This is a genomic window from Microtetraspora niveoalba (assembly GCF_001570405.1).
In the GTDB taxonomy this organism is placed as follows: domain Bacteria; phylum Actinomycetota; class Actinomycetes; order Streptosporangiales; family Streptosporangiaceae; genus Microtetraspora; species Microtetraspora niveoalba.
In genome coordinates this window covers 89,073-144,839 of record NZ_BBYM01000002.1, presented here as the reverse complement: position 1 = coordinate 144,839, position 55,767 = coordinate 89,073, and the positions used below count along the sequence as shown (strand labels likewise).

The following is a 55,767-nucleotide window of genomic DNA, read 5'->3' as shown; positions in this document are numbered from 1 at the left end:
TGATCTGCGTGAACGACGTCGCGTGAGCGGCCAACGTCCTCTCCTTCCGGTACAGGCTCCGCTCAGACGGCGGCCGGGGCGGACTCGGCCGGGGCGCCCTGCGCCGGCCCCGACGGCGCGCCGGAGGCGCGGAGGCCGAACGCGATGACGGCCGCACCCAGCGCCGCCGCCGCCACCGGGACGACGAGCGCGGTCCGCAGCGCGCCCAGCCCCGACCCGGCGGCGACGCTGACGGCGGTGACGGCCGACAGCCCGAGCGCCGTGCCGAACTGCATGGCCGTGTAGAGCAGGCCGCCCGCCAGGCCCTGCTCGTCCTCGTCGACGCCCTCGGTCGCGGCCATGGTCAGCGGACCGTAGGCCAGCGAGAAGGCCAGACCGAGCAGGAGAAGCGCCGGAAGCATGGCGGTGTAGGTCCAGTCCATCCCGACGGGCAGGAACAGCGCGTACGCGACCGCCGCGAGCACGACGCCGCCGAACAGCACCCGGGTGTTGCCGAAGCGGTTCACCAGGCGCGGCGTCAGCGTGGGCGCGAGCACCGTGTCGACGCCGATGACCAGCATGGCCAGGCCGGTCTGCATCGTGTTCCAACCGCGCAGCTCCTGGAAGTACAGGGTGGCCAAGAACTGGAAGCCCGCGAACGCGACCAGGAACAGCAGCGCCGCCACGTTGACGCGCACGAGCGGCGCCGCGCGCAGGACGCCCAGCCGCACGAGCGGCGACGACGACCGGGACTCGATCACGACGAGCAGCCCCAGCAGCGCCAGTCCCGCGACGAACACGCCGGCGGTCAGGCCGGGGCCGTCACCGGGGTGCTCCAGCCGGACCACTCCGTACGCCAGCAGCAGCATGGCCCCTGTGATGGCGAACGCCCCCGCCAGGTCGAAGTCGCCCGAGGTCCGCTCACCGCCCGTGTCGCGGACGAGGACCAGCGCGGCCGCCAGGATCAGCGCCGACAGGATGACCGGCGCGAAGAAGACCCACCGCCAGCCGAACGAGGCGAGCACGCCGCCCGCGACCAGGCCGAGCGAGAACCCGCCCGCCGCCGTCCCCGCGTACACGCCGAGCGCCTTCGTGCGCACCGGCCCCTCGGGGAAGTTGGACGTGACCAGCGCCAGCCCGGCGGGTGCCATGAACGCGGCCGCGACCCCCGTGACGAAGCGTGCGGCCAGCAGCATCCAGCCCTCGGTGGCGAAACCGCCGAGCCCGGAGAAGACCAGGAAGACGGCCAGCCACGACACGAACATCCGCCGATGCCCCAGCAGGTCGGCGGCGCGCCCGCCCAGCAGCATGAACCCGCCGTAGCCGAGCACGTAGGCGCTGACCACGCCGCTGAGCATTCCGGTGGACAGGTCCAGGTCGGCGCGGATCGACGGCAGCGCCACGTTCAGCATCGCCACGTCGATCCCCTCCAGGAAGATCGCGCCGCACAGGACCAGCAGCACGCCCCACGCGCGCCCTGTCATGCGGGCCGGGTGGCCGGCGGCGACGGATCCGCTGACGGAGTTGGACATCGGGATCTGACTCCCTCTCATCGGGGAACCGGTCCCGGGGCGGTTCCCCGAGTGCCTGCCGGTTCCCTCTTGTAACCGACAGCATCGTCAGGCACCATTGATCACCATGGAAGACGGCACTTTCGAGTCCCTCGGTTACTGCGGGGATACCGGCATCGACGACGACGTTCTCCAGTGGGACCAGCGCGCGGACTGCGAGGTGCGGCAGATCCTCGACCGCGTCGCCGACAAGTGGTCCCTCCTGGTGATCGCGCTGCTCGACAAGCGGAGCCTGCGCTTCACCGAGCTGCGCCGCGCGATCGACGGGGTCAGCCAGCGGATGCTGACCCGCACGCTGCGGCACCTGGAGCGCGACGGCCTGGTGAGCAGGACGGTGCATCCGACCGTCCCGCCGCGGGTGGACTACGAGCTGACGCCGATGGGCGTGACGCTGCACAGCACCATCCGCGCCCTGGTCGTCTGGACCGAGGAGCACCAGAACGCCATCGCCGCGGCGCGCGCCGCCTACGACAGGCGCGCGGCCGCCGAGCAGGAGGCCGCCGAACGGGACGAGGCCCAACGCCTGGCCGTCGCGCGCGCGGCCCTGCCGATCCGGAGCTGACCGCGACGGCCGCCCGCACCGCGCCCGCGCGGTGGAACCCGGGGGACGAAGTGGGGGCGGCGGCCGAAGCGGTCGCGATGACGGCCAGGCGGGTCCTGGCCGGGGCGAAGGGAGCGGGCCGATGACGACGATCGCCGAGGGGCCCGCAGGCCCATCCGGCGCTGGTCTGGGACGTGGCGATCGGGCGGTCCACCCTCGTCACCCACCACGTCAAGGCGAACCTGTTCTATCGCGGCCTCGCCTTCCGGCGGTTCCCCCTGATCGGCGACACTCTCCGTACGTCCCGGGCCGGCACTTCTCCGACGTCGCCGAGGGCGAGGCCTGGCGGGTGGGCGGGGGAGACGTGGTGTCCGCCGCCCCGGAGCTGGCCAGGCTCACCCTCAACATGGCGCAGGTGCATCACGACGCGGGTGCCGCCGGAGGCGCGCGGCTGGTGTACGGAGGGCACACCATCGGCCTCGCCCTGTCCCAGGCCGCCCGGGCCCTGCCCAATCTGGTCGCGGTCACGGCCTGGCACGGCTGCGCCCACGTGGGCCCGGTCCGCGAGGGCGACACGCTGGCCAGCGAGGTGGCGGTCGAGCGCCGCCGGGCGCTGCCCGGCGGCGGTGGGCTCGTCCATCTCCGCTCGCTGGTGAAGGCGGCGGACGGCGGCGAGCCGAGAGATGTGCTGGACTGGCGATTCGTCGCCGTCATGGCCTAGGGAGTGTCCGGCGTCTGCGAACCTTGGCCTGGATCCGCTCCCGGGGCTCCCGGGCGGAAGCCGTGGACCACCTGGTCACGTCGTGCGACAGGCCACCGGAAGCGCCTCCCGTACCCGGGGCGAGAGCGGCGCGCCGGTCAAAGGTCCAGCCCTCCTCTGCTGACGAGCTGGGACGCGATGACGTTGCGCTGGATCTCGTTGGTGCCCTCGCCGACGATCATGAGCGGGGCGTCGCGGAAGTAGCGTTCGACGTCGAACTCCGTCGAGTAGCCGTACCCGCCGTGGATCCGCACGGCGTTGAGCGCGATCTCCATCGCGGTCTCGGAGGCGAACAGCTTGGCCATCCCGGCCTCCATGTCGCAGCGCCGCCCGGTGTCGGCGCGTTCCGCCGCGTACAGCACGAGTTGCCGCGCGGCGGTGAGCTTGGTGGCCATGTCGGCGAGGTAGTTCCCGATCGACTGGTGCTTCCAGATCGGCTTGCCGAAGCTCTCACGCTCCTGGGCGTAGCGCAGCGCGTCCTCGAACGCGGCCCGGCCCACGCCCAGGGCGCGGGCGGCGACCTGGATGCGGCCGGTCTCCAGCCCCTTCATCATCTGCGCGAATCCCCGGCCCTCGACGCCGCCGAGGAGCGCGGAGGCGGGGGCGCGGTAGCCGTCGAAGGACAACTCGCAGCTCTCCACGCCCTTGTACCCGAGCTTGGGCAGGTCGCGGGAGACGGTGAGACCGGGCCCGTGCTCGACGAGCAGGATGCTCATGCCGGTGTGCGCCGGTTCGGCGGCCGGGTCGGTCTTGCAGAGCAGGGCGATGAGCCGGGAGCGGCGGGAGTTGGTGATCCAGGTCTTGGCTCCGTCGACGACGTACCGGTCGCCCTCGCGGCGGGCGACGGTGGTCATGGCCTGCAGGTCGGAGCCGCCGCCCGGCTCGGTGAGCGCCATCGTGGCGCGGATCTCGCCGGTGGCCATGCGGGGGAGATAGCGGCGCTTCTGCTCCTCGGTGCCGAAGGCCGCGATCAGCTTGGCGACCACGGTGTGCCCGCCCATCGCGCCCGCGAGGCTCATCCATCCCCGGGCGAGCTCCTCGGTGACCAGGACGTAGCAGGCCATGGAGACCCGCACGTCGCCGTACGGCTCGGGCACCGCGAGCCCGAAGACGCCGAGGCGCTTCATCTGCTCGATCAGCGCCTCGGGGTACTCGTCGGCGTGCTCCAGGTCGCGGGCCACGGGGCGGACCTCGCGGTCCACGAAGTCCCGGACCGTCGCCACGATCGCCCGCTCCTCCTCGCTCAGTGCTGCCACGTCGTCCTCCATCGGTGCCGCGAGGCCGCACGCCGCGGCCTTCCGTTCATTCCGGATGAGGACCGCCCCTCGGCGTCGGCGGCGCCTCCTCCGGTGGAGCGGTCCGGGGCGTGGTGTCCGGGGTGCCGGACACCACGCCCGCCATCATCGGTCTCGCGCGGGGTCGCCACTCGTCGATCCGCCCTCCGCGCATACGATCCCGGTGAATCGGCCGGCGAAAGGCAGAACCCGTGGACGATCTCACACAGGTACCGCCCGGGGTGGACCCCGGTATTCCCAGCGTCGCCCGCATGTACGACTACTACCTGGGCGGCACGGACAACTTCCCCGCCGAACGACGAGGTCGCCGCACAGATCGTCGCTCGGATTCGCGAGCGTCTGACTCCGGGCAGCCATCTCGTGCTCTCGCACATCTACCAGGGCGACGGCGACCAGGCGGCGGTCAGCGCCGGGCGGCGGGTCTACTCCACCACCACCTCCGGCGGCATCTCCGGTCGCGATCTTCCTCAGATCACCTCGTACTTCGCCGGGCTCGAGATCCTGGACCCCGGCATCGTCCCCGTACGGGCCTGGCGGCCCGAGGGGCGGAAGGACGGGCCCGTCGACCTCACCCGGCCCGGAATCCTCGGAGCCGTCGCCCGCATGGACTGACGGTCGGTGTGGTGCAGGCGCCGCCCGCGCCGCGCCACGGGAGGGTCCGCGGCCGCGGGCCGTCCAGACGGCGGATCTAGGCGGCGGGCCGGTCCGCGACCGGACGGCGTCGGCGGGCGGCGTCGGTGAGCACCGGCGGGCGCCAGGCGCCGTCCGGGCGGTAGACGTCGGTCCCCGGGGGCACGATCTCGTCGATCCGGTCGAGGACGGCGTCGTCGAGGGTGAGCGAGGCGCCCTTGAGCAGCGCGTCCAACTGGTCCATCGTCCGCGGCCCCGTGATCACCGAGGTGACGCCGGGATGCGCCACGGAGAAGGCCACGGCCAGCTCGGGCAGCGAGCAGCCGAGGCCGTCCGCGACCTCGACGAACTGCTCCACGATGTCCAGTTTGGTGGCGGTCAGGGGCAGCGAGGGGTCGAAGCGGGCCGGTGTCAGCGCCGCGCGGCCGGTGGTGAGGTCGACCGGCTGCCCCTTGCGATATCTGCCGGTCAGGAAGCCCGACGCCAGCGGGCCCCAGGTCAGCACCCCCATCCCCAGCCGCTGGCAGACCGGCAGCACGGACGTCTCGATGCCCCGGGCCAGCAGCGAGTACGGCGGCTGCTCGGTCCTGAAGCGCAGCAGACCGCGGCGCTCGGCGACGTGATGCGCCTCGACGATCTCCTCGGCCGGGAAGGTGGAGCAGCCGAAGGCGCGGATCTTGCCCTGGTGCACGAGGTCGCTCAGCGCGGAGAGCGTCTCCTCGATGTCGGTCGTGTGGTCGGGACGATGGACCTGGTAGAGGTCGATCCAGTCGGTCCGCAGGCGTCTGAGGCTCTCCTCGACCTCCCTGATGATCCAGCGCCGGGAGTTGCCGCCGCGGTTCGGGCCCTCGCCCATCGGGAAGTGCACCTTGGTGGCGAGCACGACGTCGTCACGGCGGCCGTGCAGCGCCTTTCCCACGATCTCCTCCGACTCGCCCGCCGAGTACATGTCGGCGGTGTCGACGAAGTTGATCCCCTGGTCGAGGGCGGCGTGGATGATGCGGACGCAGTCGTCGTGGTCGGGGTTGCCGACGGCGCCGAACATCATGGTCCCGAGGCAGTGGACGCTCACCTCGATGCCGGTGCCGCCGAGGACGCGGTAGCGCATGGTCATGCTCCCTTGGTGGTGGGGGTGATCACCCGGCGCACTCTAGGTTCTAGAGTCGGCTCTAGGGCAAGCCCCTATTCTGGAGTGCATGTCTGGGGCCGCGGAGGATCTGAGCATCGGACAGGTGGCCGAACGCACCGGTTTGAGCGTGCACACGCTGCGCTTCTACGAGCGTGAGGGCATCCTGGCCAACGCCGTACGGCGCGGGGCCGGCGGGCGCCGCCTCTACAGCGAGGACGACGTGGAGTGGCTGCGGCTCTGCGTCATCCTGCGTGCCTCCGGGATGCCGCTCCCCGCGATCCGTGCGTACACCGACCTCGTCAGGCAGGGGGCCGGCACCGAAAGGGAGCGGCTCGACCTGCTGCGCCGGCACCGGGAGGACGTGATCGCCCAGATCGACCGGCTGACCCGCTGCCTGGATCTGATCACCTTCAAGGTCGGCGTGTACGAAGACCACCTCGACCGCGGTCCCGCCGAGCACGTGTGCGGCGCGTCGTCCCCGCCGGAGCGGACGCCGCGGAATCAACGGGCGGCATCGGCCCAGTGAAGGCGGACCGCCGGCGGATCGGGAGCGGGAAGTGACTCCCCGGCCGGTGTGATCAGTACCAGCGCAGCGTCTCCCACACGCCGGGGGCGACGACGAAGACGATGGTCGGGATGAGTGACACGACCGCGCTGAACGGCCAGTAGCGCCGTGCCGGAAGCTTCGTGAGTCTCCGCACCGCGATGTTGACCGCCGCCCACAAGGCGAGGCACAGCCCGCCGATCCCGCCGAGGACGATCAGCCAGGGAAGGATGCCGTCGTTGTCGGTCGGTTCACGTTGTGTGAGCCCGACGGCGGCCAGCGGATAGTTGGCGAGGAAGATCCAGGTCAAGCTCAACGGGAGGGTCCCGAAGTATCCGAGCACCGTGTTGACGGCGAGTGGTGCCGCCCATGCCGTCCGAGAGGGACGCCCGTCGACGCCGTTCATGAGATGTCACACCCCCATGCCTCTGAGCAGGTTGGCGAGCCCTCCGTGGAACTCCTCATCGGCGTCGACGGCGCGGGCGTGCCGGGCGGTTTCGGCCATGTGGGGAAACTCGGCCGGCGGCAGGTCGGCGATGACGCCGGTGCCCTGGCCGGCCAGCGGTCCGAGGTGTTCGAGCTGGATCGCGCCGATGATGTAGGCGAGCAGGCCGCGCAGGGCGATGACCCGCTTCCGGCCGTCCAGGCCGGCTTCGGCGAGGATGCCGGCCACCGTCTCCGACCAGCGCAGCACGCTGACGGACCGATGCCGATGGGCGACGATCAGCGGGACGATCCACGGATGGGCGCCCACGATGTCGCGGACCCGGTCGACCATGGTCTCGATCCGCTCCTGCCAAGGCCGGTCCGCGGCGGGAGGCGTGGTGTCGACGGCGCCGAGGACGAGTTCGATGACGAGTTGTTCGAGTTCGCCCCGGTCGTCGACGTACCGGTAGAGCGCCATGGTGCTCATGCCGACCTGCTGGGCGACGGCGCGCATCGACAGCCCGGCGAGTCCGTCGCGGTCGATGACGGCGAGTGCGGCCGCGGCCAGTTGAGCGGGAGTGAGTGAACGCGGGCGAGGCATGACGGTTGACAGCGTACGGCATACACTTATGATCGTAGGCGTATGCCGTACACCTACGAATGAGGTTCCCGATGTGCGCGTTCCGAAGGGCGATGGAGCCCGGGTCGGCGGTCAGCGCCCGCCAGTTGACGGCGGTCTCCGGCGGGCCGGTCGCCATCCCGGACGATGAGCGGCTGATCCACCTGCAGTTCCGGCGGTTCGCGGGATGTCCGGTCTGCAACCTGCACCTGCGCTCCGTGGTGCGGCGGCACGACGAGATCGAGGCGGCGGGAGTCCGCGAGGTCGTGGTCTTCCACTCGTCCGCCGAAGAGCTGGCCGAGCACACCTCCGCCCTGCCGTTCGCCGTGATCGCCGATCCCGGCAAGCGGCTGTACGTCGAGTTCGGCGTGGAGTCGGCGCGCCGCTCGCTGCTCGACCCGCGCGTGTGGGGGCCGATCGTCGGCGCGGTCGCGCTGAGCGCGTGGGGGATCCTGCGCGGCCGGGAACGCGGCCCGGCGGCCAGGCCGCACGGCGGCCGGTTCGGGCTTCCCGCCGACTTCCTGATCGGCCGTGACGGGCGGGTGCTCGCCGCCAAGTACGGCGAGCACGCCTACGACCAGTGGAGCGTCGACGAACTGCTCGACCTGGCGTCCGGTTCGCCCTCGCGGCCCGGTCCTGCCAGGTCAGATGCCGCCAGATCCTCGGCGCCTGGATCGACAGGAAGTGCCGATATTTCGAATTCATAATTTATCCACGCAATAGATGCGGAATATGGATACTCGCGGCTTTACCCTCTCGGGTCATGCGTGTAATGCCCCGAGCGCTCGCGATCCTTGGGTGCGCCGGCGTGACCGCCGGCTCGATCGCCGCTCTGCCCCCGGCCCCCGCCCTCGCGGCGCAGGGCACCGTTGTCATCAGCCAGGTGTACGGCGGCGGCGGGAACTCCGGCGCCCCCCTCACCAACGACTACGTCGAACTCTTCAACCGCGGTGACGCCGCCGTCTCCCTGGAGGGCTGGTCGCTGCAGTACACCAGCGCCGCCGGGACCGGGAACTTCGCCGCCAACAAGACGTCCCTCACCGGAACCCTCGCCCCCGGCCAGTACCACCTGGTCCAACTCGCCGCGGGCACCACGCCCGGCGGCTCGCTGCCCCAGCCCGACGACGTCGGCACCAGCAACATGAGCGGCACGGCGGGCAAGGTGGCGCTGGTCCGCTCCGCCGACGGCCTGGCCTGCAACGGCTCCAGCGCCCCCTGCACCGACGACCAGATGGCGCTGCTCGCCGACCTCGTCGGCTACGGCTCGGCCAACTTCTACAAGGGCAGCCCCGCGCCCGCCCTCACCAACAGCACCGCCGCGATCCGCAAGAACGGCGGCTGCGCCGACACCGGCGACAACGGTGCCGACTTCGACGCCGCGGCCCCCGCCCCGCGCAACTCCGCCACGCCCCTGGCGCCGTGCGGGGGTGCCGAGCCGTCCCCGTCCGCTTCCCCCTCGGCTTCCCCGTCCGCGTCGCCCTCGGCTTCTCCGTCGGCGGAGCCGAGCCCCACGACGAGCCCCACGCCGGATGCCACCTGCGACACCCCGATCACGCACCGGATCGCGCAGGTGCAGGGGAGCGGCGACGTCAGCCCGGTCGCCGGTACGGACGTCCGGGTCGAGGGCATCGTCACCGGCGCCTACCAGGGGGCCGGCCAGTTCGACGGCTTCTACATCCAGGACTCCGAGCCGGACGGAGACCCGGCGACCTCCGAGGGCCTGTTCGTGTTCTCCACCTCACCGGTCACGGTGGGTGACCGGGTGCGGGTCTCCGGCAAGGCGATCGAGTTCAACGGCCTGACCGAGATCTCGCCGGCCACCGCCGTCAACGTCTGCGGGACCGGCGCCGTCAAGCCGACCGCGGTGAAGCTGCCGCTCAAGAAGGACATCACCCTCGAGCGCTACGAGGGCATGCTCGTCACCTTCAAGGGCGAACTGGCCGCGTCGGAGATCTACAACCTCGGCCGGTTCGGGGAGATCACCCTCGCGCAGGGCGGCCGGCTGTGGCAGCCGACCGACCGCAAGAACGTGGACACCGAGAAGGACGCGCGGCGGACGATCCTGCTCGACGACGGTTCCAACGTGCAGAACCCGCCGACCCTGCCGTACCACTCCCAGGGGTCGAACACGGTCCGGCTCGGCGACGAGGTCAAGAACCTGACCGGGGTGCTCACCTACGGCTTCGGGGCCTACCGGGTCCAGCCGACCCAGACCTTCGAGTTCCGGCCGGAGAACCCGCGCCCCGCCGGGCCGGAGAAGGTCGGCGGCGACGTCCGGGTGGCGAGCCTCAACACGCTCAACTGGTTCACCACGCTCAGGTCCCGGGGCGCGACCACGGCCGCCGAGCGCGACAGGCAGCTCGCCAAGCTGGTCGCCAACATCACGAGCCTGAACCCCGACGTGGCCGGGCTGATGGAGGTCGAGCGCAACTCCGACGTGGCGCTGAACGCCCTGGTGGACGCCCTCAACGCCAAGGTCGGCGCGGGCACCTACAAGGCGATCACCCACCCCAACCCGGGCACGGACGTGATCCAGACCGCGCTGATCTACAAGCCGGCCGCGGTCACCCCGGTCGGCGCGGCGCTGTCCTCCTCCGACCCGATCTTCAACCGGCCGCCGCTGGTCCAGACGTTCCGCAAGGCGAACGGGCGCGGCGAGAGCTTCACCGTGCTGGTCAACCACTTCAAGTCGAAGGGGTGCACCGACGTCGACGGTGACGCCACCGGTGCGGACGCCGACCAGGGCGACGGCCAGAGCTGCTACAACGCCAAGCGGGTCAAGCAGGCCCAGGCGCTGCTGGCCCTGATCGACGGCCACGGGCTGAAGAACACGCTCGTCGTCGGCGACATCAACGCGTACGGCGAGGAGGATCCGATCCACACGCTGGAGGCGGGCGGGCTGATCAGCCTGAGCAAGAAGTACGTCCCGGTGAAGGACCGCTACAGCTACGTCTTCGAGGGCCTCTCCGGCGAGCTCGACCACGCCCTGGCCGACAAGAAGCTGAGCAAACTCGTGACCGGCGCCACCATCTGGCACATCAACAGCGACGAGGGCCGGTTCATGGACTACAACACCGAGTTCAACCCGCCGTACCTGTACGCGCCGGACGCCTACCGCTCCTCCGACCACGACCCGCTGCTGATCGGGTTGGACCTCTGACGGAGCACTCCCCGGCATGAGGGCCGCGGGCCGTGGCACGGAAGCCCCGTGCCACGGCCCGTCCGCCTCACGGCCCATCCGCCTCATGGCCCGTCCGCCTCATGGCCCGTCCGCCTCACGGCCCGTCCGCCTCACGGCCCGTCCGCCTCACGGCCTGGCCGCCGGAGCGCACGCCCGCCGCGTCGCGCGGGCCGAGGGTGCGGGTCAGTCGCCCGTGACGAGCCAGCGCAGCATCGCCGGTGTGGCGGCGAAGTGCCCGGCGTGCCCGGCCTCGCCGTCCTCGATCAGGGTCGCCGCCGGGATGCGCGCGGCGAGCCAGCGGGCGTGGGAGACGGGGATGACGGTGTCCCGCGTGCCGTGCCATATCCGGACCGGCACGGTGATGCCGGCCGGATCGAACCCCCACGGCAGGCCGTACAGAGCGAGCTCGTCGTCGATCCAGCCGTCCGTGCCGGGCCGCACCGCCTCGGCGAACGCGGCGGCCAGCATCCGCTTGACCTCGGGCCGGGCGAGCACGGCCTGCTCGGCCGCGGGCATGAGCGTGGCGGGGCTCTCGGACTCCGCGTCCTCCTCGGCGAAATGCGCCACGAGCGCCTCGCGCCCGCGCAGGGCCGCCACCGACGTCTTGCGGTTGGCCTCCATCATCCCGGCCGTCCAGTCCAGGCCGCCGGCGTCGCACGGCGCGGGGCCGGCCAGGGTCGCCACCCGGGTGACCCGCTCGGGGAACCGGGCGGCGAACGCCAGCGCGTGCGGTCCCCCGCCGGACACGCCGAACAGCGGGAACCGGTCGATCCCCAGCTCGTCCGCGATCGTCGCGATGTCGTCGGCGGCGTCGTGGACGCGCCGCCCCGAGCGCGGACTGGACGCGCCGAACCCGGGCCGATCGTAGGTGACGAGCCGCACGCCCATCTCGGTGAACAGGGAGTCGTCGGGATATCGCGCCAACCGGCTCATCGGAGTGCCATGGGTATAAAGCACCGGAATCCCGTCCGGAACTCCCCATTCCTCCACAGCGAGCACACGACCGTCAGGCGTCTTCATTTCACGCATCCGCTCAAACTAGACAACCCGGCGGCACCCCGAGCAGCCATACGCCCCAGGCGTAACAGGGGCATCGGTGCGACGGCCGATCCTCGCGTTCCTCGACCGCCGTATATCGGCTATGTCGTAGAGATCGGTTTCCCAGTACCATTCCTGACGATCATCAGGGATAGACCGGTCCAATTCGGGTGAGGTCGTGTGTTCGGAATCATTCGCCCCTGCGGGGAGCACGGATGTCCGTCGCTGCGTGACGCGTGGCGGGCGCACCTGTGCGGGCTGTGCCTGACATTGCGCGACGGTCAGGGACACGGCGCCCGGCTGGCCACCAACTACGACACTCTGATCATCTCCGTGCTCACCGAGGCGCAGCTCCCGTCGGCCTCACCGCACCGGACCGCGCTCCCGTGCGCGCTGCGCGGGTTCCGCTCCGCCGACGTGGTCGACGCCCGGGCGCAGGGGGCGCGACTGGCGGCCGCGGTGTCGCTCGTGCTGGCCGCGGGCAGACTCCGCGACCAGGTGGCCGACGGCGACGGCGCCGCCGTGTCCGCTCCGGCCCGCAGGCGGCTCGCGGCCCGTTGGGAGGCGGGCGGGGCCCGGCTGGGGGCCGAGGTCGGGTTCGACACCGCCGTGCTGGCGTCGACCGTCGACCGGCAACTCGAAGCCGAGCGCCTGGCCTCCTGCCCGGCCGACGCCGGCGGGACCGCACGGCGGCCGGTCACGCTGCTCGACCTGACCCGCCCCGCGGAGGAGGCCGTCGCGGCGGCGTTCGCCCACACGGCGGTGCTCGCCGGACGGCCGGGCAACGTCGAGGCGCTGTCCGAGGCGGGCCGGTTCTTCGGCAGGATCGCCCACCTGCTGGACGCGGTCGAGGACCAGGACGAGGACGCCGCGCGCGGAGCGTTCAACCCGCTCACCGCCACGGGCACCGGCCTGGAGGAGACACGGCGGCTCTGCGACGACGCCGCGCACGGTCTCGCCCTGGCGCTGCGTGACATGGACCTCGCCGAGCGGCACCTGGCGCGGACGCTACTCGAAACCGAGGTACGGCGGGCGGTGGAGCGCACCTTCGACGGCCGCTCCGCCGCGGCCTCGTACGAACGGCCCGGCTGGATCCGCAAGTCGCTGGCCGGTGTGGGGACCTTCTTCACCTGCGGGACGTGGCGGCCCCGATGGAGCGTGAAGAGGGGCCGCCCGTGCGAGCAGCGCTGCTACCTGGGCGACGGGAACTGCTGTTCCGCCTGCGGCGACTGCTGCAGCGGCTGCGCCGACTGCTGCAGCTGCTGTGGCAGGTGCTCCGCGTGCTGCGACTGAGGCTCCCGCCTCTCCACGGCTGAGCGGCGACGCCCGGTCCGACCGGCTGCCCGGGCGACACCGATCTGCGCGGATCCCGACCGATTCACATATCGGTACAGGCCATCTATATTCAGGGCAACTTGATCGCATTCGGGGGCATCTACAGGGGGATCCCCACATGAATCGTTCTCGGGGCCGCGTCGTTTTCCGTGCCGCGTCCGCGCTTGTCCTCGCCCTCGCCGTGGGCGTGTGCGCCCGCCCGGCCGATGCCGTGGCGAGCGCGGACGCCGCCGGAAACGCCGGCATCCCGGCCGGGAAGATCAGGGTCGGCATCGCGTACGGCATCGGGGGCCGCGGCGACCAGGCGCTCAACGACAGCGCGGCGGCGGGCCTCGACCGAGCCGTGCGGAAGCTGGGGCTCGGCGCGAGCGGGGAACGGGAGGCGAGCGTCGGCGACAGCGAGGCGGACCTGGCGGCCCTCCTCCGCGAGCTCGCGCGCGGCGGTCACAACCCCGTCATCGCGGTCGGCTTCTCCTACGAGTCGGTGGTGGCGAAGGTCGCGGAGGAATATCCCCGTACGACCTTCGCGATCGTGGACGACGTGTCGCCGTCGCGGGCGAACGTCTCCAACCTGGTCTTCGCGGAGAACGAGGCCGCCTTCCTGGCCGGCGCGGCCGCCGCGCTGAAGTCGCAGACCCGCCACATCGGCTTCCTGGGCGGCGTCAAGGCGCCGCTGATCCAGAAGTATCAGGCGGGGTTCGAGGCGGGCGCCAGGGCGGTCGACCCGGACATCCGGGTGGACACGCGCTACATCTCCCAGCCTCCGGACTTCAGCGGCTTCAACAGCCCGGAGCGGGGCAGGGCGAAGGCGCGCGCCCTGTTCGAGGCGGGCGCCGACGTGGTGTTCCACGCCGCGGAGGGCTCGGGCCGCGGCGTCTTCACGGCCGCCAAGGCGGCGGGCGGCATGGCCATCGGGTGCGACTTCGACCAGGCCAGGAGCGCCGACGCCGGGGTGCGCGACGTCATCCTCACCTCGGTCGTGAAGAGGGCCGACGTCGCGGTCCACGACTTCCTCAAGCGGTTCCTCCGCAAGAAGACGAGGCCCGGCCTCACCGTGTACGGGTTGAAGGCCGGGGGCGTGGGCTACGTCACCACGGGCGGGCGGGTCGACGACATCAGGGCCACGCTCGACGCGTTCGCCAGGAAGATCGCGAAGGGCGAGATCAGGGTGCCGGCGAAGGTCTCCTGACCGTATCCGCCTCACGCGCCGGTGACGGGACGGAGCCGGCGCAACCGCCGCGGTGTTCGTGACGACGATCGGAGCATGGCCATGTCCAGCGAGTTCCAACGCAACAAGATCGCCAACGTGTCCGACGAGAACGGCGACGACCTGATCTCGGCCGAGGAGTACCACCGGCTCATCGAGGTGTGGAACGGGTTCCCGATCGACACCGGCGCGACCTTCTCGCTGCTCGACCTGGACGGCGACGGATACCTGACCAAGGAGGAGTTCACCCTGCTGTGGACGCAGTTCTGGGCGGGAGACGACCCGGACGACCCCGGCACCTGGAGGTCTCCCGTCAGGTCGGCGCGCAGCCGCGTGATCTCCTGGCGCATCAGTTCCGCCGCGTCAGTCGCGAGCCGGCTCGCGGGGTCTTCCTCGGCGCCCGGCGGTTTGTCATGGTTCGTCATGTTCGCCTCTCCCTTCGCCGGTGACCGCGGGGCGGCCGGGTCTCCGTGCCCTCGCACCCGGCATGCCAGCCCGGCTACCCGCGACGCGGCGCCCCTTTCGGCCGGTACGGCAAAGACTCAACAGCCTCCGCGGCATGGGCGTGACTCGGCACCGACGCCCGTGTCCGCTCGAAGGTCGCGTCGGGATCGCCGGTGCCGGAGACGGTCGCCGGGGGTCAGCGCTCGTCGACGACCTGGCCGTTCAGGGCGGTGCCGTCCTTGGTGAGGGCCATGGTCAGCGGCGCCTCCGGGAAGGTGGGGAGCGCGGCGAGCGCGGCGCCCATCTGCTCGCCGGTCTCCCAGTGCCAGCTGTCGGTGTAGGTGCCGTCCTCGAGCCGGACCAGCACGACGTGGGTGAGCCCGGGGTGCCCTTCGCGGACGGTCGCGATCAGCGAGGTCCGGCGGGCGAGGAACTCCTCCAGGTCGGCGTCGGCGACGGAGTAGCGGTGTGTGCGGACGGCGGACATGTCCGTGTCTCCTTCTGTGCGTGTTCTGTGCGCGGGGGCGGGGCCTACCAGCTGCCGGCGATCTGCCGGATCGGGGCGTTCAGGCGGTTGAAGAGGTTGGTGACTGCGGTCATCAGCAGGATGGAGGCGAGCTGCTGCTCGTCGAAGTGGTCGGCGGCGTTGTCCCAGATCTCGTCGGAGACGGCGTCGGCGCGGTCGGCCAGCCGGGTCGACGCCTCCGCCAGCTCCAGCGCGGCCCGCTCGGCGTCGGTGTAGTACGGGGTCTCGCGCCAGGCGGCGACCAGGCCGATGCGCTCGTCGCTCTCGCCGAGCTTGCGCAGGTTCTTCAGGCCGGTGTCGACGCAGAAGCTGCAGCCGTTGATCTGGCTGACCCGCAGGTGGATCATCTCCATGAGCTCCTGGGGGAGACCCTGCGACTGGGCGGCCTTCATCAGCTCCATGATCGGCTTCATGGCCGCGGGGATGAGCGTGGCGGGGTTCTTCATCCGGGCTTCCATCGTGTTCCCTTCGTCGTGGTTCGGGTGAGATCAGAGTGGCTGCCCGGATTGATACATTCGCTATGGGCGCACGATGCGATGGTGATGGGGGGACGATGCTGCGCTTCACGCTTCTCGGCCCCGTCCAGATGACCGTCGACGGCGCGCCCCTGGCGGGCGTCGCCCCACGTCACCGGGCTGTCCTGGCCTACCTCCTGCTCAACGCCGGCCGGGTGATCGGCATCGAGCGGCTGGTCGACGCGATGTGGGGCCATGACCGGCCCGACACCGCCCGCTCGCAGATCCATGCCTCGATCACCGCGATCCGCAAGGTGCTGCGCGCCGCGGGAGCCGTAGGGCTCCTCGAGACGCGTGCCGGCGGATACGTCGCGCGGCCGGAGCCCGGGCAGGTCGACGCGCAGGAGTTCACCGAGCTGGCAGCCGCCGGCGAGCTGCGCGAGGCCCTGGACCTGTGGAGCGGCGAGATGCTGGCGGACGTGCGCGCTCATTACGTCGCCGGCGTCCGGGAGCTCTGGAACGACCGGCGCCTGTCCGCCTACGAGCGCATGGTCGAGGGCGAGCTCGCCGCCGGGCGGCACGGCGACCTGCTCGACGAGCTCGCCGCCCAGGTGGCCGCCAACCCGCTCCGCGAGAAGCTCAACGGCCACCTCGTCCTGGCCCTGCACCGGGCGGGGCGGCAGGCCGACGCCCTGGCCGCGGCGCGTTCTTATCGAACGGCTCTCGCGGACGAACAGGGCCTCGACCCGGGACACGCCTTCACCGAGCTGGAGCGGGCGGTCCTGGCGGACGACCCGGCCCTGCGCCCGGCGGCCGACGCGGCACCGGCGTCCTCCGGCCCGCCACGCCGCTCCACCTTCCTGCCGTACGACATCCCCGATTTCTCCGGACGGACCGCCGAGCTGGAGCGGCTCGCGGGCGAGCACCACGGGGCGGCGGTCGTCACGATCGACGGCATGGCCGGGATCGGCAAGACCACGCTCGCCGTCCACGCGGCCCACCGGCTGGCCGCCCGCTATCCGGACGGACGGCTCTTCATCGACCTGCGGGCCCACACCGCGGGCCGGGAGCCGGTCGACGCCGCCGCCGCGCTGGAGGCCCTCCTCCGCCAGCTCGGGGTGCCCGCCGACCGCATCCCGGTCACACCGGTCGAGCGGAGCGCCCTCTGGCGCGCCGAGCTGGCCGATCGCCGCGTGCTCGTCGTGCTGGACAACGCCCTCGACGCCGGGCACGTGCGCCCCCTGCTGCCGGGGCGCTCCGACACCCTCGTCCTGGTCACCAGCAGGCGGCGGCTGGTCGACCTTGACGGCGCCCACGCGCTGTCGGTCGACGTGCTTGGCGAGGAGGACGCCGCCGAGCTGTTCGAGCGGATCGTGGGCGAACGCGCGCACCACGAGCCGGACGCCGTACGCGAGGTGCTGCGGCTGTGCGGGCGCCTCCCGCTCGCCATCCGGATCTCCGCCGCCCGCCTCCAGCACCGCCCGCGCTGGACCGTGTCCTATCTGGCGGGCCGGCTGCGGGACCATCGCCGGCTCCTGGACGAGGTGTCGGCGGCCTTCACCCTCTCCTACGAGCAACTCCACGAGGCGGAGCAGCGCATGTTCCGCCTGCTGGGGCTGGTGCCCGGGCGCGACATCGACGCGTGCGGCGCGGCCGCGCTGGCCGGGATCTCGGAGGACGAGGCGGAGGAGCTCCTGGAGAGCCTCCTCGACGCCCACATGCTCCTGCAGCTCGAACCGGGCCGGTACACCTTCCACGACCTGCTCCGCGAGCACGCGCGCTCGATCGCCGAGGACGACGGAGCCGTCATGCGGCTGCTCGCCTACTACCTGCACCGCTCCCGCGCGGCGATGGACCGGCTCTACCCGCACAGCGTCGGTCAGCGGGAGGGCATCCCCCAGCCGGCCGCCCCGATCGCGCCCATCCGCGACGCCGCGGAGGCGATCGCCTGGCTCGACGCCGAGCGCTCCAACATCATCGCGACCGCCGTCCACGGGCCCGAGATCTGCCTCGGCCTCCTCGCTCTGGCGATGCGCCCCTACCTGGACGGGCAGGCGCACCACGACGACGCGCTCACGCTGCACACCCTGGCGCTCCAGCGCAGCCGCAAGCTCGGCGATCGGGCCGTCCAGGCGCGAGCGCTCACCGACCTGGCGTGGACCTACTGGCGGCTCGGCGAGTACGAGCGAGCGGAGGAGCACGCGCACCGGGCCCTCGACGCGTGTGAGGAGGCCGGCGAGCGGGCGCGGGCACTGCTCACCCTGGGGAACGTGGCCCTGCGCCGCCGCCGGGACACCCAGGCGGAGCAGTACCTCAGGCAGGCGCTCGACCTCACCCGGATCGGCGCCGACACCTGGGGCGAGGCCCACGTGCTCGGCATCCTCGCCCTCGTCCTCGACCGGGCCGGCCGTCCGGAGGAGGCCCGGCGCCATCTCGACCTGGCGCTGGCGCTCCACCGGAAGGTGGGCAACCCGTCCGGAGAGGCGGTGATCCTCAACCACCTCGGCGTCGTCCTGCGGCACCAGGGCGAGCTCGCCCAGGCGCGTGTCCGCCACGAGCAGGCCGCGGCTCTCTACCGCGCGCTCGGCAACACCACCGACGAGGCGGCCGCGCTCAACGGGCTGGCCGAGGCGGCGGGCGACCCGGCTCGGGCGGTCGAGGAGCACACGGCCGCGCTCGCGCTCGCCGATCTGACGCGCAACCGGCCGGAGCGGGCGCGCGCGCACGACGGGCTGGCGCGCGCCCACCTCGCGCTCGGGCACTCAGAGCGGGCGTGTGAGCATGGGCGGCTGGCTCTCGGCCTTTACGGCGAGCTCGGCGTCCCGGAGGCCGAGGAGGTCCGCGCCTTCCTGGAACATGCCGGAGAGTCGGCATCGAGCCCGTGAGGCCATGGCCGTCCCGTCCCAAGACAGCTCCGGCCGCCTCGGCGGCAGTTCCGGCGCCCGTGTCGACCGCTCTGTCGTCGGCGAGGCCGTGATCGGACCACCGCCGGCCGTCACCCCAGGAACCGCCGCGCGCCACGCAGTTCGGTCCGGAGCCGCCGTTGAGTCATGGCGCAGTCCAGGCGCACATCGATCGGGCCGGGCAGGCCGCTGTCCGCTCGCCGGCCGGAAGGCAGGAGTCCGCCATCGAGACCGTCGCGCCGGGCGATGAGCAGCCCGAGCTCGTAGCGGCTCACGGCATCGGCTCCGGCGACGTGGTGGATGCCGCGATACTCGGACGCGGCGAGCTCCAGGAGCGCCGCGGCGAGATCGGCGACGTGGACGGGGCACCGCACATCGTCCGTGAACAGCGCTCCACTCGACCCGCCGGTGGCGAGTGAACGCACCAGGGCCTCCTGCGGGGAGTCCCCGTCGCCGATGATGAGCGATGTCCGGGCGACGACCGCAGCGGGCGAGATCGCGCCCACCGCCGTCTCGGCGGCCGCCTTGGCCGCGCCGTACGGCGTGATCGGGTCCGGGACGCAGGTCTCGTCATAGTGGACGGCGGCACCGGAGAAGACCGCGTCGCTCGACACATGCACCAGACGCCCGCCTGCCCGGGAGACGGCGAGAGCCACGTTGGCGGCGCCGACCGCCGTCGTCGTCCAATCGGCTTGGCGGTACGCGGCGTTGACGACCAGCTCCGGGCGCACCGCGTCGATCAACGCGTGAACGTCCTCTCGCCTGCGCAGATCGAGCGGCGACCAGGTGACGCCTGGAGTCTCGCCCGGGCGGGTCAGATAGGTCGCGGCGACCTCGTGTCCTCCCGCCCGGCATTGCCGGACGAGCTCCCTGCCGAGAAGGCCGCTGCCGCCGACGATGAGGGTCCTCACAACCGGTCACGCGACTCCGGCTCGCCGTCCCCGGCCGCCGTACGGCGTAGCGTGATCAGGATGTGGCCGGTCTCCTCTTCCGCTCCCCGTCCGATCTCTTCGAAGCCCATACGACTGTAGAAGCCGCGGCCTCGGCTGTTGCCCTCGTACACGTCCAGCGTCACCGTGCCGTGCAACGCCGCCGCGTGCTCCACCAGAGCACGGCCGATGCCCCGCCCCTGCGCCTCGGGAGCGACGAACAGGCCGCCGATCTCCGATCCGAGCAACCCGAGCAGGCCGACGACGCCTTGCGGCGCACCGGCGGCTTCTCCCTGACATTCGGCGACCCAGTTGTCCGCCTTGACCAGGTACTCCTCGCGCAGCCGCCGCGCCCGCTCGCCTTCCCCCTCGCCCTCGACGAACGGGTGCGCGATTTTCGCGGCGCGTGACCACAGATCGACGACCGCGGCCTCGTCGGTGGGCCGATAGCGACGGATGATCAACTTTTCGTCCATCCGGGTGATGCTAGGAAACGGAGCCGTCCTGGGCAATCGATTTCCGGGCCGGCTGCCTCGCTGTTCGGTGGGAGCGGTCCCGATCGAGCGTGCTCCGACCGGGACCGCCGCATCGAGGGACCTTCAACGTCCGATGAGGCCGAGGGCGGCGTCGACGATGGAGCCGGTGTCGATGCCGTGGAGCGCGTAGGCGTCGGGCAGGTCGCTCGACTGGCCGAACTCCGTCGGTCCGAGGCACCGGATCCGGTCGCCGCGCGCACCGGCGAGGAACGCCAGGGTGTGCGGGTGGCCGTCCAGGACGGTGACCAGGGGCGCGGGATACTCGGCGGGGAACAGGAGATCGACGATGCCGCTGCCGTCGCCCGAGGTGAGCCGGCCGCGGGCCTGCATGGAGCGGAAGACCAGGTCGGGGCTGGTGAGGCAGACGACGCCGGCCGTGATCCCCTGCTCGGCGAGCAACTCGGCGGCGCCCGCGACCTCGGGCATGATCGCCCCGACGCCGACGAGCGTGACCCGCTCGTCGGCCGGGTCGTGATCGGTGATCCGGTAGCCGCCCGCGATGGCCTGCCGGCGGCGGCGTTCGAGCAGCGGCCCGTCCGCGGGCACCCGCGCGAGATCCTGGTCCAGCGGCCGGGTCGAGAGGCGGAAGTAGGACGAGGTGCCGCCGGGCACCCCCACCTTCTTCATCGCCTCCAGCAGGCACCACTCCAGGTCCTGCCCGAACGCCGGCTCCCACGCGACGCAGCCGGGCTGCTCCAGCCCGATCGACGGCGTGGTGATCGACTGGTGCGCCCCGCCCTCGGGGGCCAGGGTCACCCCCGACGGAGTGCCCACGAGGATCGACTGGCCGCCGGCGTAGATGCCGTACGACCACGGTTCCAGCGCGCGCGAGACGAACGGGTCGTAGATCGTGCCGATCGGGATGAGCCGCTGACCCCAGCGGCTCCAGGTCGCGCCCAGCTCGCCCAGCAGCCCCACCAGGTTGACCTCGGCGATGCCGAGTTCGATGTGCTGCCCGTCGCTGACCTCGGACCACTTCAGCAGCCGTTCGGGATCGTCGGCGAACCAGTCCCGGCGCTCCCTGATCGACCAGACGCCGGTCTTGTTGATCCAGCCGCCGAGGTTGGTCGACGACGCGACGTCGGGGCTGCAGGTGACCACCCGGGCGGCGACCTCGGGCGCCTCGCGGGTGAGGTCGGCGAGCAGCCGGCCGAGGGTCGCCTGGGTCGAGGCGGGCGCCCGGTGCCTGCGGCCGAGCGAGGGCGGAACGCTCGCCGGTTCGCCGTACGCGACGGGGGAGCGTCTGAGCCGCTCGCCCCGGTGCGCGCACAGCTCGGCCGCCGCCGAGCCGGGCTCGAACGGACGCCACGGGTCGGCCGGGTCGGCGCCGCACGCCTGGGCCAGCGAGAGCATCTGCGCCTGGGTCAGCAGAGCCGAGTGGTTGTTCGGGTGGCCCTCGGTCGGCAGCCCGCGGCCCTTCACCGTGTACGCGAACACGACGGTGGGGCGGTCGGTGTCGACGCCGCGGTAGGTGTCCAGTAGCAGCCCGAGGTCGTGCCCGCCGAGGTCGCGGAGCGCCTCCGCCAGCCGCGGGGCGGGGATGCCCGCGACCAGATCGCGCAGCGCCCGCCCGGCCGAGTCGCCGAGGATCCGGCCGGGCACCTCGGAGACGTCCGCCCGCAGGAGCCGCTGGTACTCCTCGTTCGGCATGTCCTCAAGGCGTCGTCGCAGCTCGTCGCCGCCCGGACGGGAGAAGATCTCGGAGATCGTCCGGCCCCACTTGAGGACGACGACCTGCCAGCCGGCGGCCTCGAACATGCCCCGCAGGCGGTGGATCTGCACGTCGGGCACCACCCGGTCGAGCGACTGGCGGTTGAGGTCGACCACCCACAGCAGCTCGCCGAGCCCGGCGACCGACGGGTCCGCGACGGCTTCCCAGATCGCGCCCTCGTCGAGTTCGGCGTCGCCGATCAGGCTGATGAAGCGACCGGCCGGGGGCGTGGCGCCGAACCGCGAGCGCAGGTAGCGGTGGGAGAGCGCCGCCCACACCGGCGCGGTGGCGCCGATGCCCACCGAGCCGGTGGAGAAGTCGACGGTGCCGGGGTCCTTCAGCCGGCTCGGGTAGCTCTGCAGGCCGCCCTTCCGGCGCAGCGTCGGCAGGTACTTCGCGTCCAGGTCGCCGAGCAGGTAGTTGATCGCGTGCAGCACCGGGGACGCGTGCGGCTTCACCGACACGCGGTCGAGGGCGGTCAGCTCGTGGAACCACAGCGACACCATGATGTCGACCATCGACGCCGAGGAGGCCTGGTGCCCGCCGACCTTGATGCCGGTGTCGTTCGGCCGGCCCCGGTTGGCCGCGTCGACGATCGACGTGGCGAGCCAGAGGACGCGGCGCGAGATCTCGCGCAGGGTCGCGACGTCGTACGGCCGGCCGCCCCGGGCCGCGTGGCCGGGCCCGGACGAAACCGCCTCGGGGAAGGTTCTCGTGTTGTCGTACATGGGGGAGGAGACCTATCGGTGGTGGTGGCGCAGGGGGTGTGACACGCGAGGGGCGGCGAGGGCCCGGTCGAGGTCGGCCATCAGGTCCTCGTGGTCCTCCAGACCGATGGAGAGCCTGACCAGGCTGGAGGCGGGGCGGGCCTCGGAGGCGACGGGCCGGTGGGTCAGCGCCGCGGGGTGCTGGATCAGCGAGTCGACACCGCCCAGTGACACCGCGTGCGTGAACAGGCCGACCGACGAGGTGAGCCGCCTGGCCTGCTCGAAGCCGCCGCGGAGGTCGATCGAGATCATCGCCCCCGTTCCCTTCATCTGCCGGCCGAGCAGCCCGTGCGGATCCCCCGCGATGCCGGGGTAGTGGACGCGGGCGACGCTCGGATGGGTGCTCAGCCAGGCGGCGATGCGCTGGGCGTTCGCCTGTTGCGCGCGGACCCGGATCGGCAGCGTGGCGAGTCCACGGTGCAGGAGGTACGCGCCGAGCGGATGGAGGAGGGCGCCCGTGACGGCGCGCACCCGCCGCAGCGCGGCCGCCCGCTCCCGGTCGCAGGCGATGACGCCGGCGATGACGTCGCCGTGCCCCCCGAGGTACTTGGTCGCGCTGTGCAGGACCATCGCGGCGCCGAGGTCGGCGGGGTTCTGCAGGATCGGGGTGGCGAACGTGTTGTCGACGAGAACGGGCACGCCGCGGGCGGCCTCGACGACGGCGCGGATGTCGACCAGGTCGAGGGTCGGGTTGGCGGGCGTCTCCAGGATGATCAACGCGGTGTCCGGCCGGAGCGCCGCGGCGACGCCCTCGGCCGTGCAGAACCTCACCTCGGTGCCCAGCAGGCCCGAGGCCAGCAGGTGGTCGGTCCCGCCGTACAGGGGCCGGACCGCCAGGACGTGGTGGCGGCCGCTCTCCCTCGTCGTCGCGAGGATCGCCGCGGTCATCGCCGCCATGCCCGAGGAGAAGGCCACGGAGTCCTCGGTGTGCTCCATCCGCGCGAGCGCCGACTCGAAGCGCGCCACAGTCGGATTCCAGAGCCGCGCGTAGACGGCTCCGCCCTCCGGGTGCGGCGTGCCCCCACCGGCCATGGCCTCGTACGAGAGCCCGCCGGTCTCGATGTCCGGCAGCGGGTTGGTGGACGACAGATCGATGGGAAGCGCGTGGACACCGAGTTCCACCAGGTCCTCGCGTCCGGCGTGGACGGCGACGGAGTCGAGCTGCAGGAGGGGCGGAATCATGCCGCAACCATGGTCAAATCCGCAGCGTTTTGCAATGGTCATTGCGGAAACCCGCGCCATTCGCGAAGATCGACGCAGATTCCGCAGAAGGAGCGCCGATGTCCGACCTCCAGCCGAAGAAATCGCAACCCGGTCCGGCGGGTCTCGACGGCACCGACCTGGCCATCCTCGCCGCCCTCGTGGAGGACGGCCGGATGACCAACGCCGCGCTCGCGGCGCGGGTGGGCGTCGCCGAGTCCACGTGCGCGTACCGGGTGCGCGCGCTGAGACAGTCGGGTGTCATCGCTAGCGTCAACGCCCGGCTCGACCTCGGCGCGCTCGGGCGCCCCCTTCAGGCGATCATCAAAGTGCGGCTGGGGAGTCACAACCGCGAGCACGTCCGCGCCCTGTACGACAAGCTGGTCGCGGCGCCGGGGGTGCTGACGGTCTTCCACGTGGGCGGCGGTGACGACTTCCTCCTGCACGTGGCCGTGGCGAGCCCGGCGCGACTCCACGACCTCATCCTGGAACACGTGACCGTCTACCCCGTGGTGCGGCAGACGGAGACCCAGCTCGTGTTCGAGGTGCGCGAAGGCCGTGACGTGCTGCCCGGGTGAACACCCGCGCTCATCGGAGCCCGCCGCCGGTCCTGCATTCGCTCGGTGACCGCTCGGCCGTAACCGCGACCGCGGTGCGCCCGTTCCGGCCCGATCACCTCGACGCGAACGCCGGGATCCGGCACAGGCGCCCCGAGGTCACGCCGAAGCAGGGGGCGCGTACAGCCGCAGGACGCGGGCGAGGAAGCCGGTCATGGTCAGGCAGCCCACGACGTCGCGGCCGGTCATCTCACTCCAGTCCGAGTGACCTCGCCTTCTCGTGCGACGCGGGGACCGTCAGCGGGTGCGCCGTGAAGATCTCCAGCGCGACGGCGGTGCGCTCGTCGCCGAGCGTGGTGAGCGCCCAGCCGGCCTGGGCCGCGAGCAGCGCCGCCTGGTAGACGCGGGCCATGCTCCACGCCAGCTCGCGGGCCGCCGCGGGATCGGGCTCGCGTACGGCGACGTCCCGCGCGGCGGCCCGGATGACCCGCACGGCGGCCTCGGTGCGAGGGTGCGGGTGGGCGGCGAGCAGCGCTTCGACGTCCTCCCGGTACGCGGCGGCGACCTCGGGGTCGCCCAGCACGCGGACGACGTCGAGCGAGAGGACGTTCGTCGTGCCCTCCCAGATGGAGTGCACCTGCACGTCGCGCAGCACCTGCGGGATGCCGGTGTCCTCCAGGTAGCCGGCGCCGCCGAACGACTCCAGCAGCTCCGAGGAGGCGCGCACACCCTGGCGCGCGGTCACCAGCTTGGCCAGCGGCACGACGACCCGGGCCAGGCGCGCGTCGTCCCGGCCCCCGTCCTCCCCGGCCGCGGCTCCCGCCTCCTCCCGGCCGAGGAGCTGCGCGGCGCGCAGCGCCATCTGCACCATGGCCTCGTGCTCGGCGGCCAGCTCGGCGAGCCAGCCGTAGTGCAGGGGAGAGTCCGCGAGCGTGCCGCCCCGCACCCGGCGCCGGGCGGCGTAGTCGCGGGCGAGCTGGAGGAGGTGACCGGTCGCGCCCGGCCCGGCCTGCGCCGACGCCATGCGGGCGACGTGCAGCACGGCCGAGATCTTGGCGATGCCGCCGCCGATCCCGCCGACGGGGACCGCGACCGTGCCGTCCAGGTCGAGCTCGGCCGTGGGCAGGGCGCGGGTGCCGTACTTGTCCTTCATGCGGCGCACCCGCAGCCCGTTCCAGCCGCCGTCCGGCCCGCGCAGCTCCAGCGCGAACAGGGAGAGGCCGCGGCTGCCCGGCTCGGCGCCCTCCGGCCGGGCCAGCGCGACGGCGATGTCGGCGGTGGTGGCCGAGGTGAACCACTTGGTGCCGCGCAGCTCCCAGGTGCCGTCGCCGCGAGGCGTCGCGACGGTGGCGGAGCGCGACAGGTCGGAGCCGCCCTCCTTCTCGGTCATCCACTGCCCGGACGTCCAGCCGCCGACCCGCCTGGTCAGGAGAGGGACGTACCTGGCGGCGAGCTCCGCGTCGTGCCGCCGCAGGCAGGCCACCGCGCCGTCGCTCATGGCGAGCGGGCACAGCGCCGTCGCGTTCACGGCCTGCGCCATCTGGTAGAGCGCGGCCTGCACCACCCGGCCGTGGGCGCCGTACGTCCCCTCGTAGGGGATGGCCACCGCGCCGAGGCCCTGGAGGAGCCGCACCAGCTCGGTCCAGGCCGGGTCCAGCTCGATCCGGTCGATCCGCCGCCCCCACGCGTCGTACGGCAGGTGCCTGGGCGGGTTCGCCTCGGCCCTGGCAGCCAGCGGCGGCATCTCGGTCGCGCATCGTTCGGCGGCCTGGTCCAGGTCCCCGGCCGCCTTCTCGAAGGCGTCCGGGGGAAGGATCCGCTGGACCGCGTGGCGCAACGCCCGGTCGGCGCGCCAGCGGTTGGCGATCCGCGGCGCCTCCTGGACGAAGGGGTCGATCTCGTACCGCTCAGCCGACATCGGCCGTCACTCCTGTCAGGTTCAGCGCGAGCGCCGTCACGTTCGCGATCAGTGCTTCGCCGTCGGCGTGCTCGCGGTCCGGCGCGAGCGGGCCGACCAGGCACTCGGCCACCGCGCCCACCAGCGCGGCGCCGGTCAGCTCCGGATCCTGGGCGGGCAGTTCGCCGCAGGACACGCCCTCCCGGACGAGGCCGGCGAACAGGTCGCGGTAGCGCCGCCGGTACTCCAGCCTGGCCGCGTCGACCGAGGGGTCCACCGGCTCCGCGATCAGCGCGTAGGCGAGGCGGCGCCCGTCCAGCGCGCGGCGGGCGAACGTCGCGACGACCCGGGCGAGGCGGTCGCGCGCCCCGCCGTCCGACGCCGCCACGGAGGCCAGCACGTCCAGCTCGCGTCCGGAGGCGCGCCGGAAGACCTCGGTGAGGAGCGCGCCCCGCGAGGGGAAGTGCCGGTAGATGCCTCCCGCCGACAGCTCCGCCCGTTCGGCCACGGCGGCCACGGCGGCCGCCTCGAAGCCGCTCTCGGCGACCACGTCCCACGCCGCCGAGACGATCCGCTCCCGCACCTCGGCGAGCCGCTTCTCGGTCTTCTCCGTACGCCGGTAGGGCATACCAAGCAGTGAATCCGGATTCGCGGCTTCACGTCAAGAGGAAGTCCGGGACGCCCGCGCGGACCGGTGCGCCCCGCCCACGGGTGGGGCGCGCCGCCGGCGATCCGTCAGCCCCCCGCGGCCTCGACGAGCTTGCGGAGGTCCTCGTCGGTGACGGTGCTGCCGGGGAACCTCGCCATGCTCCGGATCGGCATCTGCTCCGCCATCTTGTACACCGGGCTCGACGGGTCGAGGCCGTGCTCCGCGAGCGCCTGGCGCACGATGCTCCCGACGACGGGGTGCGCGATCCACTCGCCCAGCGTGGAGTCCAGGCCGAACGGCAGGGCCGGTGGGTGCCCCTCGATCGAGACGGAGGCGACGTGCCGGATGTCTCGCGACGAGGCGCCGATCTCCACGGTGTAGTCGCCGTTCTCGACGACCCAGCGGCGTGCCGCCTCGCTGTAGTAGGCGAGGTCGTGGACGGGGAACTCCACCCTCGCCCGCACCGTCTCGCCGGCGGCGACGCTCACCTTGGCGAATCCGCGCAGCTCGCGCACGGCGCGGCCGATCGCCGACCCGCGGAGCCCGGTGTACACCTGGACGACCTCGCGCCCGTCGCGGTGTCCGGTGTTGGTCACGTCGACCTCCACCCGGACCACGTCGCCGTCGAGGGCGACGCCGGGGTTCGCGTAGTCGAACGTGGTGTAGCCGAGGCCGTGGCCGAACGGGAAGCTCACCGGCAGGGCGCGCCTGTCGTAGGAGCGGTAGCCGACGAAGACGCCCTCGCCGTACCGGACGTGGCCCTCATGACCGGGGAAGTCGCAGAAGTCCGGGGTGTCCTCGATGCGCAGGGGGATCGTCTCGGCCAGCCTGCCCGAGGGGTTGACCGCGCCGAACAGGACCCGCGCGGTCGCCGTGCCGCCGCCCTGGCCGAGCAGCCACGCCTCGACGACGGCGGGCACGCGGCCGGCCCATCCGGAGACGCGCACCGCGGACCCGTTCGAGAGGACCACGACGACGTTGGCGTTCACGCCGAGGATCTCGTCCAGCAGGGTGGTCTGCACGTCCGGCAGCTCGATGTGCTCGCGGTCGAACCCCTCGGACTCGTCCTGCGGCGGGAGGCCGAGGAAGAGCACCACCGTGTCGGCCGAGCGGGCCGCGTCCACCGCCTCGGAGACGAGCCGCTCGTCGGGCTCGTTGTCGAGCCGGAATCCGGCGGCGAACCGGACGGCGGCGCCCGTCGCGGCGTCGCGCAGGGCGTCGAGCGCGGAATCGAGCCGGGTGGGGGTGATCTGGGAGCTGCCCGCGCCCTGGTAGCGCGGGGTGCGCGCGAACTCGCCGATGACGGCGATGCTCCCGGACGAGGGGTCCAGAGGCAGGACGGCGCCGTCGTTCTTCAGGAGCACGATGCTCTCGGCGGCCACTCGGCGGGCGAGCTCGTGGTGCTCCTCGGCGTCGTAGGTCGCCTCGGGGTCGACGTTCGCGGCCGCGCGCCGGACGAAGGCGACCATCCGCCGCGTGGTGACGTCCAGGTCCTCCTCGCTGAGCCCGCCGTCCGCCACCGCCGCGACCACCTCGGCCGCCGAACGCCCGCCCGTCGAGGGCATCTCCAGGTCGAGGCCGGCCTTGACGGCCTCGACCCGGTCGTGGACGGCGCCCCAGTCCGAGACGACGATGCCCTCGAAACCCCACTCGCCGCGGAGGACCTCGGTCAGCAGCCAGCGGTTCTCGGCGGAGAAGACCCCGTTGATCGCGTTGTACGAGCACATCACCGTCCACGGCCGCTCCGTGGTCACGATGTGCTGGAACGCCCGGAGGTAGATCTCACGCAGCGATCGCATGTCGACCTCGGCGCTGATCCGCAGCCGGTCCGTCTCCTGGTTGTTGGCGGCGAAGTGCTTCAGCGAGGTGCCGACTCCCTGGGACTGGACGCCGCGAACCCACGCGGCTCCGAGGCGGCCGCTGAGGAAGGGGTCCTCCGAGAAGTACTCGAAGTTGCGCCCGCAGCGGATGGACCTCTTGATGTTGACGCCGGGCCCGAGCACCACGCTGACCCGCTCGGCCCTCGCCTCGGCGCCGATCGCCCGGCCGACCGCCTCGGCGAGGTCGAGGTCCCACGTGGACGCGAGCGCGACGGCGGGCGGGTAGCAGGTGGCCGGGACGCCGTCGAGAACGCCGAGGTGATCGCCGCCCCGCACCTGCTTGCGCAGGCCGTGCGGACCGTCGGCCACCATGATCGAGGGGAGGTCCGCGGACGTGATCGCCGCCGTGGTCCAGAAACCCGCTCCCGTGCTCAGCGCGGCCTTCTCCTCGACGCTGAGTGACGCCACGATGGCGTCCGTGGTTCCGCCTGACATGCCAGATCCCTTCCGGAAGAAAGTTCCAGGAGAAGTCAAGATCGCACAAGAAGCGGGATCCGTAAATGCGGCCGCCGCGGGGCCGGAGCGTTCCGCGTTGAGAATGATCCCTTTAGGCTCGGGGCGTGCCTCGTTACATCCAGCGGCCGACCGCCCGCGTCCTCCTCGCCGACGCCGACGACCGTCTCCTGCTCTTCAGCAGCACGGACGCCACCTGGATCACGCCCGGCGGCGGCATCGCCAAGGGGGAGCCGCTCAACGTGGCGGCGGCGCGGGAGCTGCGCGAGGAGACCGGCCACCGGGTCGCTCCGGAGGCGCTGGGCCCCGTCGTCGCCACCGCCTCCGGCCATTGGCGAGCGGCGTGGGACGGCCGGATCCGATTCTCCGTGGAGTCGTTCTTCTTTCTCCGCGTGCCCGCCTTCGAGTTGGACACGGCAGGTCTCGAACAGCACGAGCGGGCGTACCTCACCGGGCACCGATGGTGGCCGTTCGAGGAGATCCGGTCCACCTCGGAGAACGTGGTCCCCTGGGGGCTGGCCGGAGTGCTGGAGCGCCTTTACGCGGGCGAGATCCCGCCGGAACCGGTCCGGCTCCCCTGGCATCATCCCGAGTTCGCCCACCTCGCGCGGGCCGGGCGGTAGCCGCCGGGCGGTGTGCGGATCGCGTCGCAACCGGCGCGTTTTGCGGCGGTCGTCCGTGGAGGAGATCCGCGCCATCCGCTCCTCGGGGTTCCACTGGTAGACGACAGTGGACAGATGCGGGTGGCCTCTGCTTCCGACGCTCGCCAGCACTCAGAACCGCTGCTCACGCAACAGCCGGGACAGTTCATCCTGGATGAGGGCACAGGGCGCGGGTCCGGAGCCAGGCTTGTTCTTTTCCGTGTTCGCCGTCGTCTCGTTGTCGGTCGTGCTCATCGGTCGGCCTTTCCGCGGTCGTGGAGGAGGTCAGGCGGCGGTGAAGTGCGCCGGCGCCGGGTCCGCGGCCTCTGACTTCCGGGCGGGCCGGCGCAGTACGGCGAAGGCGACGAGGAAGGCGGCGACGAGCAGTCCGGCGCCGACGGTGAAGGCCAGACGGTAGCCGCCGGTCAGCGCGGCGGCCCGGCCCGCGCCGTCGGCGAGCAGGCCCTCGGTGCGGGAGGCCGCGAGCGTGGACAACACCGCGACGCCCACCGCCATGCCGATCTGCTGCGTGGTGTTGAACAGCCCGGACGCGAGCCCGGCGTCGTCGTCCGCCGCGCCGGACATGGCGAGCGTGGTCAGCGCCGGAAGGGCGAGCCCGAAGCCGGCGGCGAGGAGCATCACCGGCAGCAGGTCGGTGAGGTAGTTCGCGTGCACGGGGACGCGGGCGAGCAGCCCGAGGACGCCGATCAGCAGGACCAGCCCCGCCAGCAGGACGTTGCGCTCGCCGAAGCGGGCGTTCAGCCGGGCGGAGACGCCCAGCGACACCACGCCGATGACCGCCGCCGCCGGAAGCATGGCCAGCCCGGTGGCGGCCGCGCCGTACCCGAGCACGTTCTGCAGGTAGAGGGCGACGAGAACCTGGAACGAGAACAGCGCGGCGACCATCAGGACCTGGACCAGGTTGGCCCCGGAGACGCTGCGCGACCGGAAGATCCGCAGCGGCATGAGCGGGGACGCGGCGGTGGCCTGGCGGACGACGAACGCGACGAGAAGGGCGGCGGCGAGGGCGCCCGAGCCGAGCGTGGACCCCGAGGTCCAGCCGCGCTCCGCGACCCCGACGACGGTGGAGATGCCGAGCATCAGCCCGCCGGTGATCAGGACGGCGCCGAGGACGTCGGCTCCGGCGGTCAGACCGAGTCCCCGGTTCCCGGGCAGCACGGACACGCCGATCGCGAGCGACGCCAGCCCGATCGGCAGGTTGATGAAGAAGATCCAGTGCCAGTCGAGGGCGTCGGTGAGGACGCCGCCGAGCACCTGGCCGATCGAGGCTCCGGCGGCGCCGGTGAAACTGAACACGGCGATCGCCCTGGCACGCTCTCGCGGCTCGGTGAACAGCGTCACGAGGATGCCCAGGCCGACGGCGGAGGCCATCGCGCTGCCGACTCCTTGCAGGAAACGGGCGACGACCAGCACGGATGGCGTGGTCGCCGCCCCGGCGAGCAGGGAGGCCGCGGTGAACACCGCGGTGCCGGCCAGGAACATGCGCTTGCGGCCGATCAGGTCGCCGAGCCGCCCGGCCAGCAGGAGCAGGCTGCCGAAAGCGATCAGGTACGCGTTGACGACCCAGCTCAGGCCGGCGGGGGAGAAGCCGAGGTCGTCCTGGATGGCCGGCATCGCGACGGTCACGATGCTGCCGTCGAGGATGATCATCAGCGTGCCCGTGGCGATCACGCCGAGGGCGAGCCGCCGTGACCGGGTCGTGGACGGGGCCGGGGAGGTGGTGGGCATGGGTGGTCTCTCCTGTCGATCAGTGACAAGAAGGACCGTAGCAGATAGTTTCATTGCAGACTATCTTTTTCGGTTCTGCTTCCCCTGCCGCCGACCCGCGCCCCATCGGCCATGGGGGAGGTGGGTGCGGGTCGGGAGGCCGGGGGCGACGAACGTTCAGCCCGGCGCTCCTGCCACGCGCGCGATCACTTGACCTCCTTGCGGGACACACGCGCGACGCCGAGCAGCAGCGGGATCACGATCCACAGGGCCGCCGAGACGGCGATCCGGGAGAGGTCGGCATGCGCCCAGTCGCCGGTCGCGAGGGGGGCGGTGGTCCTGTTGAGGTCGAGCCACTCGGCGGCCGTCTCGCCGGCGGCGCCGAGCATGGCGACGGCGTTCCACACGCCGGTGCTCGCCAGGTAGACGACGATCGCGGCCGGGCCGTTGAGCAGGAGCGCGCCGAGGGCCACCCCCATCATGACGAAGAGCGTGTTGGTCGCCGTCCAGCCCGCCATGGCCGCGGGTGTGGCGTTCCAGTCGGCGGGCAGGTCCCGCAAGGCGCTGGTCAGCGCGGTCGCCGGGATCGCGACGAGCACCGCGAACAGGCTGGCCGCCACGGCGGTGACCGCCGGCGGGATCGTCTTGGCCGCCATCACCCGCCATCTGCGGGGCTCCAGCGCGAACGTCGTCAGCGCCGTGCGGTGGCTCCACTCGTTCGTCACCGTGAGGATGCCGAGCACGGGCAGGATGGTGGAGTAGCCGATGCCGGCCGTCCAGACCAGCCGCCGCATGTCGGGTCCGGCGTACAGGCCGCGCCCGGCGACGGCCGCGACGGTCACGCAGAGCAGGACCGCGGTCAGGATCGCGGCGCTGCGGGTGTCGAACAGCTTGCGGGTCTCGACGGCCAGCAGGCGGTGGAAGGGGATCGTCATCGGGCGCTCCGGTCGGCGTTCGCGGTCAACTCGAGGAAGGTCTGCTCCAGGCCGCCGCCGCGGTCGAGCTCGGCGACGGTGCCCTGGACGAGCACGCGGCCGCGGCCGATCACCACGATGTGGTCGGCCACCTGCTCCACCTCGTGCAGGAGGTGGGAGCTGAGCAGCACGGCGCAGCCCGCGTCCGCCAGGTCGCGCAGCAGCGTGCGCATCCACCGGATGCCCTGCGGGTCGAGGCCGTTGGCCGGCTCGTCGAGGACGAGCACGCGCGGCCCGCCGAGCAGCGCGTGCGCGATGCCGAGCCGCTGCCGCATGCCGAGGGAGTAGGAGCCGACGGCGCGCCGCGCCTCCTTGCGGGTCAGGCCGACCAGGTCGAGCACCTCGCCGACACGTGGTCCGGGCAGCCCCAGCGCGACCGCGCCGAGGGTCAGGGTCTCGCGCCCGCTGCGGCCCGGGTGGAGCGCCCCGGCGTCGAGCAGGGTGCCGACCTGGTGGGCGGGTCGCTCCAGCTCGTGGTACGGAACGCCGAGCACGGTGGCCGACCCTGAGGTGGCCCGGCAGAGCCCCACCAGGATGCGCAGCGCCGTGGACTTGCCCGCCCCGTTCGGGCCGACGAACCCGGTGACGCCGCCCGGCTCGATGGTGAAGGACACGTCGTCGAGGGCCTTCACGTCCTTGTAGGTCTTGCTGACATGGCTGAACTCGATCACGCGGCCAAGTCCATCGTGGAAGGGCCGGTCCGCTCATCGGAGCCGGGTCGACGATCGGATAGACCCAGGGTGGTACGGCGATCGACCCAGGTGGCTGGAAGCACGCCGCGGAATTCCTAGGCTTGGGCGCGTGAACGACCGCCCGGACCATCAACCTCCCCTCGACCGGTGGGGCAGCGTGCTGCGCTACCTCGCGGCGCTGGCGCCGATCCTCTTCTACGGCGCGGTCTGGGTCTGGGTCGTCCCCCAGGAGCCGGAGCGGCTGCCGCGCGCCCTGCTCGATGGGGGACTGAGCCTGCTGGGGCTGGTCCTCATGCGGTGGCGGCGCCGGTGGCCCTGGCAGATCGCCGCGGTCACCGCGCTGCTGACCGCCCTGTCCAGCATGGCGACCGGTCCCGCCCAGGTGGCGTACGTGTCCCTGTGCACGCACCGGCGCCTGCGGCAGATCCTCCCGGTCGCGATCCTGTTCTGGGTCTGCATGGGCGTGTACGCGGTCTCGGGCGGCATCACGCAGCAGGCCGTGGTCAGCCTGACCACCGGGACCGCGATCCTGGGCGGGCTGACCGTCCTCGGCCTCTACCTCCGCTCCACGCGGGACGCCGAGCTGGCCGCCCGGCGTGAGGAGCTGCGGCGCATCGAGCAGGCCAAGCTGGAGGAGCGTACGAAGATCGCCCAGGAGATGCACGACGCGCTGGCCCACCGCATGTCGCTGCTGGCGATGCTCGCCGGCGGCCTGGCGCACCGCGCCGACCTCGGTCCGGAGGAGACCCGGCGGACGGCGCGGGCCATCCACGAGAACGCCCACCGGTCGCTCAACGAGCTGCGCACCGTCCTCGGCACCCTCCGCTCCGACGGCGGCACCGCGGCCCCGCAACCGACCCTGGCCGACCTGCGGGAGCTGTTCCACGAGGTACGGGCCGCCGGGCAGAAGGTGGTGGTGGCCGACACCGTCGAGGAGCGCGACCGGCTCCCCACGCAGACCGGGCGCAACGCGTACCGGGTCGTTCAGGAGGCGCTCACCAACGCGCGCAAACACGCGCCCGGTAGCACCGTGACGGTGGAGTTGCGTGGGCGGCCGGTCGACGCGCTGCGCATCCGCGTGAGCAACTCGACGCTGTACGCGGCGTCCGCCGGTCCCGGCGCCAGGCTGGGCCTGGTCAGCCTGGGGGAACGGGTCCGGATGGCCGGCGGCACGATCACCCACGCAGACCGGGACGGGCGCTTCGTCCTCGATGTCCGGTTGCCGTGGGAGGCTTGACGCTGTGATCCGAGTGGTGGTCGTGGACGACGACCCGATGGTGCGCACGGGCGTGCGCCTCATCCTGGGCGGCGAGCCCGACCTGGAGATCGTCGGCGAGGCGGGCGACGGCCGCGAGGCGGTGGGCGTGGTCCGCGGGGCGCGGCCCGACGTCGTGCTGATGGACATCCGCATGCCGGGACAGGACGGCCTGGTCACGACCGAGACGCTGATGTCCTGGCCGGAGCCGCCGCGGATCCTGGTGCTGACCGCCTTCGACGCCGACGACATGGTGCTGCGGGCGCTCCGTCTCGGCGCCGCCGGGTTCCTGCTCAAGGACACCGCGCCGGCCAGGATGATCGAGGCGGTCCGCGCGGTGGCGGCCGGCGAGCCGGTGTTGTCGCCGAGCGTCACCCACCAGGTGATCGCCGCCGCGACCGGCGGTCACGACCCGGGCCGCGAGGAGGCCCGGCGGGAGCTGGCCAAGCTGACCGACCGGGAACGGGAGGTCGCCGTCGAGGTGGCCAGAGGCCGTTCCAACACCGAGATCGCCGAGCGTCTCTACATGAGCGTCGCCACGGTCAAGGCCAACGTCACCCGCATCTTCGCCAAGCTCGGCGCCGACAACCGGGTCCAGGTCGCCATGAAGGTCCGCGACGCCGGGCTGGCCGGGGGCGCCTCCCGCGCCCCCGGCGAGCCGGGGTGACCCCCGCCGAGGCCGGCCTCGCCGCGGGCCTCGTCAGCGGCTGCCGGCGATGTGGTTCGCCGCGATGTAGCCGAACGTCATGGCCGGGCCGATGGTGGAGCCGGCGCCGGCGTAACTGTGGCCCATGACGGCGGCGCCGGCGTTGCCGGCCGCGTAGAGACCGGGGATGACCGCGCCGGCCGGTGAGAGCACCCGGGCCGCGGCGTCGGTGACCATCCCGCCCTTCGTGCCCAGATCACCCGGGACGATCTTGAAGGCGTAGAACGGCGGCAGCCACAACGGGGCGAGACAGGAGTTGGGGATGACCGCCGGGTCCGTGTAGTAGTGGTCGTAGGCGCTGTCGCCGCGCTTGAAGTCGAGATCCTTGCCGGTGATGGCGAAGCCGTTGAAGCGGCTGACCGTGGCCTGCAGGTCGTGGGCGGGGACGCCCATCTTGGCGGCCAGGCCCGCGATCGTGCCCGACCTGACCAGGGCGCCGTTGCCGTACCACGAGTCCGGGAACGGCAGGGTCGGCGCGAGGTCCTTGAAGAGATACCGGTTCCGGTAGTTCTGGTCGATGACCATCCAGGCGGGGATGTCCGGCGCCGCGGCGTTCTTCTCGTACATGACGTGGACCACGTCGCTGTAGGGCGCGGCCTCGTTCACGAAGCGCTTCCCCTGCTGGTTGACGATGATGCTGCCCGGCAGCGTGCGCTCGGCCAGGCAGAAGTACGGCTCCTCGGGCAGCGGGATCACCGGCCCCCACCAGGAGTCGTCCATCAGCGCGACCTCGGCGCCGGCCGCGAGACCGGCTCTGATGCCGTCGCCGGTGTTGGACGAGGCGCCGACCGTCCAGTCGGTGCCGATCGGCTGCCGCTGGTAGCGGTCGCGCATCTCGGCGTTGTGCTCGAAGCCGCCCGAGGCGACGACGACCCCGTACTTCGCCCGGATGAGGGTCTGCACACCGTCGCGGGTCACCAGCACGCCGGTGACCCGGCCGGCGTCGACGCGCAGATCGACGAGCGGGGTGTTCAGCCAGACCGGCACCCCGGCCCGCAGCAGTCCCGCCCGCAGCGCCCCGGCCAGCGACTGGCCCATGGTGAGCGGCTTCACACCCTGCGCGGCGGCCTTGATCCAGCGGTCGTACGTCTTGAGGGCGATGGCGGTGCCCTTGGCGTTGACCAGGGCGAGGTTGAGCCATTTGTAGTCGGCGCTGAAGACCACCTGGCCGTTGGGAACCGGGATGTAGGCGGGGTTCAGGTTGGCCAGCTCCGGGCCGAGGAGGTTCCCGTCGAACATGTCCGGCTCGATCGACCGGCCGTTCGGCAGGCCGCCGGGCAGCTCGGGATAGTAGTCGGAGTACCCCTCCATGAAGCGGAAGCGCAGCGGGCTGTTCCGCGTCACGAAGGAGATCATCGCGGGGCCGTTGTCGAGGAACGCCGCCTGCCGGTCCGCGGGCACCTCGGCGCCGACGACCGCCGAGAGATAGGCCGCGGCCTTGGCCGGGGTGTCCGGCACGCCGGCGGCGAGGATGACCTCGTTGTTCGGGATCCAGATCCCCGCGCCGGACCGGGCCGCCGAGCCGCCGAACTTGGCCGCCTTCTCGACCACGAGCGTGTTCAACCCGCGTTTCGCCGCCGTCAGCGCGGCGGTCATTCCGGCCGCTCCGGCGCCGACGACCACGACGTCGTACTCCGGTGCGTTCGCGGTGTCGGCATGCGCGGCGACGGCGCCGAGCAGTTTCGAGCCGAACGCGATCCCGGCTCCGGCGGCGGCGCCGCGCAGAACCTGGCGGCGGGTCGGGTGAGAACTGTGAGCAGGCATTCGAAGACCCTTCGCGGAAGACAACGGCCTGACGGCAACTGGCGTACGGGACCTGCTGGGGTGGAACGTGTTCTAGTTAGCGCCCAATCATGCGCTTGGTTGGTTTGGCTGTCAACGACGCAGGTCGTGGATCCGCGGCCGGATCCGGACACCTGGGCGGAGACGGTCCCCATACGACGGAACGGGGCCCGGCCACGTCCCGGACCGGCGGATAACCGCCGAAGGGGCGTGGCCGGGCCCCGCGCGACTTCCCGGCCCGGGCCTGCGGTCAGCGGCGCAGCCGCAGCGTGACCAGCTCGAACGGCCGCAGCGACACGGCCACCTCGTTCCCCTCGTGCCCCCACTCCGCGAGGGGCCGCTCCAGCAGGTCCGTCGCCGTGACGCCGGTGAGCGGGAAGCCCGCGGTCAGCGTCGCCCTGGCCCGGCCCCCGTGCGCCTCGTGGAACCGCACGACCACGTCGCCGCTCCCGTCGTCGGCCAGCTTGACCGCGGTCACGACGACCGCGTCGTCGTCGATCGCGACCAGCGGGGCGACCTCGGCGCCGCCGCCCACGCGCCGGGCGGGCAGGTTGATGAAGTAGCCCTCCCGGACCGCGTCGCCGATCGTCGCGCCGGGCACGAGCGCGTGCCGGAAGCGGTGGACGCCCTGGTCGGTCTCGGGGTCGGGGAAGCGCGGCGCGCGCAGCAGGGAGACCCGGACCGTCGTCGTGGTGCCCGAGTCGGACGCGCGGACCGTGCGGGTGACGTCGTGGCCGTAGGTCGAGTCGTTGACCAGGGCCACACCCCAGCCGGGCTCCTCCAGGTGGACGAAGCGATGGTTGCACGCCTCGAACTTGGCGGCCTCCCAGCTCGTGTTGGTGTGAGTCGCGCGGAAGGAGTGGCCGTACTGGGTCTCCGAGGCGTACCGCTCGGCGCGCACGTCCAGGGGGAAGGCGAGCTTGAGGAACTTCTCCGTCTCGTGCCAGTCGACCTCGGTCTCGATGTCGAGCCGCCTGGCGCCGGGCGCGAGGCTGAGGATCTGGGTCACGGTGGAGCGGCCGAACGAGCGGCTCACGCGGACGGACCCGGGCTCCTCGCCGGGCGTCACCTCGTCGGCGTCCACCAGGTCGGAGACCGTGTTGCGGTAGAACTCGTCCACGTCCCAGGCGTCCCACATGTTGGGGAAGTCGGCGTGGAGCTGCAACAGGTTCGCCGCCCGGCCGGGGGCGACGGCCTCCCGCCCGGAGGCGAGGTCGCACACGGACACGACGAGGCCGCGCCCGTCGATCTCGACCCTGAGCAGGCCGTTGTCGAGGACGTGGCCGCCTCCGTCGCGCGGGCGCAGACCGGTGGCGCCGCCGCCGAGCGGGACGGCGGCGCCGCCCGCGGGCACACCCTCCCGGGTGTGCGGCGCGGAGTTGAAGAGGAGCACGGCGCCCTCACGGCGACCGCTCGCGCCGGGGCCGCTCGCGCCTGCTCCCGGGGCGCCGGCGAGGGCGCGCTGCGCCGCCTCGACGATCTCCTCCAGCTCCTCCGCCACGGCCGCGTACGTCCGCTCCGCCTCGCGGTGCACCCAGGCGATCGACGAGCCGGGCAGGATGTCGTGGAACTGGTGGAGCAGCACCGTCTTCCAGATCCGGTCGAGCCGCTCGTACGGATAGGGGTGGCCGGCCCGCACGGCGGCGGTGGCGGACCACAGCTCGGCCTCCCGCAGCAGCGACTCGCTGCGCCGATTGCCCCGCTTGGTCTTGGCCTGGCTGGTGAGCGTGGCCCGGTGGAGTTCGAGGTAGAGCTCGCCGACCCAGACCGGCGGGTCGGCGTACTCGGCCTCGGCCTTGGCGAAGAACGCGGCGGGCGTCTCCCACGTGACGGTGGCCGACCCCTCCAGGTCGCGCATCCTGGCCGCCTTGGCGACCATCTCGCGGGTGGTGCCGCCGCCGCCGTCGCCCCATCCCGTCGGCGCGAGCGAGTGCCGCGCGACGCCCTTGTCCTTGAAGTTGCGCGCCGCGTGCGCGATCTCACCGCCCTTCATCGAGCAGTTGTACGTGTCCACCGGCGGGAAGTGGGTGAAGATCCGGGTGCCGTCGATGCCCTCCCAGAGGAAGGTGTGGTGCGGGAACGTGTTGGTCCGGCTCCACGAGATCTTCTGGGTGAGCAGCCACCTCGACCCGGCCGCCTTGATGATCTGGGGGAGTCCGGCGGCGAAGCCGAACGTGTCGGGCAGCCACACCTCCTCGTTCTCGACGCCGAACTCCTCCAGGAAGAACCGTTTGCCGTGCACGAACTGCCGGGCCATCGCCTCCGAGCCCGGCATGTTGGTGTCGGACTCCACCCACATGCCGCCGGCCGGGACGAACCGCCCGGCGCTCACCGCCTTGGTCACCTTGGTCCACACCTCGGGCCGGTGCTCCTTGATCCAGGCCCACTGCTGCGCCTGCGACATGGCGAAGACGAAGTCGGGCTCGTCGTCGAGCAGCGCGGTCATGTTGGACGTGGTCCTGGCGACCTTGCGCACGGTCTCGCGGAGCGGCCAGAGCCACGCCGAGTCGATGTGCGCGTGGCCGACGGCGCTGATCCGGTGCGCGGACGGCTCGGCGGGCGAGGAGAGGACGCCGGCCAGCCGCTCGCGGGCCGCGGCCGCCGTGCCGTTCACGTCCTGCAGGTCGAGGGCGTCGAGGGACCGCCCGACGGCGCGTAGGATCTCCCAGCGGCGGGCGCCCTCGGCCGGAAGCTCCCGCATGAGCTCGCCCAGCACCTCCAGGTCCATCACGAGCCGCCACACCGTCTCGTCGAAGACGGCCAGGTCCATCCGGGCCAGCCGGTACTGCGGCTCCGTCCCGGCGGTCTCCCTGTCGCCGAGTCGCGTCGGCAGGAAGGGGTGGTAGTCGAGGATGACCGGGTTGGAGGCGGCCTCGACGTGCAGCCGCACCTCCTCGCCGCCCTCCGCCGGCGACCCGACGCGTACCCACTGGTTGCGCGGGTTGAGCCCCTTCACCGGCGTGCCGTCCGGGCGGTAGACGAGCCCCTCGCACTGGAAGCCCGGCATGTTCTCGTCGAACCCGAGGTCGAGGATCGCCTCCACCGTCCGGCCCGCCCACGCGGCGGGCACCGTGCCGGTGACGGTGAACCAGCTCGTGCCCCACGGCGCGCCCCAGCGGTCGCCGACCGCGATCGGCTCCGGTACGGCCGCCAGGCCCTCGGCGACGGGGACCGGCTCCCCGGGCGCGTGCCAGACGCCGACGTCGAGCGGCACGGACTCGGGGTACACGGCCGGGCGGACACGCTCGTCGAGGACGCGCTTGAGCCGGGCTTCGACCAGGTCGCGGTCGTCGTGCATCAGGGCTCTCCTTGTGCGTGGAGGTGCATGGATACGATCAACCCTTGATCGCGCCTTCCTCGACGCCCCGGAAGAAGAACCGCTGGAGCGCCGCGAACACGATCACGATGGGCACGAAGGAGATCATCGTGCCGGCGGCGATGAGCCGCGGGTTGGCGATGAACGTGCCGTTGAGGTACTGCAGGCCGACGGTGAGCGTGTAGTTCGCCGGGTCGGTGAGGACGATCAACGGCCACAGGAAGTCGTCCCAGGCTCCGATGAACGCGAAGATCGTGATCACGCTGAGCATTCCCCGCACGTTGGGCAGGCCGATGTGGAGCAGGCGCTGCCAGACCGTCGCGCCGTCGATGACGGCGGCCTCGTCCATCTCCGGCGGGATCGCCTGGAACGCGGTGCGCATCAGGAGCACGTTGAGCATCCCGATGGCGCCGGGCAGGGCCACGCCGAGCAGCGTGTCGGCCAGGCCCAGGCCGCGCACGGTGACGTACTGGGACACGATCGTCACCTCCCCGGGCAGCACGAGCGTCGCCAGGAACAGCCCGAGGAGCAGCTTCGCGCCCCGGAACCGCAGCTTGGCGAGGGCATACCCCGCGACGGTCGCGCCCACGGCGTTCCCGGCCACCACGATGACGGCCACCACCAGCGAGTTGACGGCGTACGACCAGACGGGGATGGTGCGGGCCACCTCGGCGTAGTTGGCGAGCGTGGGATGCTCGGGCAGGAAGCTCGGCGTCCGCGAGTAGATGTCCTCGTCCAGGCTCTTGAGCGAGGTGGAGAGCTGCCACAGGAACGGCGAGACGGTGAGCGCGAGCACGAGCAGCAGCAGCGCGTAGCGCAGCGCCTTCTCGCCGGCGCCGATCCTGTTGAAGCCGCTCGGCCGCCCGGCCTTGGCGTGCGCCGCCACGTCAGGCCGCCTTCCTGTCGAGCCGCAGCAGCAGGAGCATCGGACCGATCGTGATGACGAGCAGCACGATGCTGAGCGCCGACGCGTAGCCGAGGTGGCCGGTGAAACCGCGGCTGTAGAGCTGGATGAGCATCACCACGGACATGTCCCGCCCGCCCGGTCCGCCGGTGCCGTTGGACAGCACGTACAGCTCGGAGAACACCCGCAGCGCGGACACGGCGACCAGCACGGAGACGAGCAGCATGGTGTTGCGCACGCCGGGAACGGTCACGCTCCAGAATCGGCGCACCGGGCCGGCGCCGTCCACCGCCGCGGCCTCGTGCAGCTCCCGGCGGACGTTCCCCAGCGCCGACAGATAGATGATCATGTAGTAGCCGAGCCCCTTCCAGATCGTCAGGCTGATCGCGCTGAACAGCAGCAGCCAGCGGTCGGTGAGGAACGGCACCGGTTCGGCGACGACGCCGAGCCACTGGGCGAAGCCGTTGATCAGGCCCCGGTCGTCCAGCACCCAGCCCCAGATCAGCGCCACCACCACGGCGGAGGCCACCACCGGGGTGTAGAAGGCGGTACGGAAGAACATGATGCCGGGCAGCTTCTTCTCCACCAGGATCGCCAGCAGCAGCGGCAGCATGACGAGCAGCGGCAGGCAGACCAGCATGAACACGACGCTGTTGAGCAGCGCGTCGGCGAGCTGGTCGTCGTCCAGCGCCCGAGTGAAGTTCTCCAGGCCGGTGAAGCGCCCGCCGCCCAGCGGCTTGGCGTTCGTGAACGCCAGGACCACCGTGTTGATCGAGGGCCAGATGTTGAACACGCACAACCAGAGCGCGGCGGGCGCCACCAGCAGCCAGGGCGTGAACCAGCGGCGATGGGTCATCAGTTCTTGAGCAGCTCGTCGCACTTGGCCACGGCGGCGTCGAGCGCCTGCTTGGACGAGATGTCACCGCTGATCGCGAGCGCGAACTGCTGCCGGACGAACTTGCTCATCGCGTCGGTCACGACGACCGGCTGGAGCATCTTGGCCTCCGCGAGCGAGGCGAACGCGATCACCTTGGCGTCGCCGGCGTTGGTGCCGTCGCTCTTGCTGAAGTACGGGTCGTTCGCGGACGCCTTGGTGCTCGGGAAGATGCTCACCAGGTGGGCGAAGGCCGCCTGGTTCTCGGCGCTGGTCACCCAGCGGGCGAGCGCGATCGCGGCCGGCGCGTTCTTGGTCCGCTTGGACACCGACAGGCCCTGCACGTACAGCGGCGGGACGCCCATGTCCTTGGACGGCACCACCTTGGGCGCCAGCGTGGGGTTGTCGGTCGCCAGGCTGGTGATGTAGTTGCCGCCTCCGGTGGTCCAGGCGGCCGTGCCCTCGTTGAAGAGCTGGGCGTTGCCCGAGTACGTGTCGGTCAGCACGTCGCGCGGCAGCAGGCCCTCCTTGAACGCGTCGCGGTACTTGTCGAGCAGCGCGGCGGCCTCCGGCGTGTTGAACGTGAACTTCGCGCCGTCGTCGGACATCAGCGGGATGCCCGCCTCGGCCAGGTCGCCGAGCTCGGGCCTGCGGCTCATCAGGTAGACCTTGCCGCCGGACTTCCCCTTGAGGGTCCTGGCCTGGGCGACGAGCTCGTCGAAGGTGGCCGGCGGCTTCTTCGGGTCCAGGCCGTACTTCGTCATCAGCTCGGAGTTCCAGTAGTTGACGTCCGTGTTGAGGTACCACGGGTAGCCGTAGACGCCCTGGAACCCGGCGTACGTGTAGGCGTCCAGCCCTCCGGCGACGTACTCGTCGGAGAGTTTCGGGTCGGCCTGCGAGACGTCGAGCAGCATGCCCTGCTTCACCAGCGGAAGCGCGAAGTCGGGCGGGAGGTTGGTCACGTCGGGCAGGGTGCCGCTCGCGGCCTGGCTCAGCACCTTGTCGGAGTAGCCGTCGCCGGGCTGGTCCAGCCACTCGACCTTCACCCCGGGGTACTTCTTCTCGAACGCGCTGATCACGCCCTGCATGTAGTCGGTGAACTTGGGCTTCAGCGCCCACGTCTGCAGGCTGACCCTGCCCTTCACCTCGCCCGCGAGGTTCGCGCTCGGCGCCGCCGCCGACCCCTGATCCGCCTCTCCCAGACCGCAACCCGCGACCGCCGTCGTGGCGGCCAGGGCAAGACCTGCCCAGTACCTTCGCATGGACATCTCCTTGGGGGGTGAACTAAACCGCTATAGTTGCCGGACTATCCACGGGCTAGACTCCCGTGTCAATAGGTGAGATCGATTTGTGAAGGAGCCGGTCGTGGGTCGACCGACGATCGCCGACATCGCGGAGCGGGTCGGCGTGTCCAAGGGCGCGGTGTCGTTCGCGCTCAACGGGCGTCCCGGGGTCGCCGAGGCGACGCGGGCCCGCATCCTGCAGGTGGCCAAGGAGATGAACTGGCGCCCGCACAGCGCGGCCAGGGCCCTGGGCGGGGCGCGCGCCGAGGCGGTCGGCCTGGTGATCGCCAGGCCGGCGAGCACGCTCGGCGTCGAGCCCTTCTTCGCGCAGCTCCTCTCGGGGTTGCAGGCCGGGCTCTCCGCGCAGTCGGTGGCGATGCACCTGATGATCGTCGAGGACGCCGAGGCCGAGATGGAGGTGTACCGCGACTGGGCCTCCGCCCATCGGGTGGACGGGTTCATCATGGTCGACCTCAAGGTCCGGGACCCGCGCGTCGAGGTGCTCGAGGAGCTCGGGGTGCCCGCCGTGGTGCTCGGAGGCCCCGGCCGCCACGGTTCGCTGTCCAGCGTCTGGGCCGACGACCGCGAGGCGATGTTGTCGGTCGTCGACTATCTCGCCGCGCTCGGCCACCGGCGGGTCGCGCACGTCGCCGGCCTGCCCGAGTTCCGGCACACCCAGCGGCGCATGAGGGCGCTGCGCGACTCCAGCCGCCGCCTCGGGCTCGTGGACGCGGTGTCGCTGACCACGGACTTCAGCGACGCCGAGGGCGCGGCCGCGACCAGGGCCCTGCTGTCGCGCCGCCTGCGGCCGACCGCGATCGTCTACGACAGCGACGTGATGGCGCTCGCCGGGCTCGGCGTGGCGGGCGAGATGGGCGTGCGGGTGCCGGACGAGCTGTCCGTCGTGGCCTTCGACGACTCGGTCCTGACCCGGATCGCGCACCCCTCCATCACCGCGCTCTCCCGCGACACCTTCGCGTACGGGCGCAAGCTGGCCGAGGTCATGCTGGAGGTCGTCGCCGACCCCGGGCGGCGGCGGGAGCTGAAGACCGAGACCCCTCGGCTCATCGTCAGGGAGAGCACCGCGCCGCCCGGGTCTTGGCAGGCTGACTAAAACGGTTTAGGGTCCCCGGGAGATCGACTCACCTCTCGGAGGACGCGTGCCCCTGCCCCACCCCATCCGCTTCGGCGCCAACTACGTGCCTTCGGCGGGCTGGTTCCACAGCTGGCTCGACCTCTCGCCCCACGCCGTACGCCGGGACTTCGAGGACCTCGCCGGCATCGGGCTCGACCACGTCCGGGTGTTCCCGATCTGGCCGTGGATCCAGCCCAACCGGACGCTGATCAGGCAGCGGGGGATCGACGCCCTGCTCGACGTGATCGACGTCGCCGCCGAGTTCGGCCTGTCCGTGGCCGTGGACCTGCTCCAGGGGCACCTGTCGAGCTTCGACTTCCTGCCGTCCTGGGTGCTCACCTGGCACCGGCGCAGCCTCTTCACCGACCCCGAGGTCCGCGACGGCGTCGCCGCGTACGCCGACCGGCTCACCCGGGCCGTCGCCGGCCGCGACAACGTGTTCGCGGTGACCCTCGGGAACGAGGTCGACAACCTCTACCCGGCCAACCCCACCACGCCGGAGGCGTCCACCCGCTGGGCGGCCGAGCTGATCGACGTCGTCCGCGCCGCCGCGCCGCGCCTGCTGGCGCTGCACTCGCTCTACGACGCGAGCTGGTACGACCCCGGCCACCCGTTCCACCCGGTGGACAGCGTGGACCTCGGCGACCTCACGACCGTCCACTCGTGGGTGTTCAACGGCGTCTCGGCGCTCGACGGGCCGCTCGGCCCCGCCACCCTCACCCACGCCGACTACCTCGTGGAGCTGGCCGCCGCCACCTCGCTCGACCCGGCCCGCCCCGTCTGGCTGCAGGAGGTCGGCGCGCCGCGCCCCGACGTCCCGGAGGCGGACGCGCCCGCGTTCGTCCGCCGGACGCTCGACGCGGTCACCGCCAACCCCGCGCTGTGGGGCGTCACCTGGTGGTGTTCCCACGACCTCGACCGCGCCATGGCCGACTTCCCCGACAGGGAGTACGACCTCGGCCTGTTCACGGTCGGCCACCGGGCCAAGCCCGCCGCGGCGGAGCTGGCGGCCGTCGTCCGGGAGCTCCGCCGTACCGGCGGGCGGCCCGCCGCCGGGGCCAGGGCCGCCCTGCTGTGCGACGTGGACCTGCGGACCGAGCCGGAGCGCCGGGCCGAGGTCGCGCCGGGCAGCGCCTTCCACTCGGAGTGGGTCCGGCTGCGCCAGGCCGGCCCGCTCGCCATCGTCACCGCCGGCCGCGCGACCGACGCCGGCCATCTCAGCGCTCGGGGGATCGACACCGTCCTGACCCCGGCATGAGCCCGGGGCGAAAGGAAGAGATCCGGATGCGACTCCGGCCCCGCGCCTCCGACCCCGCGCTGAAGGCGAACACGAACGCCCGTGCCGGCGAGGGCCGCGTCGCCTCGCTCGTGTCGTTCGCCCCCACCTCGGGCAACCCCTCCCAGGGGTCCCCGGACGCGAACTACTACGCCTTCACCTACTGGCAGTACGTCGACACGCTGGTCTTCTGGGGCGGCTCGGCCGGCGAGGGCCTGATCCTCGCGCCCAACGCCACGGTGATCGACGCTGCGCACCGCAACGGCGTCAAGGTCTACGGCACCGTCTTCTTCCCGCCCACCGCGTACGGCGGGCAGATCGGCTGGGTCCGCGACTTCGTCAAGAAGACCGGCTCGCCGCGTACCTCGACCGGCCGGTGTGTCCCGCGGTGAGAGCGCACCCCCCGGTGACGGGCCTGCGGCGGCTCACCGGAACCGTCCGCTCCTACGCCTGGGGCTCCCGCAGCGCGATCGCCTCGCTCCAGGGCCGCCCCGTGCCGACACCCGTTCCCGAGGCCGAGCTGTGGCTGGGCACGCACCCGGGCGCGCCGTCCCACCTGGGAGGCCGCCCGCTGCCCGACGTCGTCGCCGCCGACCCCCGGCGTGTCCTGGGGGCGGCGGTCGCCGACGAGTTCGGGCCGCGCCTGCCGTACCTGATGAAGCTGCTGGCCGCGGAGGAGCCGCTGTCGCTGCAGGCGCACCCGGACGCGGCGCACGCGCGCACCGCCTACGCGGCGGAGGAGGCGGCCGGGCTCCCTCCTGAGGAGCGCAACTATCGCGACGGGAACCACAAGCCCGAGCTGCTCGTCGCCGTCACGGAGTTCGAGGCGCTCTGCGGCTTCCGCCCGCCGGGGGAGGCGGCGGGCTCCCTCGCCCGGCTCGGCGTGCCCGGCCTGCGTCCCCTCGTCGACCGGCTGGGCGGGCCCGAACCGGCCCGGGCGCTGCGCGAGGCGGTGACGCTGGCGTTGACGCTGCCCGCGCGGGCCCGCGCCGATCTCGTGGGAGAGGTGGCCGCCGCCTGCGCCGGGCTCGGCGGCGCCGATCCGGCCTACGAGGTCGCCGCGCGGCTGGCCCGGCTCCACCCGGGCGACGCCGGCGTGGTCGTGTCGCTCCTGCTCAACCACGTACGGCTCGCGCCCGCCCAGGCGGTCTGGATGCCCGCGGGCAATCCGCACGCGTACCTGCGCGGGGTGGGCGTCGAGGTGATGGCCGCCGGCGACAACGTGCTGCGGGGCGGGCTGACCCGCAAGCGGGTGGACGTCCCCGAGCTGCTGCGGGTGCTGCGCTTCGAACCGCTGGAGAACCCCGTCATGGAGGGGACTCCGGTCTCGCCCGGAGTGGTCGGATGGGCGCCGCCCGTACGCGAGTTCGCGCTGACCCGAGCGGTCGTGGGAGACCGGGTCCCCGAGGCGGAGCTGACCGCGCCGGGCGCGCGCGTCCTGCTCTGCGTGTCCGGCCGGGTCACGCTGGCGGACGGCGCGGAGCGGCTGGACCTGACCCCGGGGACGGCGGCGTTCGCTCCGGCCGAGGTCCGCACGGTGACCGTCTCCGGCCACGGCGAGGTCTTCCAGGCGACCACCCCGTGAGCGGGAACACGCCCGCGAACCGAGCACGACACGTACAGCTGCCGACAGGTCAGTGGGAGGCGGATCCGATGAGGACGACGAGCGCGGTGACCAGCGCGGCCGAGGCCATGGCCAGGGCCATCGGCGATCTGAGCCGCCGCCCCTCGTGCGACGCCCTCCGGCGGGCGACCTTGAGTGCGACCCAGGCGCCCTGGGCGAGCACAGCGGCGACGAAGGCCAGCAGCAACGGCATGAGAGCCGCCGGGACGGGCAGCGCGTTCATGACGAAGCCGCCCGCGACCGGGCTCACGCAGGCCAGGGCGATCCACGGGGCCAGACGCCGGCGCGGACGCGCCCCCAGCAACGCGGCGAGCGCGAGGCCCTCGCCCGCCGCATGGACGAACAGCGCGGCGACCACGACGATCGAGGCGGTCAGCGCCAGGGTCGCCCCCTCCAGGAAGCGGTGCAGCGCGAGACCGGCCGCCGTGCCGATGCCGCCGGCGCGGCTCGGCTCACAGGGGCAGCCGACGCGCACCACCGCGTCCATCACGCACCAGGAGACGAGCACGGTCGCCGGTACGGCCCACGGCGGCACACCGGCCTCCCGCGCCTCCGCCCAGGCGTCGGGCAGCAGATCCAGGGCGGCGATGACGAGCAGGACACCCGAAGCTGCGGCGAGCGGCAGCGCGGACCGGCCGGAACCGCGCCGGGCCAGCCAGGCGCCCGCGACCGTCGCGACGGCGATGAGCGACACGGCCGCGAGCGTCTCGACCGAGGGCAGCGGCCACGTGGCGACCGGGCTGCCGGCGTGCGTCTCGCCGTGGAGAACGGAGAGCATGTTCCCTCCCCGCGAGGGAGACTCGCGCGTCCGCTGTGAGAAGAACGCCCTCCATCCACTATCGCACCGGCCGGGCAGGTCACCCGGACGTGGCGTCATCGTCGGTTCGTCTACCGAAGCGCACCGGAAGCGGCGTCGCCCCAGGTCCCGGTCGCTCCCGTACGCCGGCGGCGGGGCTAGCGTGGAAGGGAGGCGACGTCTCGACGGGGAGAGATCATGGCTCACACTCGCGAACTGTTCGACACGATGACCGCCAAGGCCGGGCTGAGCAGCGACCTGCTGGCCGACGCGGTGGACACCCTCCAGGAATGCGAGGAAGTGGTGACCGCCTGCGCGATGGGCATGCTGGGCGAACAGGACGCCCTGGACATGGCGTCGGCGATCAGCCGGGACCTGGACTGCGCGGACGTCGTCGGGACGACGCGCCGGGTCCTGACCCGGGGCAGCGGCCCCGACAACAGCCTGATCAGCGCGCAGATGGAAGCCAGCCTGCTGGCGTGCGAGCGCAGCCACGAGCTCTGCAGCCGGCACGCCGCCCACCACGCGCACTGCCGGATGTGCGCGGAGGCCACACGCCGCTGCGCCGACATGTGCGGGCGGATTCTCGAAGCACTGCACGGATAGCGCGGCCGCGCGCGGCCCCGCGACGCACCGCGCCGCCCTGCCCGCCCGCCGGCCGGGGCGCGGGAAGGGCGCCGGAAAGCAGGGCGCGGGAAGGTCAGGGCATCGGAAAGCAGGGCGCCGGAAAGTAGGGGCAGCCCTACCACCGAGAGGGTGGAACGCCTTCTCCCGCGGAAACCCGCCGGTCAATACGGTTGTCCGGACAATCGGCAATCGGGACTAAGCGGGGGATCCAGGTGGCATCACCTGTCATTCGCATGAATGCGGTGACGAAGACGTACACGCGGGGAGCGCACGAGGTGCACGCCCTGCGCGGGGTGACGGTCGGGCTGCCCAGAGGCGGGTTCACCGCCGTGATGGGCCCCTCCGGGTCGGGCAAGAGCACGTTCCTGCACTGCGCGGCCGGGCTGGACACGCCGACGTCGGGCACCGTCCACCTGGGTGAGGCGGAGCTGTCGCGGATGGACGAGACCCGCCTGACCGAGCTGCGGCGGGAGAAGGCGGGCTTCGTCTTCCAGGCGTTCAACCTGATCCCCTCGCTCAGCGTCGCGGACAACATCACGCTGCCGCTCCGGCTGGCCGGCGGGCGCGCGGACCGGGCCTGGCTGGAGGAGGTCGTCAGGCGCGTCGGCCTCGACGACCGCGTCGCGCACCGGCCGTCCCAGCTCTCGGGAGGCCAGCAGCAGCGGGTGGCCATCGCCCGCGCGCTGGTGACCAGGCCCGAGGTGGTCTTCGCCGACGAGCCGACCGGCGCCCTCGACACCACGACCGCCGGCGAGGTCCTCGCCCTGCTGCGCCAGGTGGTGGACGCCACCGGCCAGACCGTGGTGATGGTGACGCACGACCCGGTGGCCGCCGCCTACGCCGACGAGGTGCTGTTCCTCGCCGGGGGCGTCATCGTGGACACCGTCCGCTCCGCCACGGCCGACACCATCGCGCGGCGCATGTCCGCGCTCGGCCGGTCGACGGCGGCCGTGTGATGCTCGGCCTCGCCTTCGCCACCGTGCGCGGCCGCGTGCCGTCGCTCGCCGGCTCCTTCCTCGCCCTGCTGTTCACCGCCGTCCTGATCACCGCGTGCGGGATGCTCATGGAGAGCGGCCTGCGCGCCCAGGTGCCGCCCGAGAGGTACGCCGCCGCCCCCGTCGTGCTGGCCGGCCCGCAGCAGACCTCGATCGCCAAGAAGGAGGACGGCCCGGTCGAGGTGACCGAGAGCGTTCCTCTTGAGGAGCCCACGACGATCCCGGCCTCGCTGGCCGGCGAGATCCGGAAGGTGCCCGGGGTCCGCGACGTCGTGCCCGACCTGACCTTCCCCGTCGGGGTGCTGGACGGCCAGGGCCGGGCCGTCCACGGTCGCGCCCTCGGCCACGCGTGGGAGTCCGCGCGGCTCACGCCGTACACGCTGCGGGCGGGGCGCGCGCCCGCCTCGCCCGGCGAGATCGTCCTCGACGCCGCCCTGGCCGGGACGGCCCGGCTGAAGGTCGGCGCGAAGGCGCGCGTGCTGGGCCGGGACGGCGTGCGCGCCTACACGGTGGCCGGGATCGCCGCTCCCGGCCTCGCCCGGCAGCCGGCGGTCTTCTTCACGGCGCCGCGGGCCGCCGAGCTGTTCGGCCGTCCGGGCCGCGTGTCCGCGTTCGGGGTGTTCGGGTCCGGCGACCCCGCGCGCCTGAAGGACAGGATCGAGACGGCGCTCGGTACGTCGGAGGGCACGGCGGCGCGCGTCTCCGTGCGGCTGAAGGACGGCGCGCCCGCCGCCGCGGGTCCGGTCGCGTACACGGGCGACGAGCGCGGGCTCGCCGAGAACCCGGGGACCTCGGCGGCCAGGGAGACGCTCATCGCGCTCAGCGGCAGCCTCGGCGGCATCGCCGTCATGGTGGCGGCCTTCGTGGTCGCCGGCACGTTCGGGCTCGCCCTGCGCCAGCGCGGGCGGGAGATCGCGCTGCTGCGGGCGGTCGGCGCCGCCCCCGCCCAGATCCGGTCGATGATCGGCAAGGAGGCCCTGCTGATCGGTGTGGCGGCGAGCGTCGCCGGTGTGCCGGCGGGGGTCCTGACCGGCCGGTGGATGTTCGGCGAGCTCGTCTCCAAGGGGATGATCCCGGATGTCTTCCCGCTCGCCGCCGGGCCGGCGCCGATGCTGGCCGCGGTGGCGCTGGGGACGGCCACGGCATGGCTTTCGGCCAGAGGCGCCGTACGGCGGGCCACCCGGATCCGGCCGACCGAGGCGCTGGGCGAGGCGGCGGCCGAGCCGCGCGCGCTGGGCCGCGCCCGGGTGGTCACCGGGCTGGTCTTCCTGGCCCTGGGGGTGTCCGTGTGCGTCCTGTCGATGTTCGTGGCGGGCGAGACGGCGGCGATGAGCGCGGGCGGCATCGTGATCCTCCTCGCCGTGGCCGCCGCCCTGCTGGGGCCGTGGCTCGTCCGGATCGCCGTCGCGCTGGTGGGCGGGGCGCTCGGCCGGGCGTCGCGGGTGGGCGGCTACCTCGCGGTCGCGAACACCCGCACCGGGGCCAGGAGGCTGGCCGCCGTGGTCAGCCCGCTCACCCTGATGCTCGCGTTCGCCGGCACCACCATCTTCACCCAGTCGACCGTCGGGCACGCGAGCGCGCGGCAGGCCGCCGACGGCACGCGGGCCGGCTACGTGGTGACGTCGGCCGGGCCGGGGGTGCCGGCCGGCGTCGCCCGCGCCGCGCGGACGCTCCCGGGGGTCGCCGGGGTGACCGAGGTGATCGACACCCGGGTGGTCGGCGACCTCGAGGAGCTGGGCGACCGCGCGCTGCGCCCGTACGGCGCGCTCGGGCTGACCGTCCCGGCCCACGGGCTGGACCTGGACGTCCGGTCCGGCTCGCTGGACCGGCTGCGCGGCGCCGCCGGGGAGACGGTGGCCCTGAGCACGCTCGCCGCCGGATCCTTCGGCGCGTCGGTCGGCGACAGGGTGCGGCTGCGCCTCGGCGACGGCACGCCGATCACGCCGACGGTGGTGGCCGTCTACGGCCGGGGCCTCGGCTTCGGCGACGTCGCCCTGCCGTACGACCTGGTGCGCGCCCACACCGCCTCCGGCATGGCCGACCGGCTCCTCGTCGTGGCGGACGGGGCGGCGGCCGGCCGTCTCGCCGGGCTGAGCCCCGGGCTGGCGGTGCTGGACCGCGACGGCGTCCTCGCTGCGCGGGACGCGGCGCAGGAGGTGAACGACTGGGTCAACCTCATCGCGCTCGGCCTGATCATCGTGTTCATCGCCATCTCGGTGACCAACACGCTGATCATGGCGACCGCCGGCCGGGTGCGGGAGCTCGCGCTGCTGCGACTGGTCGGCGGCACCCGGCGCCAGGTGCTCGGCATGATCCGCTGGGAGGCGCTGCTCGTCGGCGGCGTCGCGCTGGCCGCCGGTACGGCGATCGCGGCGCCGACGCTGGCGGCGATCAGCTACGGGCTCACCGGATCCGCGGTCCCGCACGTACGGCCGGCCGCCCTGGCCGTGATGGTGGCCGTCACGCTGGGACTGGCGCTCGCCGGGACCCTGCTCCCCGCCCGCGCCGCCCTCGCGGGCCGCCCGGCCGAGCGGATCCGCGGCTGACCCACGGCTCACGGCTCGTACGGCGGAGCCGCGCGCTCCCGCGGAGGACACGGCTCCCGGGAGCGCACGGCCCACCCGAGTGACGACATCAGCGGGACGGCGGGGCGTCCCCGGTGCGGATCACGACGGAGATCGGCAGGTGGTCGGAGGCGACCGACTCGGCGACGCGATGACTTCCCGGCACGAGCTCCACCGCCCGGCCCGTGAGGATCCAGTCGATGCGCTCGCCGGTCTCGGGGAAGGTCGCCGGGCCCGCGTCCCCGGCGTCCCCGAGTCCCCCTCCCGTGAGCCGGGCGATCTCCGGGCTGCCGGGCGCCGCGTTGAGGTCGCCCACGACAAGGGTGGTGTCCCGTACGCGGGCGAGCAGGCCGTCGATCTCACGGAGCCGCGCGACGGAGCTCTCGTGGCTGAGGTGCGTGCCGGCGAGCGTGTACGTCCGGTTCGCGGCGCGGACGCTGATCTGGAGCACGGCGCGATCCTGAAGAGCGTCGGGGTGGTGGGGCAGCCGCGCGCCGCGCACGTCGACGACCGGGACGTCGGTGAGCACCGCCAGCCCGAAGGCGTTCTCCGCGGCCCGCGTGTACGCCATCCGCATGCCGAGCCGTTCCGCGAGCCAGGTCGCGAGGTCGGTGGTGCCCGAGGTCGGCCATCCGCGGCCGACCTCCTGGAGCAGGATGACGCTCGGCCCGTCGGCGAGCCGCTCCAGGGTGGCGGCGATCGCCTCGGGGTCGAGGCGGCCGGAGGGGGCGGTCCCCTCGTGGATGTTGTAGGAGATCACGCGCAGGCCGCCCGCCGGGACCGGCTCACCCGTGCCGGACAGCGTCCTGTCCGCGGGCATGGCGAGCAGCAGCACCGGCGCCGCGAGAAGGACCAGGCCGAGCGGCGGCCACGACGCCGCCCGCAGCGCCGCCCACGACGCCGGCCGAGACCCGCCGCGCTCGCGCACCCCGGCGAGAGCCGTCAGGGCCGGTACGGCTGCCGCCAGGGCGGCGAACGCGGATCCGGGCAGGCCGAGGGGGACGAGGTAGGACATCTGGTAGCCGAAGACGACCACGACGAGGGCCAGGAGCCCCACCCAGGCGGTGAGTGTCCCGGAGCCCGCGCCGCCGGGGCGCACGGCCAGGGCGAGCGCGATTCCCGCCAGCCAGCCGCCCAGGACGACCAGGGGAACGACGACCGGGCCGACCGCGCCGTCCGGGCCGGTGAGCGCCCAGCTCACGGCGGGGAGGCCGAGCAGGGACGCTCCCGCCGTGATCGCCCTCGGCGTCCCGGAGGGCAGGGCGCGGGCGGCGCGCATCGCCAGGAGGGTGGTCGCCTGCGCCGCCAGCAGGAGCAGGCCCGCGCTCCGCAGCGGCAGCCCTGCGGCGGCGGCCAGCGCCGCCGGATTGGTGAGGATCACGAGATGGAGGGCGAACCACGGGCCGACGGCGATCAGGCCGCGCGTCGCGGCGCCCGCGACCGCGACGGTGCGGTCGCGAGCGGCGGCGTCACCGGGCTCCGCGGTGCCGGGGACGGGACGGGCGAGCCGCGCCGCGGCGAGCGCGAGGACGAGCGGCACGGCGCCGGAGAACAGGAGCGCGGGAAGCGAGCGCTGCCCGATCGGATCCCAGGTGGTGAAGCAGAGCCGCACCACCAGATCGACGGCCGCCCCGGCCTGCAGGCCGTACGGCAGAGCCGCCGGAGGCGCCGCGGACAGCAGGCAGGCCGTGGTGAAGAGGGCGACCGCTCCGGCGGCCACCCCGAGGGGGACGGCGGGGCCGTGCACGAGGACGGCGAGTCGTACGGCGACCAGCGCCCCGGCACCGGTGAGCAGCACGACCGCCGGTCCGGCCAGCCGCCTGAGCGGCAGGACGAGCAGCGGGGCGAGGGCGAGGGCGGCGATCACACCGGCCAGCGGGACGTATCCGGCGGTGTCGGCGAGGTGGGCGAGGCTCGGGAAGGCGAATCTCAGCGTCTCGAACGCGGGGGCGGCGATCAACGCGATGAGGAGGAACCGCGGGGGGCGCATGTCCCAAGGCTAGGAGCGGTGCCCCCGAAAAACATGAGTAGTGCTCAAAGTGTGATCCCGGGCCGTCGCGGAGTGGGCGTATAGTGGTATACCAAACCGTGGCGCTTCGATCCGGCGGCCGGAACGCCGGCCCCGGGCGGAGAACCGCGTGACGTGCCGGCCGCCGCTCCCATGGCGGCTCCGCGTTCGACGGCGAGATCACGGAAGGGCGGTGCGGATGGAGCGCCGAGCGATCCTGGCCTCCGGGCTCGGCCTGCTGCTCGCCGCCTGCGGCGGACAACGGCCGCAGGCGGAGCGCGAGAGGAGAGGAGAAGGTGTGCTGAACGAGGAACTGCTGGCCCGCGCCGCGCGCGGTGACGCGGCGGGCGTCCGGGACGCGCTCGCGTCAGGGGCGGACGTCGAGGCCCGCGACGGGCGCCGCCGCACGGCCCTGCTGCTCGCCGCGGCGGCCGACCACGTCGAGGCGGCGGAGGTGCTGGTCGCGGCGGGCGCGGACCCGAACGCCCAGGACTCCGATCGGGACACGCCCTGGCTGGTCACCGGCGTCACCGGAAGCGTCGCGATGCTCAGGGTCCTCCTCCCGGCGGGGCCCGACCTGACCGTGCGCAACCGCTACGGAGGCGTGTCGCTCATCCCCGCCTGCGAGCGCGGGCACGTGGACTACGTCCGCGAGGTGCTGAAGACCGGCATCGACGTCGACCACGTCAACGACCTCGGCTGGACCGGCCTGCTGGAGGCCGTCATCCTCGGCGACGGCGGCCCCCGCCACCAGGAGATCGTCCGGCTGCTCATCGCCGCGGGCGCCGACGTCGACCTCGCCGACCGGGACGGCGTCACCCCGCTCGCCCACGCCGTCGCCAAGGGGCAGACGGCGGTCGCCGGGCTGCTCCGCGCCGCCGGGGCGCACTGACGCGTCGCCGCCGACGACCACCGCCGTGGTCACCCCCGTCCGGCACGGCGGATCGTGCCGGACCGCCCCCCTTGAGGAGAGATGTTGCGAACCCTGGTCATCGCCGCCCATCCCGACGAGCCCGAGATGTACGCGGGGGGAACGGCCGCGCTGCTGGCCCGCGCCGGGCACGCGGTGAAGTTCCTGACGCTCACCAACGGCGACGCCGGGCATCACGAGCTCGAACGTGTCCCGCTGGCCAGGCGCCGGGCCGAGGAGGCGCGGCGGGCGGCCGACGCGCTCGGCGTGGTCGACTACGAGATCTTCGACGTGCACGACGGCCATCTCGAGCCCACGGTCGAGACGCGCCTCCGGGTGCTCGCCGCGTTGCGTTCCTGGCGGCCCGACGTGGTCGTCGCCCTGCACGGCGACGGCGGCGGGCACCCGGACAACCGGGCCGCCGGGCTCCTGGTGGAGCACGCGGTGGCGTTCGCGACCACGCGGAACATCGAGGTGGGCGTGCCGAGGCTGGAGCGTCAGCCGCTCTGCCTGCT

The 55,767-nt window shown here is 72.8% G+C and carries 50 protein-coding genes and 1 pseudogene (2 of these 51 running past the window's edge); 24 read left to right on the top strand and 27 right to left on the bottom strand.

Translation table 11 applies throughout. The features are described from left to right. Positions 1 to 34, bottom strand: the 5' portion of a protein-coding gene (locus tag AWQ70_RS00645; protein WP_067168673.1) for a pyridoxamine 5'-phosphate oxidase family protein. 455 nt of this gene lie to the left of the window's left edge; only the first 34 of its 489 coding nucleotides appear in the window; its start codon is at positions 32 to 34; its stop codon lies off the left edge, out of view. A gap of 28 nt (positions 35 to 62) precedes the next feature. Continuing rightward, a complete protein-coding gene (locus tag AWQ70_RS00640) occupies positions 63 to 1,511 on the bottom strand; it encodes an MFS transporter (protein WP_245646605.1) in 1,449 nt (482 codons plus the stop codon). 106 nt (positions 1,512 to 1,617) lie between these two features. On the opposite strand from AWQ70_RS00640, the gene AWQ70_RS00635 reads away from it, so the two are divergent. After that, on the top strand, positions 1,618 to 2,112 hold the full coding sequence (locus tag AWQ70_RS00635; RefSeq protein WP_067168671.1) for a winged helix-turn-helix transcriptional regulator: 495 nt from the start codon (positions 1,618 to 1,620) through the stop codon (positions 2,110 to 2,112). A 346-nt stretch (positions 2,113 to 2,458) separates the two neighbouring features. Further along, positions 2,459 to 2,812 carry a hotdog family protein gene (locus tag AWQ70_RS40910; protein ID WP_245646604.1) on the top strand — a complete coding sequence of 118 codons (354 nt, stop codon included), beginning with the start codon at positions 2,459 to 2,461 and terminating at the stop codon, positions 2,810 to 2,812. 137 nt (positions 2,813 to 2,949) lie between these two features. Here the strand turns inward: AWQ70_RS40910 and AWQ70_RS00625 are convergent, their stop codons facing one another. Next, positions 2,950 to 4,119 (bottom strand): acyl-CoA dehydrogenase family protein, encoded by a 1,170-nt coding sequence (locus AWQ70_RS00625; RefSeq protein WP_067168667.1) that lies wholly within the window; start codon positions 4,117 to 4,119, stop codon positions 2,950 to 2,952. Positions 4,120 to 4,397: 278 nt separating this feature from the next. On the opposite strand from AWQ70_RS00625, the pseudogene AWQ70_RS42325 reads away from it, so the two are divergent. Beyond that, positions 4,398 to 4,442: pseudogene (locus AWQ70_RS42325) on the top strand (hypothetical protein); the annotation flags it as partial. 64 nt (positions 4,443 to 4,506) lie between these two features. Beyond that, positions 4,507 to 4,758, top strand: coding sequence for an SAM-dependent methyltransferase (locus tag AWQ70_RS40900; protein ID WP_067168665.1), 252 nt, complete (start codon positions 4,507 to 4,509; stop codon positions 4,756 to 4,758). Positions 4,759 to 4,834: 76 nt separating this feature from the next. Here AWQ70_RS40900 and AWQ70_RS00615 read toward each other — a convergent pair whose 3' ends face one another. Further along, entirely contained in the window at positions 4,835 to 5,884 is a 1,050-nt protein-coding gene (locus tag AWQ70_RS00615) for an aldo/keto reductase (protein ID WP_067168994.1), read from the bottom strand. A gap of 88 nt (positions 5,885 to 5,972) precedes the next feature. Here AWQ70_RS00615 and AWQ70_RS00610 point away from each other — a divergent pair, with 88 nt between their 5' ends. Next, complete coding sequence (locus tag AWQ70_RS00610; protein WP_067168663.1) at positions 5,973 to 6,431, top strand: MerR family transcriptional regulator; 459 nt, start codon at positions 5,973 to 5,975, stop codon at positions 6,429 to 6,431. 52 nt (positions 6,432 to 6,483) lie between these two features. Here the strand turns inward: AWQ70_RS00610 and AWQ70_RS00605 are convergent, their stop codons facing one another. Both AWQ70_RS00605 and AWQ70_RS00600 read right to left on the bottom strand, forming a co-directional pair. Further along, on the bottom strand, positions 6,484 to 6,855 hold the full coding sequence (locus AWQ70_RS00605) for a hypothetical protein (RefSeq protein ID WP_067168661.1): 372 nt from the start codon (positions 6,853 to 6,855) through the stop codon (positions 6,484 to 6,486). A gap of 6 nt (positions 6,856 to 6,861) precedes the next feature. Then, positions 6,862 to 7,476, bottom strand: a complete 615-nt coding sequence (locus AWQ70_RS00600; RefSeq protein ID WP_067168659.1) for a TetR/AcrR family transcriptional regulator — start codon at positions 7,474 to 7,476, stop codon at positions 6,862 to 6,864. 71 nt (positions 7,477 to 7,547) lie between these two features. On the opposite strand from AWQ70_RS00600, the gene AWQ70_RS00595 reads away from it, so the two are divergent. Together AWQ70_RS00595 and AWQ70_RS00590 are read left to right on the top strand one after the other, a co-directional pair. Beyond that, the gene (locus AWQ70_RS00595) at positions 7,548 to 8,201 is read left to right on the top strand and encodes a peroxiredoxin-like family protein (RefSeq protein WP_084516390.1); all 654 of its coding nucleotides are present in this window, start codon (positions 7,548 to 7,550) and stop codon (positions 8,199 to 8,201) included. A gap of 56 nt (positions 8,202 to 8,257) precedes the next feature. After that, positions 8,258 to 10,654, top strand: a complete 2,397-nt coding sequence (locus tag AWQ70_RS00590; protein WP_067168655.1) for an ExeM/NucH family extracellular endonuclease — start codon at positions 8,258 to 8,260, stop codon at positions 10,652 to 10,654. Between the two features lie 204 nt (positions 10,655 to 10,858). On the opposite strand, the gene AWQ70_RS00585 is transcribed toward AWQ70_RS00590, so the two are convergent. Then, the gene (locus AWQ70_RS00585; protein ID WP_281196813.1) at positions 10,859 to 11,695 is read right to left on the bottom strand and encodes an alpha/beta fold hydrolase; all 837 of its coding nucleotides are present in this window, start codon (positions 11,693 to 11,695) and stop codon (positions 10,859 to 10,861) included. A gap of 198 nt (positions 11,696 to 11,893) precedes the next feature. Between AWQ70_RS00585 and AWQ70_RS00580 the strand changes: the two genes are divergently transcribed. From AWQ70_RS00580 to AWQ70_RS38490, 3 genes are all read left to right on the top strand, one after another. Beyond that, positions 11,894 to 13,006 carry a DUF5685 family protein gene (locus AWQ70_RS00580; RefSeq protein ID WP_084516388.1) on the top strand — a complete coding sequence of 371 codons (1,113 nt, stop codon included), beginning with the start codon at positions 11,894 to 11,896 and terminating at the stop codon, positions 13,004 to 13,006. A gap of 160 nt (positions 13,007 to 13,166) precedes the next feature. Next, positions 13,167 to 14,237 (top strand): BMP family lipoprotein, encoded by a 1,071-nt coding sequence (locus tag AWQ70_RS00575; RefSeq protein WP_067168651.1) that lies wholly within the window; start codon positions 13,167 to 13,169, stop codon positions 14,235 to 14,237. Positions 14,238 to 14,312: 75 nt separating this feature from the next. Further along, positions 14,313 to 14,945, top strand: a complete 633-nt coding sequence (locus AWQ70_RS38490; RefSeq protein ID WP_157529821.1) for an EF-hand domain-containing protein — start codon at positions 14,313 to 14,315, stop codon at positions 14,943 to 14,945. Here the strand turns inward: AWQ70_RS38490 and AWQ70_RS00565 are convergent. Beyond that, the gene (locus AWQ70_RS00565) at positions 14,896 to 15,186 is read right to left on the bottom strand and encodes a hypothetical protein (protein ID WP_067168647.1); all 291 of its coding nucleotides are present in this window, start codon (positions 15,184 to 15,186) and stop codon (positions 14,896 to 14,898) included. The genes AWQ70_RS38490 and AWQ70_RS00565 overlap by 50 nt on opposite strands. A 44-nt stretch (positions 15,187 to 15,230) precedes the next feature. After that, positions 15,231 to 15,671 carry a carboxymuconolactone decarboxylase family protein gene (locus tag AWQ70_RS00560; protein WP_245646599.1) on the bottom strand — a complete coding sequence of 147 codons (441 nt, stop codon included), beginning with the start codon at positions 15,669 to 15,671 and terminating at the stop codon, positions 15,231 to 15,233. A 107-nt stretch (positions 15,672 to 15,778) separates the two neighbouring features. Here AWQ70_RS00560 and AWQ70_RS00555 point away from each other — a divergent pair, with 107 nt between their 5' ends. After that, complete coding sequence (locus tag AWQ70_RS00555) at positions 15,779 to 18,565, top strand: AfsR/SARP family transcriptional regulator (RefSeq protein ID WP_067168642.1); 2,787 nt, start codon at positions 15,779 to 15,781, stop codon at positions 18,563 to 18,565. A gap of 110 nt (positions 18,566 to 18,675) precedes the next feature. On the opposite strand, the gene AWQ70_RS00550 is transcribed toward AWQ70_RS00555, so the two are convergent. The 4 genes from AWQ70_RS00550 to AWQ70_RS00535 form a co-directional block, all read right to left on the bottom strand. Beyond that, on the bottom strand, positions 18,676 to 19,494 hold the full coding sequence (locus AWQ70_RS00550; protein ID WP_067168640.1) for an SDR family oxidoreductase: 819 nt from the start codon (positions 19,492 to 19,494) through the stop codon (positions 18,676 to 18,678). After that, complete coding sequence (locus AWQ70_RS00545) at positions 19,491 to 19,988, bottom strand: GNAT family N-acetyltransferase (RefSeq protein WP_067168639.1); 498 nt, start codon at positions 19,986 to 19,988, stop codon at positions 19,491 to 19,493. The genes AWQ70_RS00550 and AWQ70_RS00545 overlap by 4 nt, the downstream gene beginning before the upstream one ends. A gap of 123 nt (positions 19,989 to 20,111) precedes the next feature. Further along, on the bottom strand, positions 20,112 to 22,487 hold the full coding sequence (locus AWQ70_RS00540; RefSeq protein WP_084516387.1) for a thiamine pyrophosphate-binding protein: 2,376 nt from the start codon (positions 22,485 to 22,487) through the stop codon (positions 20,112 to 20,114). Between the two features lie 12 nt (positions 22,488 to 22,499). Then, on the bottom strand, positions 22,500 to 23,708 hold the full coding sequence (locus tag AWQ70_RS00535) for a trans-sulfuration enzyme family protein (RefSeq protein WP_067168637.1): 1,209 nt from the start codon (positions 23,706 to 23,708) through the stop codon (positions 22,500 to 22,502). Positions 23,709 to 23,806: 98 nt separating this feature from the next. On the opposite strand from AWQ70_RS00535, the gene AWQ70_RS00530 reads away from it, so the two are divergent. Beyond that, entirely contained in the window at positions 23,807 to 24,304 is a 498-nt protein-coding gene (locus AWQ70_RS00530; RefSeq protein WP_067168634.1) for an Lrp/AsnC family transcriptional regulator, read from the top strand. Between the two features lie 229 nt (positions 24,305 to 24,533). On the opposite strand, the gene AWQ70_RS00525 is transcribed toward AWQ70_RS00530, so the two are convergent. The 3 genes from AWQ70_RS00525 to AWQ70_RS00515 form a co-directional block, all read right to left on the bottom strand. Next, the gene (locus AWQ70_RS00525; RefSeq protein WP_067168632.1) at positions 24,534 to 26,201 is read right to left on the bottom strand and encodes an acyl-CoA dehydrogenase family protein; all 1,668 of its coding nucleotides are present in this window, start codon (positions 26,199 to 26,201) and stop codon (positions 24,534 to 24,536) included. Continuing rightward, on the bottom strand, positions 26,191 to 26,808 hold the full coding sequence (locus tag AWQ70_RS00520) for a TetR/AcrR family transcriptional regulator (protein ID WP_067168630.1): 618 nt from the start codon (positions 26,806 to 26,808) through the stop codon (positions 26,191 to 26,193). Before AWQ70_RS00520 ends, AWQ70_RS00525 begins: the two co-directional genes overlap by 11 nt. A gap of 107 nt (positions 26,809 to 26,915) precedes the next feature. Continuing rightward, on the bottom strand, positions 26,916 to 29,144 hold the full coding sequence (locus AWQ70_RS00515) for a glycoside hydrolase family 3 C-terminal domain-containing protein (protein ID WP_067168628.1): 2,229 nt from the start codon (positions 29,142 to 29,144) through the stop codon (positions 26,916 to 26,918). Between the two features lie 125 nt (positions 29,145 to 29,269). Here AWQ70_RS00515 and AWQ70_RS00510 point away from each other — a divergent pair, with 125 nt between their 5' ends. Beyond that, positions 29,270 to 29,785, top strand: coding sequence for an NUDIX hydrolase (locus AWQ70_RS00510; RefSeq protein ID WP_067168626.1), 516 nt, complete (start codon positions 29,270 to 29,272; stop codon positions 29,783 to 29,785). 150 nt (positions 29,786 to 29,935) lie between these two features. On the opposite strand, the gene AWQ70_RS41865 is transcribed toward AWQ70_RS00510, so the two are convergent. From AWQ70_RS41865 to AWQ70_RS00495, 4 genes are all read right to left on the bottom strand, one after another. Continuing rightward, the gene (locus AWQ70_RS41865) at positions 29,936 to 30,058 is read right to left on the bottom strand and encodes a hypothetical protein (RefSeq protein WP_281196809.1); all 123 of its coding nucleotides are present in this window, start codon (positions 30,056 to 30,058) and stop codon (positions 29,936 to 29,938) included. Positions 30,059 to 30,088: 30 nt separating this feature from the next. Continuing rightward, complete coding sequence (locus AWQ70_RS00505) at positions 30,089 to 31,552, bottom strand: MFS transporter (protein ID WP_067168623.1); 1,464 nt, start codon at positions 31,550 to 31,552, stop codon at positions 30,089 to 30,091. A 185-nt stretch (positions 31,553 to 31,737) separates the two neighbouring features. Then, a complete protein-coding gene (locus AWQ70_RS00500) occupies positions 31,738 to 32,466 on the bottom strand; it encodes an ABC transporter permease (RefSeq protein ID WP_067168621.1) in 729 nt (242 codons plus the stop codon). Then, positions 32,463 to 33,176: an ABC transporter ATP-binding protein gene (locus AWQ70_RS00495; RefSeq protein WP_067168619.1), complete on the bottom strand. Its 714-nt coding sequence runs from the start codon at positions 33,174 to 33,176 to the stop codon at positions 32,463 to 32,465. Before AWQ70_RS00495 ends, AWQ70_RS00500 begins: the two co-directional genes overlap by 4 nt. A gap of 130 nt (positions 33,177 to 33,306) precedes the next feature. Between AWQ70_RS00495 and AWQ70_RS00490 the strand changes: the two genes are divergently transcribed. Continuing rightward, entirely contained in the window at positions 33,307 to 34,434 is a 1,128-nt protein-coding gene (locus tag AWQ70_RS00490; protein ID WP_067168617.1) for a sensor histidine kinase, read from the top strand. A 4-nt stretch (positions 34,435 to 34,438) separates the two neighbouring features. Further along, complete coding sequence (locus tag AWQ70_RS00485; protein WP_245646597.1) at positions 34,439 to 35,119, top strand: response regulator; 681 nt, start codon at positions 34,439 to 34,441, stop codon at positions 35,117 to 35,119. Between the two features lie 33 nt (positions 35,120 to 35,152). Here the strand turns inward: AWQ70_RS00485 and kstD are convergent, their stop codons facing one another. The 5 genes from kstD to AWQ70_RS00460 form a co-directional block, all read right to left on the bottom strand. Then, a complete protein-coding gene (gene kstD, locus AWQ70_RS00480; RefSeq protein WP_067168613.1) occupies positions 35,153 to 36,922 on the bottom strand; it encodes a 3-oxosteroid 1-dehydrogenase in 1,770 nt (589 codons plus the stop codon). A 268-nt stretch (positions 36,923 to 37,190) separates the two neighbouring features. After that, positions 37,191 to 40,238, bottom strand: a complete 3,048-nt coding sequence (locus AWQ70_RS00475; protein ID WP_067168611.1) for an alpha-mannosidase — start codon at positions 40,236 to 40,238, stop codon at positions 37,191 to 37,193. A gap of 37 nt (positions 40,239 to 40,275) precedes the next feature. Next, a complete protein-coding gene (locus tag AWQ70_RS00470; RefSeq protein WP_067168609.1) occupies positions 40,276 to 41,142 on the bottom strand; it encodes a carbohydrate ABC transporter permease in 867 nt (288 codons plus the stop codon). A 1-nt stretch (position 41,143) separates the two neighbouring features. Further along, positions 41,144 to 42,016 carry a carbohydrate ABC transporter permease gene (locus AWQ70_RS00465; protein ID WP_067168607.1) on the bottom strand — a complete coding sequence of 291 codons (873 nt, stop codon included), beginning with the start codon at positions 42,014 to 42,016 and terminating at the stop codon, positions 41,144 to 41,146. After that, a complete protein-coding gene (locus AWQ70_RS00460) occupies positions 42,016 to 43,296 on the bottom strand; it encodes an ABC transporter substrate-binding protein (protein WP_067168605.1) in 1,281 nt (426 codons plus the stop codon). The genes AWQ70_RS00465 and AWQ70_RS00460 overlap by 1 nt, the downstream gene beginning before the upstream one ends. A 103-nt stretch (positions 43,297 to 43,399) precedes the next feature. Between AWQ70_RS00460 and AWQ70_RS00455 the strand changes: the two genes are divergently transcribed. The 4 genes from AWQ70_RS00455 to manA are packed head-to-tail and all read left to right on the top strand — an operon-like array spanning position 43,400 to position 47,313. Continuing rightward, the gene (locus AWQ70_RS00455; protein WP_067168988.1) at positions 43,400 to 44,431 is read left to right on the top strand and encodes a LacI family DNA-binding transcriptional regulator; all 1,032 of its coding nucleotides are present in this window, start codon (positions 43,400 to 43,402) and stop codon (positions 44,429 to 44,431) included. 46 nt (positions 44,432 to 44,477) lie between these two features. Beyond that, complete coding sequence (locus AWQ70_RS00450; RefSeq protein ID WP_067168603.1) at positions 44,478 to 45,710, top strand: glycoside hydrolase 5 family protein; 1,233 nt, start codon at positions 44,478 to 44,480, stop codon at positions 45,708 to 45,710. Between the two features lie 26 nt (positions 45,711 to 45,736). Further along, on the top strand, positions 45,737 to 46,120 hold the full coding sequence (locus tag AWQ70_RS00445) for an endo-beta-N-acetylglucosaminidase (protein ID WP_067168601.1): 384 nt from the start codon (positions 45,737 to 45,739) through the stop codon (positions 46,118 to 46,120). Further along, a complete protein-coding gene (manA, locus tag AWQ70_RS00440) occupies positions 46,117 to 47,313 on the top strand; it encodes a mannose-6-phosphate isomerase, class I (RefSeq protein WP_084516386.1) in 1,197 nt (398 codons plus the stop codon). The genes AWQ70_RS00445 and manA overlap by 4 nt, the downstream gene beginning before the upstream one ends. Before the next feature lie 49 nt (positions 47,314 to 47,362). Here manA and AWQ70_RS37145 read toward each other — a convergent pair whose 3' ends face one another. Next, positions 47,363 to 48,130 (bottom strand): ZIP family metal transporter, encoded by a 768-nt coding sequence (locus tag AWQ70_RS37145; protein ID WP_084516385.1) that lies wholly within the window; start codon positions 48,128 to 48,130, stop codon positions 47,363 to 47,365. 216 nt (positions 48,131 to 48,346) lie between these two features. Between AWQ70_RS37145 and AWQ70_RS00430 the strand changes: the two genes are divergently transcribed. The 3 genes from AWQ70_RS00430 to AWQ70_RS00420 all read left to right on the top strand — a co-directional run bounded on the left by AWQ70_RS00430 (position 48,347) and on the right by AWQ70_RS00420 (position 52,316). After that, entirely contained in the window at positions 48,347 to 48,754 is a 408-nt protein-coding gene (locus AWQ70_RS00430) for a four-helix bundle copper-binding protein (RefSeq protein WP_067168599.1), read from the top strand. A gap of 254 nt (positions 48,755 to 49,008) precedes the next feature. After that, on the top strand, positions 49,009 to 49,731 hold the full coding sequence (locus tag AWQ70_RS00425; RefSeq protein WP_067168597.1) for an ABC transporter ATP-binding protein: 723 nt from the start codon (positions 49,009 to 49,011) through the stop codon (positions 49,729 to 49,731). After that, positions 49,731 to 52,316 (top strand): ABC transporter permease, encoded by a 2,586-nt coding sequence (locus tag AWQ70_RS00420; protein WP_067168981.1) that lies wholly within the window; start codon positions 49,731 to 49,733, stop codon positions 52,314 to 52,316. Before AWQ70_RS00425 ends, AWQ70_RS00420 begins: the two co-directional genes overlap by 1 nt. 88 nt (positions 52,317 to 52,404) lie before the next feature. On the opposite strand, the gene AWQ70_RS00415 is transcribed toward AWQ70_RS00420, so the two are convergent. Then, on the bottom strand, positions 52,405 to 54,324 hold the full coding sequence (locus tag AWQ70_RS00415; RefSeq protein WP_067168596.1) for an endonuclease/exonuclease/phosphatase family protein: 1,920 nt from the start codon (positions 54,322 to 54,324) through the stop codon (positions 52,405 to 52,407). 217 nt (positions 54,325 to 54,541) lie between these two features. Between AWQ70_RS00415 and AWQ70_RS00410 the strand changes: the two genes are divergently transcribed. Further along, positions 54,542 to 55,234 (top strand): ankyrin repeat domain-containing protein, encoded by a 693-nt coding sequence (locus AWQ70_RS00410; RefSeq protein WP_157529820.1) that lies wholly within the window; start codon positions 54,542 to 54,544, stop codon positions 55,232 to 55,234. A gap of 81 nt (positions 55,235 to 55,315) precedes the next feature. Continuing rightward, on the top strand, positions 55,316 to 55,767 hold the 5' portion of the coding sequence (locus AWQ70_RS00405; protein WP_067168594.1) for a PIG-L deacetylase family protein. 391 nt of this gene lie beyond the right edge of the window; the window shows 452 of its 843 coding nt (coding positions 1-452); it begins with the start codon at positions 55,316 to 55,318; the stop codon falls past the right edge of the window.

Bases quoted from the DNA above. Each gene is read 5' to 3' on its own strand.
- AWQ70_RS00575 (WP_067168651.1), top strand. From the start codon at position 13,167: ATGAATCGTTCTCGGGGCCGCGTCGTTTTCCGTGCCGCGTCCGCGCTT.
- AWQ70_RS00610 (WP_067168663.1), top strand. From the start codon at position 5,973: ATGTCTGGGGCCGCGGAGGATCTGAGCATCGGACAGGTGGCCGAACGC.
- AWQ70_RS00595 (WP_084516390.1), top strand. From the start codon at position 7,548: ATGTGCGCGTTCCGAAGGGCGATGGAGCCCGGGTCGGCGGTCAGCGCC.
- AWQ70_RS00525 (WP_067168632.1), bottom strand. From the start codon at position 26,201: ATGTCGGCTGAGCGGTACGAGATCGACCCCTTCGTCCAGGAGGCGCCG.
- AWQ70_RS00605 (WP_067168661.1), bottom strand. From the start codon at position 6,855: ATGAACGGCGTCGACGGGCGTCCCTCTCGGACGGCATGGGCGGCACCA.
- AWQ70_RS00475 (WP_067168611.1), bottom strand. From the start codon at position 40,238: ATGCACGACGACCGCGACCTGGTCGAAGCCCGGCTCAAGCGCGTCCTC.
- AWQ70_RS00415 (WP_067168596.1), bottom strand. From the start codon at position 54,324: ATGCGCCCCCCGCGGTTCCTCCTCATCGCGTTGATCGCCGCCCCCGCG.
- AWQ70_RS00555 (WP_067168642.1), top strand. From the start codon at position 15,779: ATGCTGCGCTTCACGCTTCTCGGCCCCGTCCAGATGACCGTCGACGGC.
- AWQ70_RS41865 (WP_281196809.1), bottom strand. From the start codon at position 30,058: ATGAGCACGACCGACAACGAGACGACGGCGAACACGGAAAAGAACAAG.
- AWQ70_RS00635 (WP_067168671.1), top strand. From the start codon at position 1,618: ATGGAAGACGGCACTTTCGAGTCCCTCGGTTACTGCGGGGATACCGGC.
- AWQ70_RS00465 (WP_067168607.1), bottom strand. From the start codon at position 42,016: ATGACCCATCGCCGCTGGTTCACGCCCTGGCTGCTGGTGGCGCCCGCC.
- AWQ70_RS00540 (WP_084516387.1), bottom strand. From the start codon at position 22,487: ATGTACGACAACACGAGAACCTTCCCCGAGGCGGTTTCGTCCGGGCCC.
- AWQ70_RS00520 (WP_067168630.1), bottom strand. From the start codon at position 26,808: ATGCCCTACCGGCGTACGGAGAAGACCGAGAAGCGGCTCGCCGAGGTG.
- AWQ70_RS00500 (WP_067168621.1), bottom strand. From the start codon at position 32,466: ATGACGATCCCCTTCCACCGCCTGCTGGCCGTCGAGACCCGCAAGCTG.
- AWQ70_RS00600 (WP_067168659.1), bottom strand. From the start codon at position 7,476: ATGCCTCGCCCGCGTTCACTCACTCCCGCTCAACTGGCCGCGGCCGCA.
- AWQ70_RS00535 (WP_067168637.1), bottom strand. From the start codon at position 23,708: ATGATTCCGCCCCTCCTGCAGCTCGACTCCGTCGCCGTCCACGCCGGA.
- AWQ70_RS00615 (WP_067168994.1), bottom strand. From the start codon at position 5,884: ATGCGCTACCGCGTCCTCGGCGGCACCGGCATCGAGGTGAGCGTCCAC.
- AWQ70_RS00560 (WP_245646599.1), bottom strand. From the start codon at position 15,671: ATGAAGAACCCCGCCACGCTCATCCCCGCGGCCATGAAGCCGATCATG.
- AWQ70_RS00545 (WP_067168639.1), bottom strand. From the start codon at position 19,988: ATGGACGAAAAGTTGATCATCCGTCGCTATCGGCCCACCGACGAGGCC.
- AWQ70_RS37145 (WP_084516385.1), bottom strand. From the start codon at position 48,130: ATGCTCTCCGTTCTCCACGGCGAGACGCACGCCGGCAGCCCGGTCGCC.
- AWQ70_RS00505 (WP_067168623.1), bottom strand. From the start codon at position 31,552: ATGCCCACCACCTCCCCGGCCCCGTCCACGACCCGGTCACGGCGGCTC.
- AWQ70_RS00530 (WP_067168634.1), top strand. From the start codon at position 23,807: ATGTCCGACCTCCAGCCGAAGAAATCGCAACCCGGTCCGGCGGGTCTC.
- AWQ70_RS00460 (WP_067168605.1), bottom strand. From the start codon at position 43,296: ATGCGAAGGTACTGGGCAGGTCTTGCCCTGGCCGCCACGACGGCGGTC.
- AWQ70_RS00430 (WP_067168599.1), top strand. From the start codon at position 48,347: ATGGCTCACACTCGCGAACTGTTCGACACGATGACCGCCAAGGCCGGG.
- AWQ70_RS00410 (WP_157529820.1), top strand. From the start codon at position 54,542: ATGGAGCGCCGAGCGATCCTGGCCTCCGGGCTCGGCCTGCTGCTCGCC.
- AWQ70_RS38490 (WP_157529821.1), top strand. From the start codon at position 14,313: ATGGCCATGTCCAGCGAGTTCCAACGCAACAAGATCGCCAACGTGTCC.
- AWQ70_RS00585 (WP_281196813.1), bottom strand. From the start codon at position 11,695: ATGAAGACGCCTGACGGTCGTGTGCTCGCTGTGGAGGAATGGGGAGTT.
- AWQ70_RS00515 (WP_067168628.1), bottom strand. From the start codon at position 29,144: ATGTCAGGCGGAACCACGGACGCCATCGTGGCGTCACTCAGCGTCGAG.
- kstD (WP_067168613.1), bottom strand. From the start codon at position 36,922: ATGCCTGCTCACAGTTCTCACCCGACCCGCCGCCAGGTTCTGCGCGGC.
- AWQ70_RS00640 (WP_245646605.1), bottom strand. From the start codon at position 1,511: ATGTCCAACTCCGTCAGCGGATCCGTCGCCGCCGGCCACCCGGCCCGC.
- AWQ70_RS00420 (WP_067168981.1), top strand. From the start codon at position 49,731: ATGCTCGGCCTCGCCTTCGCCACCGTGCGCGGCCGCGTGCCGTCGCTC.
- AWQ70_RS00590 (WP_067168655.1), top strand. From the start codon at position 8,258: ATGCGTGTAATGCCCCGAGCGCTCGCGATCCTTGGGTGCGCCGGCGTG.
- AWQ70_RS00445 (WP_067168601.1), top strand. From the start codon at position 45,737: ATGCGACTCCGGCCCCGCGCCTCCGACCCCGCGCTGAAGGCGAACACG.
- AWQ70_RS00565 (WP_067168647.1), bottom strand. From the start codon at position 15,186: ATGTCCGCCGTCCGCACACACCGCTACTCCGTCGCCGACGCCGACCTG.
- AWQ70_RS00625 (WP_067168667.1), bottom strand. From the start codon at position 4,119: ATGGAGGACGACGTGGCAGCACTGAGCGAGGAGGAGCGGGCGATCGTG.
- AWQ70_RS00425 (WP_067168597.1), top strand. From the start codon at position 49,009: ATGAATGCGGTGACGAAGACGTACACGCGGGGAGCGCACGAGGTGCAC.